This is a genomic window from Streptomyces sp. UF-297 (assembly GCF_058245575.1).
Genome location: NZ_JBSIBZ010000003.1, coordinates 1 through 57,671, shown reverse-complemented (window position 1 = coordinate 57,671; position 57,671 = coordinate 1). Strand labels below are relative to the sequence as shown.

The following is a 57,671-nucleotide window of genomic DNA, read 5'->3' as shown; positions in this document are numbered from 1 at the left end:
CATCGCCGGCCGGGGAGGCGGTGCCGAGGTTGCCGCCCACGCCGCCGCGGTTGCGGATCTGCGGGGAGGCAACGGTGTGCGAGGCCAGCGCCAGGCCCGGCAGCTCGGTGCGCAGGTTCTCCATGATCTGCGTGTACGGCACCGAGGCGCCCAGCCGTACGGCCTTCTCCCCCACCTCCCACTCCAGCAGGTCACCGACGCGGTTGAGGTCCAAGAGGTACTCGGGGCGGCGGTGGTCGAAGTTGATCTCGACCATCACGTCCGTACCGCCCGCGATCGGCACAGCCGTGGGGTGCTCGGCCTTGGCGGCGAGCGCTTCCTCCCAGCTGGCGGGGCGAAGGAAGTCCATAGGTGGCCCCTCTTCTCCGGTTCATCGAAAGCTTCGACTGCTTCGAGGTCTTTTCCGTATGGATCCAGGTTGCGCCGGGACACCTACGAAATCGGGTCATTCGCAGCGGCCGGCGGGGACTAATGGCCCTCGACACCGGCGGCTCGTTCATGTCTTGTTCATGCGGTGTGGCCAAGTGAACGCGCCGACGGGCCGCCCGGTGCAGTCACCGAACGCATGAAGCGGTTGGCTGGCCAGGGGGCAGGTCTTGTAGATTCGAACGAACGGCGGGGCACAGAAACCTCGCGGTATTCCACCGGCAACACAAGACAGACAGATCGGCGGGCGAGGTCATGCGGCTCCGCGCACTCCTGGACACCGACACCCTTGGCCTGCGTTTGCTCGGCGGCGAGGACGAGCTGGACCGCTCGGTGCGTGGCGTGATGACCACGGACCTGCGCGACCCCAGCCGCTACCTCTCCGGCGGCGAGCTGGTCCTCACGGGCCTCGCCTGGCGGCGCGAGCCGGAGGACTCCGAGCGGTTCGTGCGCATCCTGGCCTCCGCGGGGGTCGCCGGGCTCGCGGCGGGCGAGGCGGAGCTGGGCGCGATCCCCGACGATCTCGTCGCGGCCTGCGCCCGCCACCGCCTGCCGCTGTTCTCCGTCGTCGAGGACGTCTCCTTCGCCTCCATCACCGAGTACGTCGTACGCCAGGTCTCCAGCGAGCGCGCCGGCGACCTGGCGGCGGTCGTGGACCGGCACCGCCGCCTGATGACGTCGGGCCCGGCCGGCGGCGGCCCCGAGGTCGTCCTGGACCTGCTCGGCTCCGACCTGGACCTGCGCGCCTGGGTGCTCTCGCCCACCGGCCGCCAGATCGCCGGGTCCACGCTGGCCGGGTCAGGGCCCGAGCTGCCCGCCGAGGTCTGCGCCCGCCTGGCGGGCGAGCACCTGGCCGCCTCGCGCACCGGCCGCCGCGGCCCGCACCGCGTGAGCGCGGACGGCGCCACGTACTCCCTCTTCCCCATCCGCGGCGGCGGCCGCGACCTGCGCGAGACCGTGCTATCGGACTGGCTGCTGGCCGTGGAGGCGGACGCCGGGGACTGGCCCGAGGAGCGGCTGGACCTGCTGCACGGCGTCACCCAGCTCATCGCCGTCGAGCGCGACCGCCGGGACGCGGCGCGCACGGTACGGCGCCGCCTGGCCCAGGAGGTCCTGGAGCTGGTCCAGGCGAGCGCCGCGCCCGCCGAGATCGCCGCCCGCCTGCGGGTGGCCGCCCCCGTCCTGCTGCCGGGCCTGGGCACCGCCCCGCACTGGCAGGTCGTGGTGGCGCGGGTGGAGTGGGACGGCGGCGAGGTGCCCGGCGGCCCGGTCGCCCAGTCGCTCCTGGAGGAGGTCCTGGTCGACCCGGGCACCTTCGGACCCGACCCCTCCGACCGGATCGCCGTGGCGCACACCGGCGACGAGGCGGTGGCCCTGGTGCCGCTGCCCGCCGTACCCACCGCGCCCGAGGAGAGCACCGACTCCGCCGACGCCGGGCTGCGCGCCGACGCCCTGCTCGCCGCCGTACAGGAGCCGCTCTCCCGCGGCCTGGACGGCGACGGCCGGCTGACCATCGGCGTCAGCGCCCCCGTGCACTCCGCCGAGGGCCTGCGCGGCGCCCTGGAGGAGTCCCGGCACGCCCGCCGGGTGGCCGCGGCCCGCCCCGGCCGCGTCTGCGCCGCCGGACACGAGGAGCTGGCCTCGCACGTCCTGCTGCTGCCCTTCGTCCCCGACGACGTACGCCGCGCCTTCACCGCCCGCCTGCTGGACCCGCTGCGCGACTACGACCGCCGCCACCGCGCCGAACTCATCCCCACCCTGGAAGCCTTCCTGGACTGCGACGGCTCCTGGACCCGCTGCGCCACCCGCCTGCACCTGCACGTGAACACCCTGCGCTACCGGGTCGGCCGCATCGAGCAGCTCACCGGCCGCGACCTGTCCCGCTTGGAGGACAAGCTGGACTTCTTCCTGGCGCTGCGGATGAGCTGAGGGGCGGGCGGGGGCGCGCCTTGGCGGGGCGGGCCTTGGCGGGACACTCCTGGGTGGGGTGCGCCTTCTTCACGCCGCCCCTCCCCGGGACATGACGCGCGCGAACTCCCCTCCCCCGGCGGCGAGTTCCTCCCACGTCCCCTCCTCCACGACGCGCCCCCGCGCCAGTACGGCGATACGGTCCGCGCGACGGATGGTGGCCGGGCGGTGCGCGATGACGACGGTGGCGCGGGAGGCGGATCCCGCCGCCAGGGCCGCGGCCAGCTCGCCGTCCGAGGCCGCGTCCAGGTGCGCCGTGGTCTCGTCCAGCACGAGCACCCGCGGCCGTGCGAGCAGGGCCCGGGCCAGCGCGATCCGGGCCCGCTGCCCGCCCGAAAGCGTCCCCCCGCGCTCCCCGACCGCCGTCTCCAGCCCGCCCGCCGCGAACCGGTCGATCCCACAGGCCCGCACGACGGCACGCACCTCGCCGTCACTGGCGTCCGGAGCGGCGAGCCGCACGTTCTCCGCGAGCGTGCCGTGGAACAGCGGCACCTCCTGCCCCACGACGCAGACGGCCCGCCGCAGGTCGGCGTCGCAGATGTCCTTGAGGTCGAGGGGGGTGGGGGCAGCCGGCGATACGGAGGCGGTGGCCGACCCTGCCGGCAGAGCCGCCGACGGGGCGCCGTCCGCCGGGGACGGGAGCAGTTCCACCGCCCCGGAGGTGGGGTCCCAGTAGCGGGCCAGGAGGTGGGCGCAGGTGGACTTGCCCGCACCCGAGGCGCCGACGAGGGCCACGGTCTCGCCCGGCCGGACGGTGAGGTCCAGGCCGCCGAGGACCTCGGCCCCGCCGTAGTCGAAGTGCACGCCGTGGAGCCGGATGCCGAGGGGGCCGTCGGGTACGGGGCGCGGGGCGGCCGGTTCGGGGGCGCCGGCGGGGGCCCGTACGGCGGAACCGACGCGTGCCGCCGCGGCCCGCAGCCCGCCCGCCTGGCCCAGTGCCGCGGCGGAGTCGGCGACCGGCGCCAGCACGCCGAGCGCGAGCGCCATCGCGGCCGGGGCCCAGGCACCGCCGAGCCGCCCGGTGGCGACGCCGTGCGCGGCGGCGGCCACCACCGCGAGCACGGCGCCCACCACCAGCACGTCACGCACCGCCGCCGCACCCGCCTCCCACGACTGCTCACCCCGCTGCCGCCGCGCCAACTTCGCTCCCGTTGCGGCGAGTTGCTTCCTCCTCCGCTCCAGCGCGCCGAAGGCGACCAGCTCGCCGAGTCCGTCCACCGTCTCCACGGCCTCGGCCGACAGCGACGCGGCGGCCGCACGCGTACGGGCCGCACGCGCCGCCCTCCCGCGCCCGTCCAGCACCGGCGCGAGCATCAGGAGCCCCGCGACCGGCAGCACCGCGAGCGCCAGCCACGGGTCAACGGCGGCCAGGACCACCGCTCCGCCGCCGAACACCGCCAGGGAGGCGAGCAGTTGGGCGATGGCGTGTGCGTAGAAGAACTCCAGCGCTTCGACATCGCCCATGGCGGTCGCGGCCAGATCGCCGCTGCGCCGCCCCGCGATCCGGGCGGGCGCACTGCGCGCCAGCCCGTCGAAGACCCGCACCCGCAGCTCGGCCAGCACCCGGTAGGCCAGATCGTGCGAGAGGTCCATCTCGCGCCAGGTCGCCACCGCCCGCACCAGCACCAGCCCGACGAGCGCGGCCACCACCCAGCCACTGGGCGCCGTACGCCCGACCACCGCGGCACCGACCACGTACGCGGCACCCGTCACCAGCGCGACCAGCGCCGCCTGCTCCACCAGCGCCGCACCGCAGGTCCGCGCCACCATCCCCCGGTGCGCGCCCAGCACGGGAAGCAGCGACCGCAGCGGCGCACCGCTCCCGGCGCCGTCCACGCCCTTCCCGCCCTGCCCACCCATCGTCGCCCTGCCGGCATCCACGGTCATGCGGCTCGCCCGCCCTTCTCGCCCTGCTCACGGTCCGGCGCGGGGGCGGGTGAGTGAGCACCCCGCGCATCCTCACCCGGTGTGCCCACGCCCGGCGCACCCCCCGCCGCGACGAGCGACGCGTACAGACCGCCCGCCGCCAGCAGATCCGCATGGGTGCCCGCAGCGTCCACGCGGCCCTCGCGCAGGACCACGATGCGGTCCGCGTGGCGTACGGACTCCAGGCGGTGGGCGACGATCAGGCAGGTGCGGCCGTGGGCGGCGCGGGTCAGTTCGTGGGTGATGCGGGCCTCGCGGTGCTCGTCGACCGCACTGGTCGCCTCGTCGAGGACGAGTACGGGAGCGTCGGAGAGCAACGCCCGTGCCAGGGCGAGGCGTTGGCGCTGTCCGCCGGAGAGGGTGGCGCCTCGCTCGCCCAGGAGTGTGGCGTAGCCGTCCGGGAGGCGGGCGATCTCCTCGTGCACCCCGGCGGCCCGCGCCGCCGCCCGCAGTTCGGCGTCGGTGGCCGAGGGGCGGGCCAGGCGCAGGTTGTCGGCGACGGTGGCGTGGAAGAGGTAGGTCTCCTGGGAGACGACGGCGATGCCGCTGCGCAGCGAGGCCAGGGTGTGGGCGGCGACGTCGCTCCCGCCCACCAGGACCGTGCCGCGCTGCGGGTCGTACTGCCGCAGCAGCAGCCGCAGCAGCGTGGACTTGCCCGCCCCGGACGGCCCGACCACGGCGGTGGTGCGTCCCGCCGCCGCCGTGAAGCTCACCCCGCGCAGCGCCGCCGGCCCCTCGGCCCCCGGGTAGCCGAAGTGCACGTCCTGGAAGCGGACTTCGGGCGCGGTGTGCCACTGGGCCCGTACGGTCCCCTCGTCCGGCACGCCGCCCTCGGCGGTGCGCAGCGCGGCGATGCCGTCCGCCGCCGACACGCCCAGATATCCGGCGTGCCACGCGCGCGAGAGGTCGCGGACCGGCCGGAAGCACTCGGCGGCGAGCATCAGCAGGAGGTAGGTGCCACTGGCGGCGGTGCGGCCAGTGGCGGCCGCGTGGCAGGCCAGCAGGGCCGCGGCGACGGTGCCGCCCTGCAGGGCCAGGTCGGTCAGCCCGGTGTCGAGGAGCGAGACCCGCAGTTTGGCGACGGTCGCCCGGTGCAGCGCGGCCGAACGCCGCTCCAGCCGCTGCCTCGTACGCCCCACCGCGCCCGCCGCGCGCAGCGCCGGCATGCCCTGCAGCGCCTCCAAGTAGTCGGCGGCCAGGGCCTCGTAGGAGTCCCAGTGCTCGCGGCCGCGCCGGGCCAGCAGCCGGTCCCACCAGCGGGGTGCCAGCAGCGCCAGCAGCAGGGCGGGGACGAGGGCGAGCAGCGCGTAGGGTTCTACGGCGGCGACGGCGGCCAGCAGCAGGGGCGGCAGCGCGCAGGTGATCAGCAGCTGCGGGAGATAGCGGGAGACGTAGGCGTCCACGCCCTCCACGCCGTCCACGACGGTGGCCCGTACGGCACCGGCCCGGGCCCCGGTGAGATGCGCCGGCCCCACGCACCCCAGCCGTTCCAGCAGCTCGTCGCGGAGCCGGGTACGCACCTGCGCCCCGGCCCGTACGGCTGTCCGCCGCTGCCAGTAGCCCAGCCCGGCCCGCAGCGCGACGACGCCGAGCACCGCGCCCAGCAGGAGGGCGAGTTGGCCGCCCGCGCCGTCGACACCACCGCGCGCGATCGTGGAGAGCGCGGCGGCCAGCAGCACCGCCTGCGCGAGATAGGTCACGGCAACGGCCGCGAGCAGGGCGGTGGCGCCCAGCAACGGCCCACGCGCGGCACGGGCCGCACGCAGCAGCTCGGGGTGCACCATCACGGCTGATCGCCTCGTTCTCGGGTGGTGGGTGGGACAGGTGGTGCTTTGGTGGAGCCGCGCCCCAGGGCGAGCCCGTGCACGATCCAGTCGCGGCCCGGGCTGCCGCCGAGCGCGGCTCCCAGGTCGGCGCGCTGCCAGGAACCGATGGGCCGCGCGGCCAGGCCCAGCGCGGCGGCGGTGGCCTGCGCCAGCCCCACGGCGTATCCGGCGCCGAGATGGTCGCGCCGTACGCGCTCCGGTGCCGCGTCCGCAGGACACCCGTACGCCAGCAGCACCGCCCCCGCCTCGGCGATCCACCCCTGACCGGCCGCCCAGACGGCGAGCGTGGGACGCGCGTCTCCGGTGGCGAGCACGCCGAGCCCGCCCCCCGCACAGTCCCGCCACGGCTGAGCCTGGCCCGCCGTGCTCTCCCTTTCCAGCAGCCCCGGCCGGACCCCGCCGACAGCCACACACCACCTCAGGCCGCTCGGCGAGCCCGCCTGAGCCGCGGCCAGGACGCGCCCCAACTGCCCGCGCGAGGGCTCGCCCAGCAGAGGCGGAGGCGCACTGCGCCGCGCCGGCAGCACACCCGCGGGCCAGTCGCCCCCTCCCCCATGCCGCCAACCGGCCCTGCGCTCAGGCGCCTTGGTGACCAGCTCCAGGACGCGCCAGGCCCGCTCCAGTTCGCGATCCGCCGCGCACTGCTGCGCCGCCCCACCCCCGTAAGGCCCTGGCCCCGCAGTCGCTCCGGCCCGTCGCGCGGTGCGCACCCCGGCCCGGGTCCCCGTCCGCGCCCCGGCTCCGGACACGCCTCCTGAGGTGACCCTCATACCGGCCGCGAGCGGCGCGGCCCCCAGCCCCTGCCTCGCCCAGCGTGCGAGGACGTCCCGCTGTGTCGAGTCCGGGCCCTCCGTCCCCGCGACCCCCTCCACCCCGTCCGGTACGAAGTGGACGGCGGCCAGCGGGTGTTCGCACTCCATGCCGGGCCGGCGGTGGGGCCATTCGGCGGTCGGCGGCAGTCCGGCCGCGGCCGACAGGAGGCGGGCGTCCGCGTCCAGGCAGATGCGGGAGGCTCCGGCCAGGGCCAGGGCGGCGGCTGCGTGCCCGGCGTCCAGGAGGAGGAGCGGCCAGGCCCGGTGGCCGTAGTGGGAGACCGTGCGGCGGGCGGTGACCGTGAGGACGACCACTGCGCCCGGGGGTGCGTCGGCGGGAGCGGGGCCGCGTGAGAGCACCCGGCCGGACCGCGGGTCGTACGCGTAACGACCGGGCGGGAGCGGGCAGTTGGGGCCGATCAGCAGGTGCGCGTTGACCGGGTGGAGCGCGCCCGCCGACGGTACGGGCCGCAGTCGGCCGCCGGAGCCTTCGGCGGCCGCGAGGGACAGGCGCAGGGCACGGGCCAGCGGCAGCACCCCGGGCCGCTCGGGCACGCGCAGCGTGGCGGGGGCCCACGCCCAGGCAGGCGCGGGCGCGGCCGCGTCCGGCGTCGCGGCATCGGGCACCCGCCAGGACCGGGCCTCGGCGAGCGCGGCCGCCACCTCGTCGGGCGCGGGCGCGCGCCGCGCCGCTCCGGAAGGAAGGGAATCGTTCATCGGTCGCGCCTCACATGTGCGGCGGGGGCGCGAGGGTGAAGTCCTGCGGGGCGGCGGGGGCCGTCGACCGCCAGCCTCGGGCGAGGGCCGCCTCGGCGAAGCGCGGGGAGCCGAGGTAGGCGAAGGCAGCCGGGGCGTTCGGGATGAGGCCGCCGACGAGTACGCGGGCGACCCGCAACGGCGTTTCGGCCACGTCCTCGGTCGTCAGGTCGAAGGTGGCGACGCGGTGGCCGCCGGCCGCGAGACGGGACCACAGGGCCTCGCGCGATCCCGCCGCGGCCTCCCCGATCCCCACCGTGCCGCCGCGCGGCTCCGTGAACCGCTCGGCCAGCGGCCGCATCCGCTCGTCCAGCCACACCTGCACATGCGCCCCCAGGTCGCGTACGGCGGCGAACTGGGGCCCGCAGTCGTCCAGATAGCGGCGGTCGGCGCGGTGGGAGAGGTACAGGCCGCTCGCGAGCATCCCCGCCTCGATCGCCCGGAACACCCAGCCGTCGGCCTCCACGGCCCCCTGCGTGAAGACCCATGTGTGCACGGCCTCCAGCACCGCTTTGCGCGCCGCCTCCGCCGGGTCGTACCGGCACGCGAAGCCCGCCGCATGGATTCCGCGCACCGGGTCGTACGCCAACGCCGCCATGCACGGCGCGAATTCGGACGGCATCTCGACGATCCACACCCTGAGCCCACAGCCCGCCAGGTCCTCGGTGAGGCCCGGCACGGTGGCCGGGTCGATGCCCCGGGCGGGGCCGTCCAGGTGCCACCACAGTTCCAGCGCGTCGCGTTCGACGACCTCCAGCAGGCCGCGCTCGACGGCGTCGTCGAACCCCTGCCCGGTGGCGATGCCCGCGTAGTTGAGGTGATGCGTGCGGGGCAGCGAACGCAGCTCACCCTGACGCCAGTTGAGATGCGTGAGGCAGACCGGGGCCCAGCATTCCGCCCCCGTGTCCGTCCATGTTCCGCGCGTCCACAGCGCGGGAGTGTCCGGCGTGAAGGGACGGTACGGGAACGCCTCGCGCCCGTACTGCCAGTCCGCATAACGCGGCAGGTCACCGGGTCCGTACAACTGCCGCCCCTCGGAGCCGAGTTCGCGAGCGGTGGCCCGGCGCGGGGCGTCGGGGTGACCTGTGGGCGGCAGCCGGTTGCCGCAGTACCGTTCGACGGCCTCGGCGACGGCCGCCGTGCGGGCCCCCTCCGGGTCGCCGAAGGTCGTACCGAGCGCCACCCGGTCGGCGGGCCACGCCCCGAACCGGCGCGCGTCGGCCACCTCGGCGGTCATGGCGGTATAGCGGGGCGGCGCACCCTCCGGGTGCGCAACCGGCTCCACGCTGCGGACCAGCCCGCAGTGCGGGTCGACCAGCGCTTCGACGGGGAGGTGGGCGGGAGAAGCCGGGGCGGACCACGCGGCCCGGACGGGTTCCGCGGCCCCAGACGGCCGCGCTGTCGACGAGGGCGGGGCGGCGGCCGCCGTGCCGTGGGGGTGGGTGGTCACGTGCATATCTCCTGTACGGGGTCGACGGCCGCGGCGAAGCTGCGCGGCGGGGCGACGGGGAGCAGCAGGGCGCCGTCCGCCATCAGTACGGTGCGGCGGGAAGGGAGCAGCCGGGTGGCGGCCATCGGGTCCTCGCCGGTGTGGGGATTGCGTGCGTGGGCGGGGAAGTGGTGACCGGCGATCTCGACCCGCAGCCGCGTCCCCGCGGGCAGTCTCCGCGCCAAGTGACCTAGAGATACGTTCACTTGGCACTCCGCGTCCGGGCGACTCGACCCGTGCACCCGGCCGGTCCCGCCGGCCCGGCCCGGCCCGTCCATCCGCCGCACCACCCCCAGAGCGAGGGGTTCGGCCCGGCCCTCGGGGTCGAGCGCCACCACGCGTACCGCCCAGTCCGCACTCGGCGTGGAGGAGCGGGCGCGAAAGCGCACGGACGCCGTCCCGAGCACATCCACCGGGCGGGGCAGCGGCGGGGTGACCAGCAGGCAGCGGTCGGCCGGGCCGTCCTCGGGGACGGCCAAGTCGTCGGAGCGTACGGGGTGTTGCGGGTCGGCGACGAAGTCGGCACCGCGCAGTACGCGCAGCCCGGACCGGCTGCCGAAGGCGTGCACGAGGACCCTGCCGTCCGCCACTCGACCGTCCGCCGCTCCGCCATCCCCCGCCCCGCACCACAAGCCGCTCCCCACCAGGGCCACGGCGCCACGCCTCCCGGAGGCGAGACCGGCGTCGAGTGCGGTGCGCGCCCAGTGGACGTACAACTCACCGAGATTCAGCCGGTGTTCATAGTGTCCGGACTGCCGCTCACCGGCCCCGCCGCCAGGGGATGCCGTCAGCTCATGACCCCACGGCCCCATCAGCAGGCGGGCCGGGCCGCCCCACCGCTGCCACAGTTCCACGGTGTCGTCGGCGAAGGGGTCGCGGGCGCCGCCGACAGCGAGCAGCGGGACCCGTGCGCGGCCCGCCCGCAGCGCGAGGCGGCCGCGTCGGCAGTCGTCCCACACGCCCGCCCAAGAGGGCAGTTCGCGGCCCAGACGGTGCGGCAGGTCCAGGACGGGAAGGTGCTCCAGCAGGCGCGGGTCGCGGGCGAGCGCCTCGTCGAGCGCCGAGGGGTCCGAGTCCGGGCGGTCGCCGTGCGCCGCCCACCATCCGGCACGCGCCAACAGCCGCTCCGGGCCGCCAGGTTCGCGCGCCGTCTCGGCCGTCCCGAGCGCGGGAACGGCGGCGATGACCGCATCGGGGACGCCCTCACCCGACCTGCCTTCACCCGGACCGCCTTCACCCTGGACGTCGCCGCTCCTGCCGTCCGCGCTCGCGTCGCCCAGCACGGTCGCCAGCGCGCAGTACGCCCCGTACGAAGCCCCGTGGGCGATCACCCGGCCGTCACTCCAGGTCTGCCCGCGCAGCCAACGCAGCGTCGCCGCGCCGTCGGCCCCCTCGCCCCGGTACGGGTGCCACTCCCCCTGCGAGGCGTGGCGGCCCCGTACGTCCTGCGCCACAGCCGCGAACCCGCGCGCCGCCCAGGCGCACAACTCGGCCCGGTGCCTGCGCCGGTCATAGGGCGTACGCATCACCACGGCCGGGTACGGCCCGCCGGACCGCGCGGGCAGACACACATCCGTGGCCAGCCGCGCCCCGTCCGCCATCCCGACCCACACCGTCCGCACCCGCGGCCCGTCCTGCCCGCGGACTGCGCCTCCGGGCACCACAGCCTCCGCCGCCGCCAACTCCCCCGCACCACCGGGCACCACAGCCTCCGCCGCCGCCAACTCCCCCGCACCACCGGGCGCCACCGCGCCGCCGCCCTGCCCCGCACCGGAATCCATGTACGGCGTCATCGCCCGCCACCTTCCTGCACACCCGGGCCGCTGTCCGCGCCCAGAGCCCCATCCACACCCGCGCGCCCGACACCGCCCGCATCCGAGTCCGCATGCGAACCGACGACGCCCGCCCCCGCAGCGACACCCACTCCCGCCCGCGCCCCAACCGCCCCCGGCAGCTCCGCAACCACCGGCACCGGCAGCACCGGATGTTCCGTCACCGTCAGGTCCGCCAGGTCGATGCGCCGCAGCCGTCGCCGCGCAGGCAGGGTCCCGGCGGACACGCGCCCCGTTGCCCAGGTGATGAGGTCGTCGGCCAGCAGTCCCGCGATCAGCCCGGCCGAGGCGGGGGTGCTCAACCGGGCGCTCTCCGGCGTGCGTTGACCGCTCCAGTACGCGGCCAGCTCGCGGTACGCGGGTGTCGCGGCGAGCCGTCTGAGGCGTACATCCGCCGAGGTGACATCGCCGGGCACGGCGGCCGGCGGTTCGATCCAGGCCTGGCGGCCCTCGCGGTGGCAGCGCAGCCAGGCGATCCCCCGGCCGGGCAGCCGGTCCGCCTGCTCCCACAGCCCGGGCGGTACGGGATCATCCAGGCACCACACCACGGCAGTTCGCCGCCCGTCGCCGCCGGCGCCCTCGCGCGCCATGGCGGCGACCCGTACGGCGTCACCACAATCCACATCGCCCCCGGCCGCCTCCACGCACCGCGCCAACACCCCGACGATCACCTCGTCACCGAGCACCAGCACGCGACACCCCGCCAGCGGCCGCGCCGCGGAGATCTCCGCGTCCGCACGCCGTACGAAACCTGCGCCCTCGAACGCCTCCACCAGGGAGGCGAGCGGGGAGTCGTCCCGCGCGGGGCCGCTCGTGCCTTCCCCGTCCCCCGCCAGCCGTTCCAGCAGTTCACGCTCGGGCACCTCGCCCGTATCGATGCGCAGGAAGTCCCCTTCGGGCGTACGGAGCGCGAGCCCCCGCCCGGGAACGGTGACGATCTCGACGCCGGGAGCGAGTCGGTTGAGGGGCACGAGCGGGACCTCCTTGAACAGGTCGGAGTACGAGAGAGGGGAGAACGGAGCGGACCCGCCCGGGAGTTGACCGGACGGGCCCGCTCGCAGGGTCTTACTCCTCGCCGTCAGCGGCGGCCTCGAAGGCGTCGTCGAAGGGGTTCTCGACGAGCGCGTTGGAGTGGGTGGCCGACAGGTGCGCGAGCTGACCCTGCTCGGCGATCGGGGTGAACACCTTGCTCTGCTCCATGAGGTGAAGCCTCCAGTCACATGGTTGGGCCGTCGTCCGGCCACGGCAGCCGACCGGCGCCGCACCACAGACACTAATGAACATGATTGTCATTTCGCAACAGTGTTCGTCACCGGAAGAGGGTGATCCGGGTAACACACCGGCCAGCCCCCTTCCGGATCGCGCCCCACCCGCCCTGCCACGCCCAGCACTTCGGCCAGCAGCCCCGGTGTCACCACATCCGCCGGCGGGCCGTCCGCCGCCACCCGGCCCGCGCGCAGCGCCACCAGGCGGTCGGCGAACCGCGCCGCGTGCCCCAGGTCGTGCAGCACCATCACCACCGTCAGCCCACGCTCCTGACGCAGCCTCACCACCGTCTGCAGCACCTGGAGTTGATGCCGGAGATCGAGGTATGTGGTGGGCTCGTCGAGCAGCAGCACACGGGTGTCCTGGGACAGTGCCATGGCCAGCCGTACGCGCTGCCGCTCGCCGCCGGACAGCGAGTCCACGGGCCGGTCGGACCATTCGGCCACCGAGACGTCCGCGAGCGCCCGCGCGACGACGGCGTCATCGCCCTCCCTGAGCATGCCCAGCGGGCCACGGGCCGCGTATCTGCCCTGGCGTACGAGCTGCCGTACGGTCATGCCGGGCACGGCGGGCGCCGACTGGTGCAGCAGGGCGACCCGGCGCGCCGCCGACCTCCGGGACAGGGCGGCGAGGTCGTCGCCGCCCAGCAGCACCCGGCCCGCCGTCGGGCGCAGCAGGCCCGCGGCGAGCCGCAGCAGGGTGCTCTTGCCGCAGCCGTTGAGCCCGACCAGGGCCACCAACTCGCCCTCCTCGACCCGCAGATCGACGCCGCGCAGCACCTCCCGCCCCGGGTACCCGAAGCGGACCCCTTCGACGTCGATCGCGCCCGGAGCGGGCGGCGGGCTGCCGCCTCGGTGCGGGCCGTCCTTGCCCTGAGCCGATACGGGTGGGGGTGGAGGTGGTGCGGTCATGTGCGCTCCTGGTGTTGCGATGCGGTGAGTGAGAGAAGGGACAGGGCGTTGGTGCAGCGAGGGAGGGAAGTGGCGGGGCGGTGGTGCAGTGGGGGAGAACACGGCACGAGGGCGGGCGAGACGGCCCGTGGCCCGGCACCCGCCCGCCCTCACCGCCCCTCCCCGTACCGGCCCCCGTACCGCCGCGCCACCACCATCAGCAGCGCCGCCCCGACGCACGTCGTCAGCGCGCCGACGGGGACCGTCAGCCGGTCGGCGTCCAGGGCGTACGCGAGGGAGCGGGACAGGAGTTGGGCCGCCGCGTCGGCGCCGCACACCACCACGGCGCCGATCAGCGCGGCGCCGGGCAGGGCGGCCCGCAGGTCCGCGCCGAAGAGCGCCAGCGCCAGATGCGGCACCAGCAGCCCCACGAAGCCCAGGGCGCCGACGGCCGACACCGCGCCCGCGGTGAGCGCGACGGTGCAGACCAGGGCCGCGCCGCGGGCCCGGGTGACGGCCAGTCCGGCCGCCGCGGCCTGCTCGTCGCCGCAGCGCAGCAGCGTCAGCGGCCCGGCCAGCGCGCAGGCCGCGGCCGTCCACACCGCCGCCCAGGGCCACAGCAGGTGCCAGTGCTGCCAGACCCGGCCCTCCGTCGAACCGACCAGCCACTGCACCACGCTGCCCAGTTCCCCGGGCGCGACCAGCAGCACCATGGCCGTCAGCCCGGCCAGTACGGCCGACACCAGTACGCCGTGCACCGCGGTCCGCTCCGGATCGCCCTGCTCGCGCCCGACCAGCAGCCACAGCAGCCCGGCTCCGGCGAAGCCGCCGAGGCAGGCGGCGACGACCACGGCGGCCGGGGACTCCCAGCCGGCGAGCCCGAGGCCGGTGGCGGTGACGGCGCCCAGCACCGCGCCCGGCGTGACCCCGGTGACCTCGGGCCCGGCGAGCGGGTTGCGCAGCGCCGACTGGAGTACGGTCCCGGCCAGCCCCAGGCAGGCACCCGCGCCGAGCGCCACCAGCGTTCTGGGCAGGCGGAGTTGGAGGACGATGTGCCGGGCGGTCGCCTCGCCGCCCCCGGTCAGTACGTCCCGGACTCCGGCGGGCGTCGGCGCCCGCCCCGCCACCAGCCCGGCCCCGCCGAGGGCCAGCACGAGCAGGCCGAGCAGCACCAGCTTCGTACTCGTTCGCGTACGGAGGGCATACGGCTTCCGTACAGACACGGGGAACCGCTCCTGCGCGGCGACCGCACCGAGGTCATCACCATCGGCAGCGGCCTCCACCCCGACGCCCGAGCCGGCGCCGCTGCCGCTCCCGCTACCACCGCCGCTGCCGATACCATGGACGCCGCCGTCACCGTTAACGCCGTCAACGCCGTCGATGCCGTTGGCGCCACCGCCCGTCTCTCCCGCACGCACTCTCATCCCGCCACCTCCCCCTCCCGCGGCGACCGCCGCCCGTACGACACGCGACCACCGGTCACCGGCGATCCGCCGGGCACTGAACTCCCGCCTTCCACCGGCATCTCATTCGGCGCCGGACGCCCGCCTGCCACGGATCCGCCATCCACAGCTGACCTCCCACTCGCCCTCGGAGCGCCATCCGGCGATGGACGGCCCCCCGCCACCAGCACCTCATCCGGCGCCGAACTCCCGCCCGCCACCGGCACCGCACCCCGCGCCGAGCCCTGCCCCGTAACGGGCGTCCGCCCAGTCGGCCGCCGCCCGCCCCTCCCCCGCCGCGCCCTCAACAGCGCAACCCCCACCGGGACTCCGACCAGCGCCGTCCAGGCGCCCACCGGAGTTTCGACGGGGGCCAGGGCCAGGCGGGCGGGCTGATCGGCGCAGAGGACGATCGCGGCGCCCCAGGCCGCCGACCACGGGAGCCAGCGCACGGCGTCGTGGTCGGGGCGCAGGCGGCGGGCCAGGTGGGGGGCGAGGAAGCCGACCCAGGCCACCGGGCCGCAGACCGCGACGACGGGGGCGATCAGCAGTACGGCGATGGCCAGCGCCGCCAGCCGGGCGCGGCGTACCCGTACGCCCAGGGCCCGCGCGTCGTCGTCGCCGAGCCGCAGCACCGCCAGCACCGGCGCGCACAGCACCAGCGCGGGCACCGCGATGACCAGCCACGGCCAGAGGCCGGTGACGTCGTCCCAGGTGCGGGCGGACAGACTGCCCAGCAGATAGCGGTAGATGAGCTGGAGGTCGAGCTGATCGGCCAGCACCATCAGCACCAAGAGCGCCGCCTGCAGCGCGGCCGCGACCGCGGCGCCCGTCAGCAGTACGGCGGACGGGCTGCGCCCGAACCCGGCGGCGAGCAGGGTCAGCAGGCCGCCGAGCGCCGCGCCGCCGAGGGCGAGCAGCGGTGCGACCGCTGCGGGTATCGCCCAGGACAGGACGAGCGGCGCGGCGACGCCCAGCGCGGCCCCCGAGGAGACGCCGAGCATCTCGGGGACGGCGAGCGGGTTGCGCAGTGCTTCCTGGAGCACGAGTCCGGCCGCTCCCAGGCAGGCCCCGGCCACCAGGGCGAGCACCGCACGCGGGAGCCGCAGTTCGCCGACGATCACCGCGGCCAGGTCGCCGCCGGGCCCCTCGGCGCCGCTCCCGAAGAGGGCCGCGGGCAGATGCGACAGGGGGACGTACGGCGTGCCCAGGCACAGCGCGCACACCATGGCCGGCGACAACAGGACGGCACAGACCATGAGTTGGGCCGGGAGCTTGGGTGAGGTCCGCACCGAGGTTCTCACCGCAGCGCGGCCACGGCCTCGTCGAGGACCATGCCCAGCGAGCGCGTGCCGCGCCCCTTGGCCCACACTTCGGAGTCGACCTCGACGACCTTGCCGTTCTTCACGGCCGGAATGCGCGACCACAGCGGGTTCTTGGCGAGCTTGTCCGACAGCTTTCCGCCCCCGCCCGCGTCGCCGAAGGCCAGCGTCTCCACGAACAGCACGTCCACGTTCCGGGCGAGGATCTCCTCCAGGCTGTAACTGCCCTCCACGCCCCGGCTCTTCCAGGGGTAGCCGGAGATCTTCGGGAAGAGTCCGGCGGCCACGTCGTTGCCGGGGGTGGCCACGCCGAAGTTCTCGTCGCTGCCGAAGATGATCAGCGAGGTCTTGCCGCTCGCCTCCTTCTCCGCGCGCGCCAGCTTCGTACGGAAGCGCTTCTCCGCCTCCTCGGCCTGCCGGGTACGCCCGGTCAGCGCGGCCAGATTCCGCAGATAGCCGACGCTGTCCTGCCACGTCGCGGGCTGGACGGGCCAGAACGTCGTGGCCCCCTTGAGCGCCGGGGCGAGCTTGCCGTGGGTGTCCTTCAGCCCGATGACCAGGTCCGGCTTGTGGGACAGCACCGCCTCCGTCTCGGGGCTGAGGAATCCGCCGGGCACCACGGGTATCCGCTTCGCCCGCTCCGCGCCCAGGAATCCGGGGCGCGCCAGCAGCTCGGAGCTGGTGGCGACGGGGGTCATGCCCAGTTCGGCGAGCATGTCGTCGCAGAGCGCGACCAGGCACACCACGCGCTTGGGGGGCGCCTTGGTGTCGACCGTCACGCCCTGGGCGTCGGTGATCTTCCGCGCGGGCGCGATCGGCTGCACCTCGGTGGCGGTCCGGGCGCCGTCGCCCTTGCCGGACGTACCGGGGGCGTCCTGGACGGTCGGGGCCGTGCCGCCACAGGCCACGAGTACGGCACCCGCCGCCCCCATGGCCACGGCGGCCATCACCCGACGCCCCGCCCTCAGCTTTCCCGTCATTTCCGTCATTCCCGCCGCCCCCGCCATCCACGCTCTCCGCTTCCGCGACACCAGTGACTCTCAGTTCTTCTCGGCTACCGGGGCTCGGGCATGCAGCGGCGGGGGCCGCCCCGGGCGGGCCCCTGCTGTCCACCCAGCATTTACACATGATAATCATTTCCAAATCAAGTGCCGGCCGCTGCCGCCCTCCGCCACCCACCCGGGAGACCGACCATGACCCGCCCCGCACCACCGACCACCCCGCCGACCGCACCCCACCCCTCGGCATCGGCCGCACCCCCCTGCGCCCGCCCCGCCGCACCCGCCTCACCGCGGCTGCTCGTCGCCGACCAAGTGGCTGGACTTCTCTCCGTGTTGAGCCTCCCGGACGGCGCGGTCACCGCGCGTCTGGAGCGCCGCCATCTCGCCGAGCACGCCGGGTTCCTGGCGCTGCCCCGCAGCCGTACCGCCTTCGTCGACGACCGGGCGGGCGAGCTGCTGATCCTCGATCCGTACGGGCCCGACGCGGGCCGCCCGCTCGTGGAGGCCCGGGTTCCGGTGGCCGTACCCGCCGAGCACATCGCCGCCGACCCACAGGGCCGCCGGATCGCCGTCACCACGGGGCTCGGCCGCAACGGGGAAGCCTGGAGCGACCAGTTGACGGCCATCGACCTTCATGCGCCGGGCGGGCCGAGCGCGGTACGGACCCGCACCCTGGTCGGCGAACCGGGCGTCACCGTCCTCGGCGCTCCCTGCGCCGACGACAGGCCTCACACCGCCGACAGCCCTCGCACCGCCGACGCCTCCCCCGCCACCGGCCACCCCCTCACCACCGACGGCCCCCTCGTCGTCCTGCGCCACCGCGAGCCCGGTGCGCTCACCGCCCACCGGCACCGCGACCTGATGTCGGCCGCGCCCTCCTGCCCGCCCGCCGAGCCCCTGCTGCGGCTCGGACTGGCGGACGACGACGGGCACGGCGACGCCCAGGACCCCCGTACGGCACGGCTGTTCGCGGCGGCGGGCTCCGGCGTGCACCGCGCCCGCCGCGACGGCGACACCCTCGTACCCGAGCCGACGCTGCCCTGGGCGGCGGCCGGCCGCAGCGGCGGGCGGGGCTACTACCTGCGGCTGGATCCGGCCCGCCGCATGCTCTGGTCGTGCGTACGCGGCGGCCCCGCCGAGCCCGGACGGTGGCCGGAGTGGACCAACGACGCCTGGTGGCACCGGCTCGACGGCGCACACCCCGCCGGACCCGCCGACGGGCACACCGGCCGCATCGGGCTCGGGCCGGGGCTGGTCTTCCGCCTCGCGGTGGCCGCCCGCCATGTCGCCTTCGCCCGGGTCCACCCCGACGGCGACGAACTCGTCCTCGTCGCCACGGACTCGCCCCGCCCGCACGTTTGCGCGCGGCTGCCGCTGCCGCCCATGGACGGCGCGCCGCGCCGCGGCGGTACCCCGTGGGACGGGGTGCAGCGGCGCGCCATCGCCGCCTCGCCGGGCGGTCCGCTGGTCGCCGTCACCCGCGGCGGACACGGCGAGATCCACCTCTTCGACGCCGACCGGGCCGAGGCGGTGGGGGTGTTGACCGTCCCCACGCCACTGGACGAGGGCGGGCATCTCGCCCTGATCACGCCGGACGACGGCGCGCACCGGGATCCGGTCGGCCGGTGAGGATCACTCGCCGGGCGTACGCCTCGTGATCGCGGTCCCTCGATCGGGCGGTGTCCTCGCGCGGCCTCCCCCGTCACGGGGTACGCACACGGCCCCGGCGTGGCACGGATCTCGGCCACCGGTCAACACGGCCTGCCGCGCCGAGGATTGTGAAATCATTCACCCACCCCCTTGGCCCCGCCCCGGAATTCGTGCTGAGATTCGCCCACAGTTTCCAGTTCCAGCTCAATGGCGTGCTCGGGGAGGGCAATGTGGCGGATACCGCCATGTCATCACAGTCCGCGGATTCCTCAGATCCCACGGATCCCGCGAAAACCGCGAACTCCGCGGTGATCAAGGGGTCCACAGCGACGGCGCCGGGGCTCCCGGCCGCCAGATCCGGTGCCGGTGAGGACGACGACCCACTCGGCCGGGCCGTGTGGCGGCTGCGCTCGCGCGGGTGCTGGGACGACGCGGCGGCACTGCTGGAACCACACGCCGCCCACGACGCCCCCGCCGCCCTGCGCCGCGCGGCTCTTCTGGTGGAGCGCTGCATGTTCACCGCCGCCGGGTGGCCCGCGGCCGAGGACGCGCTGCGCGCCGCCGAGGCGCTGGCGGGAGATGACGGCGAGCGCGGCGCCGCGGCCTGCGAGCGGGGCCATCTCGCGTACGCGGCGACGGTGTTGGGCGTACGCGACCGCGCCGACGAGGCCCGTGCCGCGCTCGGCAGGGCCGCGGCCCTGCTCGCGCCCGCCGCGCCGGGGCGCCCGCTGCTGGACTTCCGGCGCGGCCTGATGGCCGAGCACGTCGCCGACAGCCCGGAGTCCGCCCGCGCCGCCTACCGCCGGGCACACGCCGGGGCCACCACGCACGGCGACACCCTGCTGCTCTCCTTCACCTGGCGGCACCTGGCCGGACTCGCGCTGCGCGACGGCGAGTTGGCCGAGGCGCGGCACGGCTTCACCGAATCGCTGCGCATCCGCGAGGAGTTGGGCTTCCTCGTCGGTACGGCCCCGGCGCTGGTGGCGCTGGCCGACGCCGTACCGGAGCCCGAGGCGGACCGGCTGCGCGCCGAAGCGGCCCGCCTCTTCCGCCTCATGGGCGGCGTCCCCACCTGGCTCGCCGGCCACCTCTCCCCGGCGCCCGCGGCCTGAGAGCCCGTGTCTTCCGGATCGCCGGGCCGCGATCCGGAAGGCCACATCCGGGCCACGGCCACCACGTCGCTCCCGGACGGGCCACATCCGACAGGCCACGTCCGCCACATCGCCCCTGATGAGCCACTTCCGCCGCACCGCTTCCGGCGGGCCGCGTCCGCCGCACCACATCCATCACGCCGCGTCCACCCCACGGCTTCCGCCATCCTCCCCGGCCCGCTCGTCTCCCAGATTGGCCGCAAGTCGCTCTGGCTGACCGCCGTACCCATCTGAATGCTGGTCCAGGGCCACGGACCCACCGCGCGGCCACGACTCCCACCCATGGCGACGCCTCCAGGAGGCCACCCTTGCCAGCAGGAGCGACCCACACCACGGCGCATCCCCAACGAGGCAAAGCGGACTTCGAGGCGATCTACAACTGCCCCGACCCACGGCGCTACTTCACCACCCTGCGCCCACTGGACTACCAGACCCCGCACCACGGCCAGCCGGTCTTCCGCGCCCTGACCGAGGCGCTGTGGCAGCTGCGCCGGCGGCCGGACGGCGCCGCCCCGCAGGTCCTGGACCTGTGCTGTTCCTACGGGGTCAACGCGGCGCTGCTCAACCACCGTCTGACGCTCACCGACCTGTACCGCAGGTACGCGCTGCACGGCCTCGCCTCGCTCGCGCCGCGTCAACTCGCCGAGCGGGACGCGGCGTTCTTCGTCCGGCAGCGGCGCCCCGAGGCGGTCCGGGTCATCGGTTTGGACGCCGCGCCCCAGGCCGTCGGCTACGCGCAGGCCGCCGGCCTGCTCCACCGCGGCTTCTGCGAGAACCTGGAGACCCACCGGCCGACCACGGCCCTGCGCCGCGCGATGGCCGGTACGGATCTGATCACCGTGACCGGCGGTGTGGGCTATGTCTCGGCCCGCACCTTCGACCTCCTGCTGGACTGCGCGACCACACCGCCCTGGGTCGCCGCGTTCGTGCTGCGCACCGTGTCGTACGCGGCCTTCGAGGCCCAGTTGGCCCGCGCGGGACTGGTGACCGAGCGGCTGACGGCGTGCACCTTCCCCCAGCGCCGCTTCACCGGCGCCCAGGAGCAGCGGGCCGCCCTGGAGGCGCTCGCCCGGCGGGGCCTGGACCCGTCCGGCAAGGAGTCGGACGGCTTCTACCACGCCGACCTCTACCTCTCCCGCCCCGCCGCCGACGCCGCGGCCCTGCCCCTGGAGCGGCTGCTGCCGTACGGGCTCCACCAGGTGTACCCGGCGTAAGGGCAGGGGCAGACTCGACGGCCGGTCGAGAGCGGCTCGACTCCGGCAACGGCCAAGCGCCCCAAGGGACACGGGGCTGCATCGCTGTGCGGCTCCGCCACGCGGACTCGACCGGACACGACGCCCCGCAGATGACACCCCAGCCAGCGGAGCCCTCAGCGCAAGTGCCGCCCCGCGGAGAGGTGTTCGCGCGCGATGCGCTCGGCCACCGCGTACTCCTGGGAGATCAGGGCGTCCAGCAGCGCGGCGTGGTCGGAGGCGGCGGCCAGCAGATCGGCCGTGCGGACCGTGGCGCCGCCGGCGGCCGGCCACTGGGTGCGGCGGTGCAGGTCCTCGGTGACCAGCGTCAGCTGGCGGTTCCCGGTCAGCGCGACCAGCGCGAGGTGGAAGGCGCGGTCCGCCTCCGCGTAGCCCACCCGGTCGCCGTGGGCGGCCGCCGCGACCGTCGCAGCGGCCAGCGGCCGCAGTTCCTCCCAGCGCTCGGCCGGGACCGTACGGGCCAGCCGCAGTACGGCGGGCACCTCCAGCATCGCGCGCACCTCGGCCAGCTCCGCCAGGTCGCGGGCGGTGCGCTTGGCGACCCGGAAGCCGCGGTTGGGCACGACCTCGACGGCCCCCTCACCGGCGAGCTGCTGCATCGCCTCGCGGACGGGGGTGGCCGAGACACCGAAGCGCTCCGCGAGCACGGGCGCGGAGTAGACCTCGCCGGGCGTCAGCTCCCCGGCGACCAGGGCGTTGCGCAGCGCGGTCAGGATCTGGCCGCGTACGGAATGACGCTGCGGCTGCTTGTGTACGGGAGCGGGGGCGCCGGGGGCCTCGGGGGCGGGCGCCGCGGCGGGATCCGGAGCGGGCGCGGGGGCCGGAATGCGCGCGGCGGGGAGCGTGCCGTGGTCGTGCGCGCCGTCCGCCGCGCAGTGCTCGTGCACGATGTGCTCGCCGCGCACCGGGTGGGACCCGGGCTGCGCCGGCACCCGCGCGCGCAACCCGGGCTCCCGTTCCGCTCTGCCCTGCTCCATAGGGATTCCTCCTGACGTCCAGCAGCACCATAGGCGGACCCCCCGGCAGTTCACACCTCGGCGAGCTCCGGTAAGGTAAGGCTTACCTGCTAACGATCGCGATTCGGTGGTCTCCCGCATGCCTCCTGCCCTCACCGCTGCGCCCCGCGCGCTGACGGCCGCACCCGTTGACATCGCCGAAACCACCGCATCCGCTGCTTCTGCCATACCCGCGTCCCCCGTGACCGGCGCCTACGCCCGGCTGACCGAGGTCTTCCCCGGGCTGAGCGTCACCGAGATCCCCCTGGGCGACGCCCTCCCCTCGGGCGACGGCTGGGTGACCGCGGCCGAGCTGGCCGCCGGCGGCCGGACCCTGGAGGACTTCCTCGCCTGGGACGACGCCCAGATCGTCGAGGCGTACGGGCAGCGCGGCCGCCCCGACGTCGTCGCGAGCTTCGGCCTGCACCGCTACGCCTGGCCCGCCTGCCTGCTGATCACCATGCCGTGGTTCCTGCACCGCAGGGTCCCCCGGCTCCCCGCGGAGCACGTCGCCTTCCAGCGGGAGCTGGGCCGGATGGCGGTGCGCGTGGGCAGCTTCGCCTGTCTGCCCGGCGACCCGGCCGCGGCGCTGCCCGGCGCCGTGGTCGTACCCGACGAGGAGGCGCTGCGCGGCGAGGTTCGGGCCGCCGTCGCCGAGCACCTGGGTCCCGTACTGGACGGCTTCCGCCCCCGGATGCGGCGCGGACCGCGCGCGCTGTGGGGCATGGCCTCGGACGAGATCGTCGAAGGCCTGTGGTACCTGGGGCACCTGTTGGGTGAAGAGCCGCGTGCGATGGCCGAATCGGATCGGCTGCTGCCGGGCTCGACGGCCCCCTTTGTGGGCGGCGCGGGCTTCCGCGACCTGACCGGTCCCCGCGGCGAGCGGCTGCCCACCCGCGACCGCGCCAGCTGCTGCATGTTCTACACGCTGCGCCCCGAGGACACCTGCGTCACCTGCCCCCGGACCTGCGACGCGGACCGCATCGCGCGGCTCACCGCAAGCACCTGAATTCGGCTCCACCCGAACGGGTAAGGGAATTCGAACCCAACTCGGCTTCCGCATAAGAAAGTTCGACCACAAACGCACCTATCCGTAGGTCCCTGGCCTTACTTGGCGCTCTCTTGCCCAGAAACCCCCAGAGGGGCGGCGGGATTCCGCCAAGATGGCGCGCGAAACGCGAAACGCGTACCGCGATGCAAGGGATACCGGAATGAGAATGACCGATATATCGATGGATTGGCTGCTCCCCGGGGCCCTGTTGCTCGTCGGCGTACTGGCGGCGGTGGCCGTGGTCCTGCGGGGCAAGCGCTCCACCGACAAAACCTCGGGCGACGAGTCCTGGGAGCGCAACGAGGAGCGGCGCCGCCGCAAAGAGGCCATCTACGGAACCGCCTCCTACGTCCTGCTGTTCTGCTGCGCGGCGGTCGCCGCCGCACTGTCCTTCCACGGCCTGGTCGGCTTCGGCAAGCAGAACCTGAGCCTCTCCGGGGGCTGGGAGTACCTGGTCCCCTTCGGGCTCGACGGAGCGGCGATGTTCTGCTCGGTCCTGGCCGTACGGGAAGCCAGCCACGGCGACGCGGCACTGGGCTCGCGCCTGCTGGTGTGGCTGTTCGCCGGGGCCGCCGCCTGGTTCAACTGGGTGCACGCGCCAAGGGGCTTGGGCCACGACGGCGCACCGCAGTTCTTCGCCGGCATGTCACTGTCCGCCGCCGTCCTGTTCGACCGGGCGCTCAAGCAGACCCGCAGGGCGGCCCTGCGCGAACAGGGACTGGTACCCCGCCCTCTCCCGCAGATCCGGGTCGTCCGCTGGCTGCGCGCCCCCCGCGAGACCTTCGGAGCCTGGTCGCTGATGCTGCTGGAAGGCGTACGGACGCTGGATGACGCGGTGGAGGAAGTGCGGGAGGACCGCCGGCAAAAGGAGCAGAACCGTCACCGCAGGCGCGAACAGGACAAGCTCGACCGCGCCCGCATCAAGGCGATCAACCGGCAGCACCGCTCCTGGGGCCATGGCCGCTCCGGCCGTCAGGTCGAAGTCACACAGGGTTCACCGGCATCGGCCGCGCAACAGGTCGGTACGGAACCTGCTATAGCCACCGAAAAGGACCAGCTGCCTACCGGAACCCTTCCCGTGCGCTCCCGTCGAGCCCTCAAGGCCGTGAACGGATCGAATTCCGAACCAACGGGTCAACCCTCACGCACCACAGTGGATCTCACTGCGGAGGACGACACCCAGACGATCCCCCGTCTCGACTCCCTGGAGGAGAAACTCGCTGAGATCGAGCGGCAGTTCGGCTGAACGGCGGCGGACCGCGCCACAGACCACGTGCCTTTCCGCCGGACCCGCACCATGGGGTCCCGGCGATCAGGCCGGTCCGCTGCCGAGCTCGAACCACACGCATTTGCCCACGCCGTGGGCGCGCACACCCCACGAGTCCGCGAGGGAGTGCACCAGCATCAACCCCCTTCCCGAGGTCCCGTCGGACGTTGCCGCCCGCACCGTCGGGCGCCGGCCCACGAAGTCGCGCACTTCCACGCGCAGCCGGTCGGAGACCGTCGCTGTCACGACAGCGCCCCCGTCCGCATGCACGAGGGCGTTGGTGACCAGTTCGCTGGTCAGCAGCTCCGCGATGTCGGCGCGGCCCGCTTCCCCCCAGTGGCGCAGCAGCCTGCGCAATTCCCTGCGGACCTCGGCCACCGCCGTCAGGTCCTTGTGCCGCACCGTGCGTTCCAGGATCCCCGGCCGTCGCAGACCGGTCCGCCCGGCTCCGCCGTCGATCGCAGTGCGTCGCGCTATCTGACGCTTCATCCTCCCCGCCCCGTTAGCTTGCTTGTCCTCCCCTTCGAACTTCTTCACGGAAATGCATGCCCGTTGGGGTGCGCGCCATGCTTCGCGGGCCGGGCGGGTCCGTACCAATATCGGCCACCGCGCCTACGGCCACCCTGTGGACAAGTGCTGGCCATGGGCCGGACAGGCGGCGGTCACCCGCGGGAAGGCCCCGGCACGAAAAGGCGGATGCCCGGCCCCCCAGCAAGTAGGGGCCGGACATCCGCGCTCGGCGCGCCCGCGGTCAGAGCAGGCTGAGACTCAGACCTAGGTCGAGGTCGAGACTCACGTCGATGTCGGTGTCGAGGCTGACATCGACGTCGACCCCCGCCTCGACGATGGCTTCCAGGTCCACGTTGAGGTCGGCGGCCAGCTTCGCGTCCAGGTTCAGGCCCGCGGCCACGACGCCCGTGAGCAGGACGTCTCCCTCGTTCAGATCCAGGCTCAGCAGGCCGCTGAGCTTGGCCGCGCCCTCCGCGGTCAGCTCGATGTTGTTCTCGTCGCTGAAGCCGACGTTGACGTAGACGTGTTTGTCGCCGGGGTTGGAGCGCAAGCGCAGGGTGCTGGTGTCGATCTTGCCCAGGAGGATCAGACTGCCGTTGATCTTCGCCTTCACCAGACCGCTGGCGATGTCGACGCTGAGGTTGGTCACCTTGGCGGACTTGCCGTTCCCCTTCAGCACGACGTCGCCGTTCAGCAGGATCGTGCCGCCGTGGATCTGCTTGTTGGAGTGGATCACCTTGCCGCCGCCCACCTTGAGCGAGACCCGGCCGCTGAGGCCGAGGTCCGCGTTGAGGTCGAGCGTGGTGACGCCCTTGACGACCGGTGAGTCGGTGGTCGGCACGGACGCCGGGGCGCTGGCCCGCGTCGGGGCGGGGGCGGCGTACGCGGTGGCAGCGGGGCCGGCCACCGCGGCGACGACGGCGACGGCGCAGGCCAGGGCCGCGCTGCGGCGGAAGCGGCGGGGGGTGCGGGCGGACTGGGAAGGCATGAACCTCACGGATCCCTTCGGGGGAGCGGGTTGATCTGACGGTCACTCACGGGGACAGTTCCGCGCGTCCGTGTCGAGTCCTCCGCCCGGCCTCCGCTTCCACCCGTACGGCGGCATCCGACGTGACCAACCGCAGCAGGCGAAAGTTTCCCACCTTACGATTCCGCCGCCCCGATAGGCCGAATGCCCGGCCCCGCGTGGCGGGACCGGGCTTCGGCGAAGGGAGACGTGCGGTGCGGGGGCCTAGAGCAGGCTGATGTCCAGGTCCAGGCCGAGGTCCAGCAGTGCGCTGACATTGAGGTCCAGGTCGATGTCGGCGTCCAGGCCGAGCGCGACGACCAGGTCGGCGTTGACCTTGGTGCCCGCCTTCAGGTCGACGTCCACGTCCAGGGCGGCGTCCACGTCGACATCGGCGTCCACGTCCAGGCAGGCACCGAGTGAGGCACCGATTTCGGCGACGGCCTTGGCGTCCAGCTTGATGCCCTGGTTGCCGAGCTTGATCGTGGCGGTGGTGGTGCCCTCCTCCAGGACGACCTCGGCGCTCTTCGCCTCGTTGACCATGCCGATCTGGACGTTCGCCTTGGCACCGACCTTGGCCGTGATGACGCCCGTCCTGATGTCGACCATCAGGTTCGAGATCGCGACCTTCTTGGCGCCCTTGGCCAGCTGGATGCCGCCCTTGAGGGCGACCTTGCCACGGACACCCTTCTTGCGCTTGTCGTACGAGAGCTTGCTGCCCTTGGCGACCTTCAGTTGCACAGCGCCGTCGGCCTCGACTGCGCCGCCGATGGCGGCGGTCACGATGCCCTTGGCCTCCAGGTTGAGCGCGGCGTTGAGGTCGAGAGACAGACCGGCGCCGAGCAGCGGGGAGTCGCCCTTCGGCAGGGCGGTGGCGGCATGGGCCGGGGCGGGCGCGGGGGCGGCGTACGCGGCGGCGGCCGGGCCCGCGAGGGAGGCGACGACGGCGACCGCGGCGGCCAGCGCGACGGCGCGGCCACGAGTGCGGCGGGGCTGGTGGTGCAGGGACATAGAAATGCCCTTTCTGAGGTGAGCGAGGCTGAACATCACTAAATGTGAATATTCCGTGACGGCCCGCACTCGCCTCGTCCAGGGCACCTCTTCCACCCGTACGGGCCCCCGGGCCCCGCCCGCCCCGCTTCCGCCGCCGCAGGTCAGGGGCGGGGGACGTTGCGCAAATTGGAGCGGGCCATCTGCACCATTCGGCCGACACCGCCATCCAGAACGATCTTGCTGGCCGACAGGGCGAAGCCGGTGACCATCTCCGCGCTGATCTTGGGCGGGATGGAGAGGGCGTTCGGGTCGGTGACGATGTCGACCAGGGCGGGGCCGTTGTGCTGGAAGGCGTCGCGCAGTGCGCCGCGCAGCTGCTTGGGCTTCTCCACCCGCACGCCGTACGCACCGGCCGCCCGCGCGATCGCCGCGAAGTCGGGGTTGTGGTTGGTGGTGCCGTACGAGGGGAGCCCCGCCACCAGCATCTCCAACTCCACCATTCCCAAAGAGGAGTTGTTGAACAGCACGACCTTCACCGGCAGGTCGTACTGGACCAGGGTGAGGAAGTCCCCCATCAGCATGGTGAATCCGCCGTCGCCGGACATCGAGACGACCTGGCGGCCGCGGTCGACGAACTGCGCGCCGATCGCCTGCGGCAGCGCGTTGGCCATCGAGCCGTGGGTGAACGAACCGATCACCCGGCGGCGGCCGTTGGGGCTGAGATAGCGGGCCGCCCACACATTGCACATGCCGGTGTCGACGGTGAAGACGGCGTCCTCGGCCGCCTCCTCGTCCAGGACGGAGGCGACGTACTCCGGGTGGATCGGGGTGTGCTTCTCGACCTTGCGGGTGTAGGCCTTGACGACCCCTTCCAGGGCGTCGGCGTGCTTCTTGAGCATCCGGTCCAGGAACTTCCGGCTCGGCTTGGGCTCGATGCGCGGCGTCAGGCAGCGCAGCGTCTCGCGCACATCGCCCCACACCGCCAGGTCCAGCTTCGAGCGGCGGCCGAGGTGCTCGGGCCGTACGTCGATCTGCGCGATCTTGACGTCGTCGGGGAGGAAGGCGTTGTACGGGAAGTCCGTGCCCAGCAGGATCAGCAGATCGCACTCGTGGGTGGCCTCGTAGGCGGCGCCGTACCCGAGCAGGCCGCTCATGCCCACGTCGTAGGGGTTGTCGTACTGGATCCACTCCTTGCCGCGCAGCGCGTGCCCCACGGGGGACTTCACCCGCTCGGCGAACTCCATCACCTCGGCGTGCGCACCGGCCGTGCCGCTGCCGCAGAACAGCGTGACCTTGTCGGCCTCGTCGATCATCCGGGCCAGCTGCTCGATCTCGGCGTCACCGGGGCGTACGGAGGGCCGCGAGGTGACCAGGGCGTGCTCGATGGAGCGCTCGGGGGCCTGCTGGGCCGCGATGTCGCCGGGCAGCGAGACGACCGCGACCCCGCTCTGCCCGATGGCGTTCTGGACGGCGGTCTGCAGGACCCGCGGCATCTGCTGGGGGCTGGAGATCATCTCGCTGTAGTGGCTGCACTCCGCGAAGAGGCGGTCGGGGTGGGTCTCCTGGAAGTAGCCGGTGCCGATCTCGCTGGAGGGAATGTGGGAGGCGAGCGCGAGGACCGGGGCCATCGAGCGGTGGGCGTCGAACAGGCCGTTGATGAGGTGGAGGTTGCCGGGGCCGCAGGAGCCCGCGCAGGCGGCGAGCTTCCCGGTGATCTGGGCCTCGGCGCCGGCCGCGAAGGCGGCGACCTCCTCGTGGCGGACCTGGATCCAGTCGATCGCGGAGTTGCGGCGGATCGCGTCGACGACCGGGTTGAGGCTGTCGCCGACCACGCCGTACAGCCGCCGCACCCCCGCCCGCACCAGGATGTCGACGAACTGCTCGGCCACGGTCTGCTTCGGCATCTCGCCCTCGCTCCTTCGGCTCCCCGGCCGCCCGGCCCCCGAATCCGCTACAGCCGGTTGGTGAGTTTTCCTGCCTTCATCCGATTCCTCTCGGTTCTACCACTGACCGCCCGGGCATGAGCGGGCGCGGGCGGCAGCGGGCGTCAGCACTCCCAGACCGCCACGGCGGTGCGGTCCTTGGAGTGCGCCGCCACCGGAAGCTGGGTGTCGGCCAGGAAGGCCGCCGGGCCCGGCGGCTCGTCCGCCGCCCATCGGCCCGCCAGGTACGCGGCGAACTCGGGCTCCTCGGTCAGCGGCTCGGCGAGCCCGGCGCTGCACAGCAGGAGCGTGTCCCCGGGGCGCGCCACGGAGGCCCGGAAGCGGAACGGGCGGGGCCGCGGGCCCGGGACGCCGGGCGTGGTGATGCCCAGGTCCATCGTCGGGCGGGTCTCCCCGCCGCCGCGCTGTGGCGGTATGCCGGGCAGGCCGGGCGGCGGCCCGTCCCCGAAGCCGGATACACCGGACACGTCGCCCGCCTGCTCCTTCGGCGGCCGGGCGTCCAGGTCCTGCCACACGCCCTCGCGCAGCCGGAACAGCCCGCCCTCCCCCACGCCGAAGAAGACCCGGGTACGGCAGTCGGGGTCGGCCGGGAGCAGCAGGCAGCGCAGGGCGGCGGTGTACTCCTCCGGCTCCGCCCCCAGCTCGCCCGCGCGGGCCCTGAGCTTTCCGTACGTACGGTCGGTGAGCCGCTGCAGCCCGGACTTGAGCGCCGCGCGGTTTCCCGTGCGCAGGTCCTCGGCCAGACGGGTGCGGCTGCGCCCCACGGAGCCGCCGATCCAGTGGCAGGCGTCGCGGGCGGCGCGGTGGGCGCCCTCGGCGCGCGGGCCGCCGGTGGCGACGGCGACCAGGACCAGGGCCTGGCGTCCGGTGCCGAAGCGGGCGGTGAGCAGCGCGTCCCGGCGCGGCTCGCCGCTGTGGCGGGCGCCGTCGCCGCGCTGCGAGGCGGCGCGCAGCGTCAGGGTCCCGTACCGGGCGCCGTCCAGCTCGGTGTCGGGGACGAGGTCGGCGAGGTCGTCGGGGTCGGCGGCGGGGAGGACGACGGGCTCGCCCTCGCGGACCGGGAAACCGGCCGGCAGGGGGCCGCCCGCGAAGGCCACGGAGGGGGCCGGGCCGGGGGTGGGGGTGATGAGCGGTGCCACAGGGGCGGAAGGGGCTGTGTCGGGAGGGCCGAGGCGGGTCGCGGGGTCCGGGGGCGGGGGGACGGGCGGGTGTGGCTCGGTGAGCGGGGGTGGGGGCGCGGGCGGGAAAGGAAGGCTCGCCGGGCTCGCGGGAGGCGCAGGGGGCACTGGGGGCGCCGAGGGTACTGGGGGTACTGGGGGTGCGGCATCCGGGGGACCCGCGGCGTCGGGAGGGGCCTCCGCACCCGGCGGCTCCCCCTCCCCGGGAGGCTCCCCCTCCCACTCCCCCGGCGGTGGTGAACTCACCGCCCGGTAGGCCGAGTTGAAGCGGTCGTCGAGTGAGTCCGGTGCGGGCGAGGGGCCGGTGTCGCCCGGGCCGCCGTCGTCGTCCTCGTACAACTGCCGCCACCAGTCGTCCTCGTGGCCGCGACTTTCCCCCTGCTGGCTCATGGACCGTATTGTCCATGCATGTGCGCCTGTGAAACAGGGCGCCGGAGCGGTCCGCCGGGCGCGGGGCCGCAGGCCGGGCGGGGTACCGCCGGGGAGCGCGTCGGCGCGGCTTCCGGCAGGCTGGGGACATGGGCCTTTGGCAGTTGGTCGCGGTCGGCCTGGTCATGCTGCTGGGCCTGCTCGGGGTGCTCGTACCGGGAATTCCCGGGCCCCCGATCGTCTGGGCGGCCGTGCTGTGGTGGTCGCTGACCGTGCAGACCACCCCGGCCTGGGGCGTGCTCATCGGCGCCACCGCCGTACTGCTGCTCAACCAGGCCCTCAAGTGGCTGCTGCCCGCCCGCAGCCTGCGCGCCGCCGGCACCCCGTACCGGACGCTGCTGCTGTCCGGCGTGGCCGGCATCGCGGGCTTCTTCGTGCTGCCGGTGATCGGGGTCGTGGTGGGCTCGGTCGGCGCGCTCTACCTCCAGGAACGGGACCGGCTGGGCAGCCACGGCGACGCCTGGGCCGCCACGCGTACGGCCATGCGGGCGATCGGGATCGGCGTACTGATCGAGCTGACCGCCTGCCTGCTGGTGGTGGGCGCGTGGATCGGCGCGACGCTGTGGGGCTGAGCCGGATGGCCCGGTGTCAGGCGCCCGTGGCGTCCGTGGGGACGCCCTCCAGGGTCAGCAGGGCGCGCTTGCGCTCCAGGCCGCCCGCGTAGCCGGTCAGTGTGCCGTCCGCGCCGATGACGCGGTGGCAGGGGCGCAGGATCAGCAGCGGGTTGGCGCCGATCGCTCCGCCGACGGCGCGTACGGCGGCCCGCGCGGCGCCGATACGGCGGGCGATCTCGCCGTAGGTGGTGGTGGCGCCGTAGGGAACGGCGTCCAGCGCGTCCCACACCCGGGTGCGGAAGTCCGTGCCCCGGTCGGCGTACGCGAGGTCGAACCGCCGCCGCTGCCCCGCGAAGTACTCCTTGAGCTGCCGCTCGGCCTCGGCGAAGGCGCCCGGCTCGTACGCCCAGTCGGCGGCCGGTGTCACCCCGCCCTTCTGGCCCGGTACGGACAGCGAGGTCAGCGCGGTGCCGCCGGGGGCGTCCGCCGAGGGCTCGCCGGTCACGGTCAGGGTTCCGACCGGGCTCTCAAGCAGCGAGTAGAGCGTCATGGGTGCTGGTGTCCTCTTCTGCGGATGCGCCGGGTGCGGCAGGTGTGCCGGGTGCGCGGTGTGTGTCGTGCGGGTCGTGTGCGTTCTCGTCCCGGGCCATGTGCCCGGTCTCCAGCAGGCCCTCGGCCCACAGGTGGTGCAGGGCGTAGGAGCGCCAGGGCCGCCACTGCTCGTCCGTGCCGTCCGGCCCCACGTCCGGGTCGCCCAGCGCCCGCATCCGGATGTACGCGGCCGCTCGCGGGCCGATGCCGGGCAGGGCCTTCAGGGCCCGCTCGGCGGCGTCCCGGTCGGCGCCCGCGTCGAGCGGGACGGCCCCGTCGGCAAGGGCCGCGCACAGCGCGCGCACCGGCTCGTCCAGGGCCGCCGCCCGCGCCAGGACGGCGGGTTCGGGAAAGAGGTGGGTGAGCGTGCCGTCCGGCGCGTCCAGGGGCTTTCCGTAGGTGCGCACCAGCTCGGCGAGCCGCTCGGCGGGGCCGCCGTGGACGATCCGTACGGCCAGTTCCCCGGGGTCGGCGGCGCCCGGAGAGCGCAGGCCGGGGCGGCGGGCGACCAGCGGGCCCAGCAGCGGGTCCTCGCCCAGGCGCTCGGCGACCGCGAACGGATCGGCGTCCAGGTCGAACAGGCCGCGCATCCGCTGCACCGCCATGGACAGGTCCCGCAGGTCGCTCAGGTGCAGCCGGCACTCCAGCCAGCCGCCGTCGGCGCCCCGCGCGGCCGGGCACACCAGCCCGGCGCGCGGGCGGCGGCGCTGCGCGGCGCCCGTGTGCTCGTCGACCTCGGCGATGCCGCTGCCGTAGGTGAGCCGCAGGGTGCGCCGGTAGGTACGGGCCCCGGGCTCGCCGCGCAGTTCCTCCACGCCCGGTACGGCGCGCGCCTGGAGGAAGTCGAAGATCTCGCGGGCGGCGTAGGGGCCGCGGTAGGCGAGGCGCAGCGGAATCCCGGCGGGGGCGTCGGTCTTGGTGCCCGCCGCGGACTTGGCCTCCCGGCGGGCCGGGCCGCCGGCGGCGGCGCGCAGTTCGCTGGGGGTACCGGCGTAGATCTCCCGCATGGTGTCGTTGAACTGCCGGATGCTGGCGAAGCCGGACGCGAAGGCCAGCTCGGTGACCGGCAGCGAGGTGGTCTGCAGCAGGACCCGCGCGGTGTGCGCGCGCCGGGCCCTGGCCAGGGCGACCGGGCCCGCACCCAGCTCGGCGGTCAGCTGCCGCTGGACCTGGCGCGAGCTGTAGCCCAGGCGCCGGGCCAGCCCCTGGACGCCCTCGCGGTCCACCACGCCGTCCCCGATGAACCGCATGGCCCGCCCGACCAGGTCGGCGCGCAGATTCCACTCAGCGGAGCCCGGCGCGGCGTCCGGCCGGCAGCGGCGGCAGGCCCTGAAGCCCGCGCCCTGGGCGGCGGCGGCCGAGGGGAAGAACCGTACGTTCTCGCGCTTGGGCGTTACGGCCGGGCAGCTCGGGCGGCAGTAGATGCCGGTGGTCACCACGGCGAAGAAGAACTCGCCGTCGAACCGGGCGTCCCGGCTGGACACCGCCTCGTACCTGGTCTCGTCGTCCATCACGCGATCCAGTGTGCGCCACCGGGCGGGCGTCCACTGGCGGGAATCGGACGCCGCGTTCGGGGCCGGCGGCGGCGCCCGAGGGACCGCGCTTGCGCTCCATCATGTGCCGGCCCAGCGCCTGCTGCTGCCGCCAGCCCCTGCGGATCTCGGCGCGCAGCCGGGCGTCCGTCTTGGCCACGATCCACCGGTTCTCGCGCAGCAGCTTGCGGTAGCTCTCCAGGCGGCGCTGGGGCATCGCCCCGCTCTCGACGGCGGCGAGTACCGCGCAGCCCGGCTCCGAGGTGTGCGCGCAGTCGTGGAAGCGGCACTGCCCGGCCAGCTCCTCGATGTCCGAGAAGGTCTGGGACAGGCCCGCCTCGGCGTCCCACATGCCGACGCCGCGCAGCCCCGGGGTGTCGATGAGCACCCCGCCGTACGGCAGCGGCAGCAGATCCCGGGTGGTGGTGGTGTGCCGCCCCTTGCCGTCCCGGTCGCGGATGGCCCGGACGTCCTGGACGCCCTGTCCCACCAGCGCGTTGGCCAGCGTGGACTTTCCGGCGCCGGACTGCCCGAGCAGGACGGCCGTACCGCCGGCGAGCACGGCGGACAGCACCTCTAGGCCGTCCCCCAGCTCGGCGCTGACGGCCAGCACCTGTACACCGGGCACCACCGCCTCCACGTCGGAGACCAGGTGGGCCAGGGTGGTGGGGTCGCCCGCCAGGTCGGCCTTGGTCAGCGCGACCAGCGGCTGCGCGCCGCTCTCCCAGGCCAGGGAGGTGAAGCGCTCGATGCGCCCGAGGTCCAGTTCGGCGCCGAGCGAGACCGCGATGACCGCGTGGTCCACGTTGGCGGCGAGGATCTGGCCCTCGGAGCGCTTGGAGGAGGTGGAGCGCACGAACGCCGTGCGCCGCGCCAGCAGCGCCCGTACGACCACGCCGAGCGCCCCGTTGCCGAGGTCGATCGCGGCCCAGTCGCCGGTGCACGGCACCTTCATCGGATCGCTGGTGGCCACCAGCGCGGTGTCCGCGAGGACGGTGCGTACGCCGTCGCCGTCGGGCACGACGGCATCCACCCGGCCACGGTCCACGCGGACGATACGGCCGGGCAGATATCCCTGCTCGGCGAAGGAGGTGAAGCTCTGCGCGAACCCGTAGTCCCAGCCGTAGGCGTGCAGGGGGTGCGCGTCGGTCAGGTCGAGCTTGTTCAAGGGGAGACCCTTCACAAGGGTGGCCCCGGCCGCGCGCCGCGAGGGCGCGTACGGAAGAAGAGGTGGGTGTCAGCCGGAGACCACGGAGGTGGGATGGATGAAGTCCTGGTGGTGGGCAGCGCCCAGCGCGACGACAGTCATCGGTCCTCACCTCCTGGTCGTACGACACGGCTGACGGCAGCACATCGCATGCCGTCGTTCTCTGCGCGGCCCACCCTAGCCACCCGCCCTCGGGCCGCGCCAACCTTTTTTCGCGCTCTCGCGCGGTGCGTGTTCTTGTGCGGTGCGTCCTCTCGTCGTGTGCCGTCCCGTGCCCGGTGCGTCAGGGGCTGACGGCCAGTACGAGGTAGGCCGCGAACAGGGACAGGTGGACGCCGCCCTGGAGGGGCGTGGCGCGGCCGGGGATGACGGTCAGGGTGCCGACGAGGACGGTGAGGGCGAGCAGGACCATGTGGGTCGCGCCGAGGCCCAGCACGAGGGGGCCGTCCAGCCAGATAGAGGCGACCGCGACCGCGGGGATGGTCAGGCCGATGCTGGCCATGGCCGAGCCGAGGCCGAGGTTGAGGCTGGTCTGGACGCGGTCGCGGCGGGCGGCGCGCACGGCGGCGATGGTCTCGGGGAGCAGGACGAGCAGGGCGATGACCACGCCGACGACGGAGGAGGGCAGGCCGGCCGCGGCCACGCCGGACTCGATGGTCGGGGAGACCGCCTTGGCCAGTCCGACGACCGCGACCAGGGCGACGGCGAGCAGGCCGAGGCTCCTCAGGGCGACCTTGGTGGTGGGCGGGTCGGCGTGCTCCTCGGCGTCGATGACCTTGCCCTGGGTCGTCACGGGCAGGAAGTAGTCGCGGTGCCGCACGGTCTGGGTCGTCACGAACAGGCCGTACAGGATCAGGGCCGCCAGGGCGGCGAAGATCAGCTGGGCGGAGGAGAACTGCGGGCCGGGGGTGGAGGTGGTGAAGGTCGGCAGGACCAGGCTGAGCCCGGCCAGGGTGGCCACCGTCCCGAAGGCGGCGCCGGTGCCCTCGGGGTTGAACACCGCGACCCGGCGCTTGAGCGCGCCGACCAGGAGGCTCAGGCCGACGATGCCATTGCAGGTGATCATGACGGCGGCGAAGACGGTGTCACGGGCCAGTGCGCTGCTCTTCTCACCGCCGTCCGCCATCAACGTGACGATCAGGGCCACCTCGATGATGGTCACCGCGATGGCCAGGACCAGGGACCCGAAGGGCTCGCCGACGCGGTGCGCGATCACCTCCGCGTGGTGCACCGCGGCGAGCACCGCGCCGGCCAGGCACAGGCTCACCACGGCGACCGCGACAGCCGGTAGTGATCGCCCCCAGGTCAGGGCCAGGACCACGGCGGCCAGGGCCGGTACGAGGACGGTCCAGTGGAGGAGTGGGGAGCGGAGTCTGGCGATCATGCGTTCGAGCTTCGCAGATCGGGCGCGGAAATGCGTTGCGGGACTTCGGCGGCAGGAGTATAAGCGCGGGTCCCGGCGGGGTCAGTGGCGGCGCCGGGAGGGGCTGATGAGGCGCGAGCGCAGGTCCTGGGGCGGGAGGAACTGGGCCCAGCGCTCGGGGTATTCGGAAGGGGCCGGGGGCGGCGGCGTGCCGTCCTCGTCCGCCGCGTCGTCCCCGTCATCGTCGTCCTCGACGTCGTTCCCGGCATCGGCGTCATCGTCACCGCCGTCGGCGCGGGGCGCGAGGCCCTGTGCCGCGTCCTCGGCCGCGGCGTGGGCCAGGCGCTGCGCCCGCTCCTCCTCCCGGGCCCGCCGCTCCTTCTCCGCGCGCCCCGCGGCGGTGGCCACCGACGGCCAGACCCGGTCGATGGCGGCGTTCACCGCGGCGCCGATCAGGACCGCGAACGCGGACACCCCGATCCACAGCAGGACGGCCACGGGCGCCGCGAGCGAGCCGTAGATGGTGGGGCCCTCGACGGTCCGTACGAGATAGATGCGCAGCAGGAAGCTGCCCAGGACCCACATGCCCAGCGCGACGACGGCGCCGGGGATGTCCTCGCGCCAGGGCGAGCGCACGGGGACGGACACGTGGTACAGGGTCGTCAGGAAGGCGACGGACAGGATCAGGACGACCGGCCAGTACAGCAGCCGGATGATCTCCTCGCTGGCCGGCATCCAGCTCACGACGGTGTCGGGGCCGACGACCATCAGCGGCAGCGCGACCGCGCCGACGACGAGCGCGACGAGATAAAGGGCGAAGGCGAGCAGGCGGGTGCGGACGATGCCGCGCCTGCCGTCCAGGCCGTACATGATCGTGATGGTGTCGACGAAGACGTTCAGGGCCCGGGAGCCGGACCACAGGGCGAGCGCGAAGCCGAGCGAGATCACGTCCGGGCGGCGGCCGCCGAAGACGTCGTCCAGCAGCGGCCGGGCGATCTCGTCGACGCCCTTGTCGGACAGGACGGTGTCGGAGGCGGCGAGGATGTTCTGGCGGATGGTGTCGATGGTGTCCTGGCCGATCCAGGGCTTCATGTAGCCGAGCAGGCCGATGAGTCCCAGGAGCAGCGGGGGCAGCGATACCAGACAGAAGAACGCCGCCTCCGCCGCCAGGCCCGTGACCCGGTTGGCCATGCAGGAGTTGACGGTGTCCTTCAGGAGCAGCCAGACCAGGCGGCGTTTTGACACATTTCGGTACAGGACGCGAGCCCTGTGCAGTCGGCCGGATGGCCCCGCGGTCGGTTCTTTTGCTGGCTGCACCTCCTTACCGTATCCGGCATGGCAGCGACGACTCACACCGTGACCAATCAGCCGGAGCCGCTGGTCGGACACGATGTCTTCACGACGGACGCGGCGCTCGGCGAGGGCATCGCCCGGCACATCGCCCCCGACCTCCTCGACCAGGTTCGGGGTGAATTGAGCGACTTGGGGAAGGCGGCCGGTTCGGCACAGGCACAGCGGTGGGGCGTGCAGGCCGACGAAAACCCGCCCGTGCTGCACACCCACGACCGCTACGGCCACCGCGTGGACGAGGTCGCCTTCCACCCGGCCTGGCACCGGCTGCTGGGCCACGCGGTCTCCAGCGGGCTGACCGGCGCCTGGGACCGTCCCGACGGCCATGTGCGGCGCGCCGCCGCCTTCCTGGTGTGGACGCAGACCGAGGCGGGGCACGGCTGTCCGCTGTCGATGACGCACGCGGCGGTGCCCGCGCTGCGCGCCGAGCCCGCCCTGGCCGCGGAGTGGGAACCGCTGCTGACCTCGCGGGTGTACGAGCCGGAGCTGCGGCCGATCGCGCACAAGGCGGGCGCACTGGCCGGGATGGGCATGACGGAGAAGCAGGGCGGCAGCGACGTACGGGCCACCACGACACGGGCCGAGCCGCTGGCCGCGGACGGGGAGTATGTGCTCACCGGCCACAAGTGGTTCTGCTCGGCGCCGATGTCGGACGCCTTCCTCGTACTGGCGCAGGCCTCGCCCACGCGCGGCGAAGGGGGCCTGACCTGCTTCCTGCTGCCGCGCGTCCTGCCGGACGGGACCCGTAACCCCTTTCGCATCCAGCGCCTGAAGGACAAGCTCGGCAACCGCTCCAACGCCTCGGCCGAGGTGGAGTTCGACGGGAGCACCTGGGCGCGGCGGGTGGGCGAGGAGGGCCGGGGCATCGCGACGATCATCGAGATGGTCGCGGCGACCCGGCTGGACTGTGTGACGGCCTCGGCGGCGCTGATGCGGCAGGCGGTGGCGCAGGCGCTGCACCACTGCGCGCGGCGCAGCGCGTTCGGCGGACCGCTGATCGACAAGCCGCTGATGCGCAATGTGCTGGCCGATCTGGCGCTGGAGTCGGAGGCGGCCACGACGCTGGCGCTGCGGCTGGCCGCGGCGATGGACGCGGGCGGCGAACAGGACCGCGCCTTCTTGCGGCTGGCGGTCCCGGTGGCCAAGTACTGGGTGACCAAGCGGTGCACGCCGATGGTGGCGGAGGCCCTGGAGTGCCTGGGCGGCAACGGCTATGTCGAGGAGTCGGGCATGCCGCGGCTGCTGCGCGAGTCCCCGCTGAACTCCGTGTGGGAGGGCACGGGCAACATCCAGGCGCTGGACGTGCTGCGCGCGCTGCGCCGCGAACCGGCCGCGCTGAACGCCCTGTTGACCGAGATCGGCACGGCGCGCGGCGCCGACCACCGGCTGGACGGCGCGATCAGGGCGCTGCTGACCGAGCTCGCCGATCTGGAGGGCATCGAGGCGCGCGGGCGACGGCTGGTGGAGCGGATGGCGCTGGTCCTGCAGGGCGCGCTGCTGGTGCGGTACGCCCCCGCCGAGGTCGCCGACGCCTTCTGCGCCTCCCGCCTGGGCGGCGACCACGGGGCGACGTTCGGCACGCTGCCGCACACGCTGCATCTCGGCGCGATCGTGGAACGGGCCCGCCCCATCGGGCGGTAGGGGCGACGGCACGGGCACCGGCGTGTGGCGCGGCAGCGGAATCCGGCCCCGCTGAGAGGGGGGTGGGGACCGGGTTCCGCCTCCCGCTGCGCCGGCACGACAGCCACGTGGGTGTCCTCCGCCAGGTTCGGCCGGAAACCGACCAGCGCTCCTTGGGCCCCGTCAGCGGCGAGGGCCCGTAGGAGGCCGCCCTGGCCGCCGCGCTCCGCGCCGCACGGGGGCACAGCTCGGTACGCGGCGGCCGGGGCGGGCAACCTGCCGGGCGGGCCGGCCGCTCCGTCGAGCGGCCATCGCGGCCCGTCCAGGACACACCCCTCGCCGGGCGCCGCCGGACGCCCGTCGAGCAGGTCGGCGGCCCAGAGGCGGGGGTCGCCGTGATGTCGCGCCGGCCTGCGGGGCCGCGCCCGGCGTACACCGTCCGCCACCGCGACCACGACGGGAACGGGAGGGCTGGGCACCAAGGTGACCTCTCCTCTCGCACCGCGTGGACGGCTCGCACCGCGGACTGGCTCGCACTGGGCGCCGCTTCCCAGGGGAACGGAGCGACACCAAGAGCCTGTCGGAGGGTGTCCTACGCCACAACGGTTGCAATCCGTTGCATCAGATCCGGCCAAGGTCTCGTCCAGGGCGGCTCGGTGACGGCACCATGGGCGGCATCAAGGGGGACGGTGCACAACGGAGTGATGCGTGAGCGACAGACCGATCGACATGGGAATCTGGTCGGCCCAGGAGGTCCGCGAGACGGCGCGGCGGCTCGCGACGGTCCGCGAGGCCACGCTGGCGGGGAGCGTGCCGCCCACCGCGCCGCGGCCGGTGATCGGTGAGTCCTGGCGGCGGCTGCTGGGCGCCGGGCTGGACCCGGACCGGGACCGGCGGCGCCGGCCGCTGCCCGTGGAGGAGCTGGAGCAGCGGCGCCACACCTCCCAACTGGCCACCGTGCTCGCGGTGCTGGCCGACGGGCTGCTGGCGGCGGCGGACGCCGCCCAGCAGATCATGGTGGTCACCGACGCCGAGGGGCGGGTGCTGTGGCGCGAGGGCTCCGCGCACGTACGGAAGATGGCCGACCGGCACGGCTTCGACATAGGCGCCGACTGGACGGAAGAGACGGTGGGGACCAACGCCATCGGCACCGCGCTGGTGGCCCGCCGCCCCGTACTGGTGCACTCCGCCGAGCACTTCGTACGCACCCACCACGCCTGGACGTGCGCAGCGGCGCCGCTGCACGACCCGCGTGACGGGCGCCTGTTGGGCATCGTGGACCTCAGCGGGCCCGCGCCCGGCTTCCACCCGGCGACGCTGTCGCTGGTCTCAGCGGTCGCCCGGCTCGCCGAGGCCGAGCTGCGCACCCGCCACCACGGCGCCCTGGAGCGGCTGCGGTGCGGCGCCGCGCCGGTGCTGGCCCGCCTGGCGGGCCGGGCGCTGGCGGTGGACCGGGACGGCTGGACGGCGGCGGCCACCGGCATGGCCCCGCCCGACCGGGTGCCGCTGCCCAAGTCCGTGGAGGCCGGGCCGCTGTGGCTGCCCCGCTACGGCATGTGCACCCTGGAGCCGCTGCCCGGCGGCTGGCTGATCCACGTCGACAGCCACCCCGGCGGGCCCGAGCCCAGCCGGGTGCTGCTGGACATCAGCCGGCGCTCGCAGTGGTCGGTCACCGTCACCGGCCCGGCCGGCAGCTGGTCCCACGAACTCAGCCCCCGGCACGCGGAGTTGCTGTACGCGCTGGCGGCCCGCCCCGAGGGGCGCAGCGCCGCCGAGCTGGCGCACGACCTGTTCGGGGACCGGGAGCGTACGGTCACGGTGCGCGCCGAGCTGTCCCGTCTGCGGCGCAAACTGGCCGGTGTGCTGGCCCACCGCCCGTACCGCTTCGCCGACGGCGTGGACGTCGAACTGCGCCTGCCCCGCTGCCCGGGGGACCTGCTCCCGCACTCCACGGCCCCCGCCGTACTGGCCGCCAGGCGGCCGTGAGCTTCACCGGCGGGCACGGCCGGACGGTCACCTCCGCACAGGAGGAGCCCTGGGCGGCCATGCCCGCCAGGAGGGTGCGGGGGCGTCGCGGGCCCGTGATTGGCTGGCGGGCATGAGTATCACCGTGACCACCTGGTCCCTCGAGCAGACCTCGTCCGCCGATCTGGTCCCCGCCGCCGAGCCCGCCCCTGGGCAGGACGTACGGATCGTACGGTCCGAACAGCCCTCGCCCGAGTTCAGCCGCTTCCTCTACACGGCGGTCGGCGGCGACATCCTGTGGACCGACCGGCTGGGGTGGACGTACGCGCAGTGGGAGGAGTTCCTCGGGCGGCCGGGCGTGGAGACCTGGGTCGCCTACGAGCGCGGGACGCCCGCCGGGTACATCGAGCTGGACGCACAGCCCGAAGGGGTCGTGGAGATCAGCTACTTCGGGCTGGTCGCGGCCTTCCGGGGGCGGCGCATCGGCGGACACCTGCTGGCGCAGGGCACCGCGCGGGCCTGGGACCTGGCCGCGCGCTGGCCCGGGCGCGAGGAGACCAAGCGGGTGTGGGTGCACACGTGCAGCAAGGACGGGCCGTACGCGATGGCCAACTACGAGCGCCGCGGCTTCCGCGTCTTCGACACCAGGGTGGCGCAGGAGCCCGAGGTGCCCGCCCCCGGTCCGTGGGCCGGAGCGTAGTCCCAGCTCGTCGAGCGGGCCTTGCGGCGCGCGTGACCGACAACACAGCGTCTCGCTCTGCGGGACGCTGATGTCCATATCTCGGACAATGGTGGACTGGCCGAAGAACGTCGTGCCACGCTTCTGCCATGTCTGAAGCTGGAATTGCCTTGGTGAGTCGGCGGCACGTCGACCTCGGCCGCATGTCCAGCGCTATCTGTCCGGCGAGCTGACCCTGCCCCCACAGGGGCCTTCGGCCCCGGGCAGCACCACCAGCACCACGTCTTCGCCGTCCCCGTCGCAGTGGACGAGCCGGCACCCCTGATCCCGCACGCCGCGGCCCGGTGCGTGACCCGCGCCGCGATACGGCCTGCCCGCACGGGTCAACACGAGTGCCCCGCACCCCCTTTGCTCGCTTGTGCTCCGTTCACCCTCGCCCTCCCTGAGCCGCCCAGAAGGACGTACACCCATGGCTGCCACCTCCGAACGCGCATCCGCCGCCACGCCCCGCCGCAAGGCCGGACGCCACCGCGGCGAGGGCCAGTGGGCGGTGGGCCACTTCACGCCGCTCAACGGCAACGAGCAGTTCAAGAAGGACGACGACGGTCTCAATGTGCGGACACGTATTGAGACGATCTACTCCAAGGCCGGATTCGACTCGATCGACCCCAACGACCTGCGCGGACGGATGCGCTGGTGGGGGCTGTACACCCAGCGCAAGCCCGGGATCGACGGCGGCAAGACCGCGATCCTGGAGCCGGAGGAGCTGGACGACAAGTACTTCATGCTGCGGGTGCGCGTCGACGGCGGGCGGCTGACCACCCAGCAGCTGCGGGTGATCGGCGAGGTGTCCCAGGAGTACGCGCGCGGCACCGCCGACATCACCGACCGGCAGAACATCCAGCTGCACTGGATCCGTATCGAGGACGTGCCCGCCATCTGGGAGAAGCTGGAGGGCGTCGGGCTCTCCACGACCGAGGCGTGCGGCGACTGCCCCCGGGTCATCATCGGCTCGCCGGTGGCCGGCATAGCGGCCGACGAGATCATCGACGGCACGCCCGCCATCGAGGAGATCGAGCGGCGCTTCATCGGCAGCAGGGAATTCTCCAACCTGCCGCGGAAGTTCAAGTCCGCCATCTCCGGCTCGCCGGTGCAGGACGTGGTCCACGAGATCAACGACATCGCCTTCGTGGGCGTCGAGCACCCCGAGCACGGCCCCGGCTTCGACGTGTGGGTGGGCGGCGGGCTGTCCACCAACCCGCGGCTGGGCGAGCGGCTGGGCGCCTGGGTGCCGCTGGAGGACGTCGCGGACGTGTGGGCCGGGGTCGTGGGGATCTTCCGCGACTACGGCTACCGGCGGCTGCGGACCCGCGCCCGGCTGAAGTTCCTGATGGCCGACTGGGGCCCGGTGAAGTTCCGCGAGGTGCTGGAGGAGGAGTACCTGAAGCGGAAGCTGACCGACGGGCCCGCCCCCGCCGAGCCCAGCTCGCGCTGGCGCGACCACATCGGGGTGCACCCGCAGAAGGACGGCCGCTTCTACGTGGGCTTCGCCCCGCGCGTGGGCCGGGTGGACGGCGCCACCCTCACCAAGATCGCCGACCTGGCCGCCGCACACGGCTCGGACCGGCTGAACACCACCGTCGAGCAGAAGATGATCATCCTCGATGTGGCGCAGGACCGCATCGACTCCCTGGTGGCCGGGCTGGAGGCGCTGGACTTCCAGGTGCGCCCCTCACCCTTCAGGCGCGGCACGATGGCCTGCACCGGCATCGAGTTCTGCAAGCTGGCCATCGTCGAGACCAAGGCGCGCGGCGCCTGGCTCATCGACGAACTGGAGCGCAGGATGCCGCAGTTCGAGGAGCCCGTCACCATCAACCTCAACGGCTGCCCCAACGCCTGCGCCCGCATCCAGACCGCCGACATCGGCCTGAAGGGCCAGCTGGTGCTGGACGCCGACGGCAACCAGGTCGAAGGCTTCCAGGTGCACCTGGGCGGCGCGCTCGGCCTCCAGGCGGGCTTCGGCCGCAAGGTCCGCGGCCTGAAGGTCACCGCCGCCGAACTCCCCGACTACATCGAGCGGGTGCTGACCCGATTCCAGGAGCAGCGCGAGGACGGCGAGCGCTTCGCCACCTGGGCCGCCCGCGCGGAGGAAGGTGCGCTCAAGTGACCTCCCGTGCCGCGCCGTTCTACTGCCCGTACTGCGGGGACGAGGACCTGCGCCCCTCCGAGGAGGGCCATGGCGCATGGGAATGCGGGGCCTGCAACCGCGCGTTCCGCCTCTCGTTCCTCGGGCTGCTGACCAAGGGTCTGCGGCCGGACAACGACCAAGGGGGCAGTACGGCATGACAAAGCTGCACAACGCACCGGGCCGGGACACCGATCCGGCCGCGCTCGCCGAGCGGGCGGGCCGCGAACTGGAGGACGCCCCGGCACTGGAGATCCTCACGTGGGCGGCGGACACGTTCGGTTCGCGCTTCTGCGTCACCTCCTCCATGGAGGACGCGGTCGTCGCCCACCTCGCCGCGCGCGCCTTCCCCGGCGTGGACGTGGTCTTCCTGGACACCGGCTACCACTTCCCCGAGACGATCGGCACCCGGGACGCGGTGGCCGAGGTGATGGACGTCAACGTCATCACGCTCACCCCGCGCCGGACGGTGGCCGAGCAGGACGCCGAGTACGGGCCCGCGCTGCACGAGCGCGACCCGGACCTGTGCTGCGCGCTGCGCAAGGTCAAGCCCCTTGAGCAGGGCCTGGGTTCGTACGACGCGTGGGCCACGGGGCTGCGCCGGGACGAGTCGCCGACCCGGGCGAACACCCCGGTGGTGGGCTGGGACGCGCGGCGCCGCAAGGTGAAGGTCTCCCCAATCGCCCGCTGGACCCAGGCGGACGTGGACGCCTACGTGGCCGAGCACGGGGTGCTCACCAACCCGCTGCTGATGGACGGCTACGCCTCGGTGGGCTGCGCGCCCTGCACCCGGCGGGTGCTCGCGGGCGAGGACGCGCGGGCCGGGCGCTGGGCCGGCAGCAACAAGACCGAGTGCGGACTGCACGGATGACCGACACTGAGATATTTCGGGAGAAGCGGATGACGGGCGCCACGGTGTGGCTCACCGGACTGCCGAGCGCGGGCAAGACGACGATCGCCTACGCGCTGGCGGAGCGGCTGCGGAGCCAGGGCCGCCGGGTCGAGGTGCTGGACGGCGACGAGATCCGCGAGTTCCTCTCGGCGGGGCTGGGGTTCTCCCGCGAGGACCGGCACACCAACGTCCAGCGGATCGGCTTCGTCGCCGAACTGCTGGCATCCCAGGGCGTGTTGACGCTGGTGCCGGTCATCGCCCCGTACGCCGACTCGCGCGAGGCGGTGCGCAAGCGCCACCAGAGCGAGGGCACCGGGTACCTGGAGGTGCATGTGGCGACCCCCGTCGAGGTGTGCTCGCAGCGGGACGTGAAGGGCCTGTACGCCAAGCAGGCGGCGGGTGAACTGTCCGGCCTGACCGGGGTCGACGACCCCTACGAGGCGCCGCTCTCGCCCGATCTGCGCATCGAGTCGCACCAGCAGAGCGTGCAGGAGTCCGCGGCGGCGCTGTACGCGCTGCTCACCGAGAGGGGCCTGACATGAGCGCCACCGGGAACGCCGAGGCCGCCGAGGGGGCGGACAGCCCCTACGCCCTGTCCCACCTGGACTTGCTGGAGTCCGAGGCGGTGCACATCTTCCGCGAGGTGGCGGGCGAGTTCGAGCGGCCGGTGATCCTCTTCTCCGGCGGCAAGGACTCCATCGTCATGCTGCACCTGGCGCTGAAGGCGTTCGCCCCCGCGGCCGTCCCCTTCTCGCTGCTGCACGTGGACACCGGCCACAACTTCCCCGAGGTGCTGGCCTACCGGGACAAGGTGGTGGCCGAGCACCGGCTGCGGCTGCACATCGCCTCCGTACAGGACTACCTCGACGACGGGCGGCTGCGCGAGCGCCCCGACGGGACGCGCAACCCGCTGCAGACCGTGCCGCTGACCGAGAAGATCCAGGCCGAGCGGTTCGACGCGGTCTTCGGCGGCGGGCGCCGCGACGAGGAGAAGGCCCGCGCCAAGGAGCGCGTCTTCTCCCTGCGGGACGAGTTCTCGCAGTGGGACCCGCGCCGCCAGCGCCCCGAGCTGTGGCAGCTCTACAACGGCCGCCATGCGCCCGGCGAGCACGTACGGGTCTTCCCGCTGTCCAACTGGACCGAGCTGGACGTGTGGCAGTACATCGCCCGCGAGAAGATCGAACTGCCCGGGATCTACTTCGCCCACGAGCGGGAGGTCTTCGCCCGCAACGGGATGTGGCTGACCGCGGGCGACTGGGGCGGGCCCAAGGACGGCGAGCGCGTCGAGCGGCGGCTGATCCGCTACCGCACCGTCGGCGACATGTCCTGCACCGGCGCGGTGGACTCCGACGCGGTGACGCTGGAGCAGGTCATCGCCGAGATCGCCGCCTCCCGGCTCACCGAGCGCGGCGCCACCCGCGCCGACGACAAGCTCTCCGAGGCCGCGATGGAAGACCGCAAGCGCGAGGGGTACTTCTAACCATGACCACTGTTGTTGACGCGGCGGCCACCACCCTGCTGCGCTTCGCCACCGCCGGGTCCGTGGACGACGGCAAGTCCACCCTGGTCGGACGCCTGCTGCACGACTCCAAGTCGGTGCTCGCCGACCAGCTGGAGGCCGTCGAGCACGCCTCGCGCAGCCGCGGCGCCGAAGGGCCCGACCTGGCCCTGCTCACCGACGGGCTGCGCGCCGAGCGCGAGCAGGGCATCACCATCGACGTCGCCTACCGCTACTTCGCCACGCCCCGGCGCCGCTTCATCCTCGCCGACACCCCCGGGCATGTGCAGTACACCCGCAACATGGTCACCGGCGCCTCCACCGCCGAGCTGGCCGTGGTGCTGGTGGACGCGCGCAACGGCGTGGTCGAGCAGACCCGCCGGCACGCCGCCCTCGCCGCGCTGCTGCGGGTGCCGCACGTGGTGCTGGCCGTGAACAAGATGGACCTGGTGGACTACGCCGAGCCCGTCTTCGCCGCGATCGCCGAGGAATTCACCGCGTACGCGGGCGAGTTGGGCGTGCCGGAGATGACCGCCATTCCCATCTCGGCGCTGGCCGGCGACAACGTCGTGGAGCCTTCCGCGCACATGGACTGGTACGGCGGGCCGACCGTCCTGGAACACCTGGAGACCGTGCCGGTCAGCCACGACCTGGCCACCTGCCCGGCCCGCTTCCCCGTCCAGTACGTCATCCGCCCGCCCGTCGCCCGCCCCCGCCCGCACAACGACGCGCTGCGCGCGGCACCTGCTGGTCAGACCTCCGAGCACCCCGACTACCGGGGCTACGCCGGGCAGATCGCCTCCGGTGCGCTGCGGGTCGGCGAGCAGGTCACCGTACTGCCCTCGGGCCGGACCAGCACCATCAAGGGCATCGACGCGCTGGGCACGTCCGTGGACATCGCCTGGGCGCCGCAGTCGGTGACCCTGCTCCTCTCGGACGACCTGGACATCTCGCGCGGCGACCTGATCGCGCCGACGGCCGGCGCGCCCGCCGTCACGCAGGACGTCGAGGCGACCGTGTGCCATGTCGCCGACCAGCCGCTGACCGTGGGGCACCGGGTGCTGCTCAAGCACACCACCCGCACCGTCAAGGCGATCGTCAAGGAGATCTGCTCCCGGCTCACGCTGGACGACCTCTCCCGGCACCCCGCGCCCGGTCAGCTGGTCGCCAACGACATCGGGCGGGTGGTGCTGCGTACCGCCGAGCCGCTCGCGCTGGACGACTACGCCGACTCCCGGCGTACCGGGTCCTTCCTGCTCATCGACCCGGCCGACGGGACGACGCTGACCGCGGGGATGGCCGGAACCTCCTTTGCCGCCAAGGCTGTCGAGGCGGCGGACGCGGTGGCGGACGACGAGGGATGGGACTTCTGACCATGCGCCGGATGACGGACTTCTTCTCCACCTTCGCCAAGGAAGGCGGCCGCGTCGGCAGCGGTGCGCTCGGCAGCGGCCAGGGAGGGGTCGGGCGATGTGCGTGCTGACCCCGACCACCCGCCGCGTACCCCCCACGCCCCCCTTCCGAAGATCCGCCGAACTGCCGGGCGCGCCCTGACGCGTACCCTCCCGGCCCTACGAGAGGAACCCCTCCCGTGCCTGCCGTACGAAAGCGCCTCCTGGCGGCCGCCGCCACCGTCCCCCTGCTGATCGGCGCGCTGGGCGCGTGCGGCTACGGCTCCCAGGCCAAGACGGACGGCAGGGCCAAGGTCGAGGCGAAGGGCGCCAAGCTCGACGGCCTGGACTCCGTCAAGATCGGCTACTTCGCGAACGTCACCCACGCCACGGCCCTGGTGGGGCAGCACGAGGGCCTGTTCCAGAAGGAGCTGGGCGGCACCAAGATCAAGCCGTATGTCTTCAACGCGGGCCCGTCCGAGATCGAGGCGCTGAACGCGCAGACCATCGACATCGGCTGGATCGGCCCCTCCCCCGCCATCAACGGCTACACCAAGTCCGGCGGCCAGAACCTGAAGATCATCGGCGGTTCGGCGTCCGGAGGGGTCTCGCTCGTGGTCAACCCCGACAAGGTCAAGTCCCTGGAGGACCTGAAGGGCAAGCGGATCGCCACGCCCCAGAAGGGCAACACCCAGGACGTGGCGCTGCTGAACTACCTGGCGGAGAAGGGCCACACGGTCGACGCGCAGACCGGCAAGGGCGATGTCTCGGTGATCCGCCAGGACAACAAGGAGATCCCCACCGCCTTCAAGCAGGGCAGCCTGGACGGCGCCTGGGTGCCCGAGCCCACCGCGTCCAAGCTGGTCGCCGAGGGCGGCAAGGTGCTGCTGGACGAGAAGAAGCTGTGGAAGGACGGGAAGTTCGTCATCACGAACATCATCGTCTCCCAGAAGTTCCTCAAGGAGCACCCCAAGGTCGTCGAGGCCGTGCTGCGCGGGTCGGTGAAGACCAACGCGTGGATCAAGGAGAACCCCGACAAGGCCAAGCAGGCCGTCAACGCGCAGCTGAAGGCTGACGGCGGCAGCGAACTGCCCGCCAAGGTGCTCGACCCCGCGTTCAAGAACGTCGATGTGCTGGACGACCCGCTGGCCTCGACGCTGGGCGACGAGGCGGACCACGCGGTGAAGGCCGGCCTGCTGACCGCGCCGAACCTGAAGAACATCTACGACCTCACGCTCCTCAACAAGGTGCTCAAGGCCGAGGGGCGGCCCACGGTCGGCGCGGCCGGCCTGGGCGCCCAGTAGCCGCGCACGCGGCGTCCCGCCACGGATCTCCACCGATCTCCACCGATCTCCACTGATCTCCGCGGATCTCCACCACAGAACTGCACGACGGATCTGCACCGCAGCGCCCGCACCCCAGTTCTCGCACCAGCTCGGTACCCAGGAGGTGACACCGATGACGACCACCACTCTCACCCGGCAGGCCACGGCAGCCGACAGCACCGCGGTCTCCTACGCGGCCCGGATCGACCATGTCTCCAAGTCGTTCGGACGTCCCGGCGCGCAGCAGCACGTGCTGGACGACATAGCGCTCGATGTCGCGCCCGGTGAGTTCGTCTGCCTCCTGGGCGCCTCGGGCTGCGGGAAGTCCACGCTGCTCAACCTGGTGGCCGGGCTGGACGCGCCGACCGCCGGAGCCATCGACGTACCCGGCGGGCGGCCCGCCCTGATGTTCCAGGAACACGCCCTGTTCCCGTGGCTGACGGCGGGCCGCAACATCGAACTCGCCCTCAAGCTGCGCGGGATGCCCCGCCCGGAGCGACGCCCCGAGGCCGAGCGGCTGCTGGAGCTCGTACGCCTGAAGGGCGCGTACGGCAAGCGGGTGCACGAGCTGTCGGGCGGAATGCGGCAGCGGGTGGCGATGGCGCGGGCGCTGGCCCAGGACAGCCAACTGCTGCTGATGGACGAGCCGTTCGCGGCGCTGGACGCCATCACCCGCGATGTGCTGCACGACGAGCTGACCCGCATCTGGGCGGAGACCAGGCTGTCGGTCCTGTTCGTCACGCACAACGTGCGCGAGGCGGTGCGGCTCGCGCAGCGCGTGGTGCTGCTGTCCTCGCGGCCGGGGCGGATCGCGCGCCAGTGGACGGTGGACATCCCGCAGCCGCGCCGCATCGAGGACACGGCCGTCGCCGAACTCTCCGTAGAGATCACCGAACAGCTCCGTGGGGAGATCCGCCGACATGGCCAGCACTGAATCGACTTCTGCTCCATCGACATCTGCTTCGTCGGCTTCTGCTTCGTCGACATCTGCTTCGTCGACATCTGCTTCGTCGACATCTGCTTCGTCGACATCTGCTTCATCGGCTTCGCCGCCGTCGGGTTCGCAGACCGCTGAGCGGTCCGCCGCACCGTCCTTGGCCAAGAGTCCCGCGTCCGGGCCGGAGTCCCCGGCGCGGCCGGCGACCGGCGGTGGCGGTGACGGTGCCGGTGCCGGCGGCAGTGCCGGTGGCGGCGGCAGTGCCGGTCACGGCCGTGCGGATGTCGCGGGCCTGGAGGCCGGGCTCGACGCGCTGGAGACCTCCGTCGTCAGCCGCCCGCCGCTGCTGCGCACGCTGCTGGCCAAGGCCGGGCCGCCGCTGATCGCCGTACTGCTCGTGCTGGCGCTGTGGCAGCTCGCCTACCACCTCGAACTCAAGCCGCACTACCAGCTGCCGGGCCCGCTCGACGTGGCCCGCTCCATCCAGGACAAGTGGCTGGACGGGACGCTGCTGGGCTACGTCTGGCAGAGCGTCTCGCGCGGCGCGCTCGGCTTCGCCGCCGCGCTCGCCATCGGCACGCCGCTCGGACTGCTGGTCGCCCGGGTCCGCGTCGTACGCGCCGCCATCGGACCCATCCTCTCCGGGCTCCAGTCGCTGCCCTCGGTGGCCTGGGTGCCCGCCGCGATCATCTGGTTCGGCATCACCGACGCCACCATCTACGCGGTGATCCTGCTGGGCGCCGTACCCTCCATCGCCAACGGCCTGGTCGCGGGCGTCGACCAGATCCCGCCGCTCTTCCTGCGGGCCGGGCGCACGATCGGCGCCACGGGACTCGCGGGCGTACGCCACGTACTGCTGCCCGCCGCGCTGCCCGGCTACCTCGCGGGCCTCAAGCAGGGCTGGGCGTTCTCCTGGCGCTCGCTGATGGCCGCCGAACTCATCGCCACCTCCCCCGACCTGGGCGCCGGCCTCGGCCAGCTCCTGGACCAGGGCCGGGTGGACTCCGACCTCTCGCTCGTCCTGGCCGCCATCCTGCTGATCCTCGTCGTCGGCATCGGCATCGAGCTGCTGATCTTCGCGCCGATAGAGCGCCGTGTGCTGCGCAGCCGCGGCCTGCTCGCGAGCGCCCGCTGACCGCACCGAACGGACCTCTCCCATGTACGCCCACCCTCGCGCCCACGGACCGGCACAGCCGCCGCCCACCCTGCTGGTCATCGCGCACGGCAGCCGCGACCCCCGCCATGCGGCGACGGTCGGCGCGCTGTGCGCGCGGGCGGCGGCGCTGCGCCCTGGGCTGCGCGTCGAGGTCGGCTATCTGGACTTCAACGCGCCGAGCGTGCCGCGGGTCCTGGAACGGCTGGACGCGGAGGGCGTACGCGACGTCGTCGTCCTCCCCCTGCTGCTCACCCGCGCCTTCCACGCCAAGTCCGACATCCCCGCCGTACTGCGGGAGTCCGCGGCCCGCCTGCCGCGGCTGGCCCTCCACCAGGCCGAGGTCCTCGGCCCCTCCCCGCTGCTGACCGCCGCGCTGGAACGGCGGCTGTACGAAGCCGGGCTGCGGCCCGGCGACCGCGGCTCGACCGGGGTCGTACTGGCCTCGGCGGGCTCCACCGACCCGGAGGCGATCGCAGTGATCGCACACGTCGCGCGGGAGTGGCGGCGTACCGCTGGCTGGTATGCCGTGCGCCCTGCGTTCGCCTCCGCTTCCCTCCCCCGCACCGAGGACGCCGTGCGCGCCCTGCGCGCCGAGGGCGCCGCGCGGGTGGCCGTCGCCCCGTACGTCATCGCCCCCGGCTTCCTGCCCGACCGCATCGCCCGCGGCGCCGCCGAAGCCGACACCCTGGCCTCCGTCCTGGGCCCCGCCCCCGAACTGGCCCGCCTCCTCACCGACCGCTACGACCAGGCGCTGACACCACACGAGACGGCCCTGATCGCCTGACAACCGGGGCATCCGCACCGCCCTCACCTGACCACCACCCCGGTGACGTACGTGAGCACCGCCACCCCCACCGTCAGCGCCCCACCGAAGGCGACGCCGCCGCGCAGCAGGGCGGAGGCCCGACTGGCCCCTCCCACCCTCGCGAGCACCCCCGCCCCGACGCCGACCAGTACGGCGAACAACACCGCGACGGCCAGCGCCAGGCCCGCCATCGCCACCACCGTCAGCTCCTGACTCACAGCACTTCCTCCTCGCTCCGCACCGCTCCTGGCCACCAACTTCGCGGATTCCCCGTTCGCCACCGTTCGGCCGTACGAAAATGAACGCCCAGGGACGTGGGAGGAGATGTGTGAGCCGCTCGCCAGCACACCAACAGCAGTTGCTGCTGGATGACTTGGGGAACACGCTGCGGCGGCTCAGGGCCGAGCGCAGACTGACGGTGGAGGCACTGACCCGCCGCTCCGGGCTCGGGCGCACCACGGTCAGCCAGGCCCTCAACGGCCGTTCGGTGCCGTCCGAGGACACGGTGGTGGCGCTGGCCAAGGTGCTCCGTACGGACGCCGGCCCGCTGCTGGAGCTCCGGGCGCGGGCGGACGCCGCCGCGGTGCCCGATGCGCTCAATGCCCCCACGTCATCAGCCGATGCCGCCTTCGAAGAGCGCTACCGGCGCTATGTCATCGACCGCTACCGCCAACTGACCGTCGTCGGACTGGACCTGAGCCATCCAGGCCGGACCTGCTGGCCGCTGGACACCGCCTATCTCAGCCTGGAGCTGGCCGACTCCGGCGGCTCTGGCGCCCGGTCACCGGAGCGCGACGCCCCCTTGCGCGTGGAGCGGGCCGAACGAGCCCTGGCAGGCAAGGAACGCACCCTCGTACGCGGGCTCGCGGGCAGCGGCAAGACCACCCTCCTCCAGTGGCTCGCGGTGGCCACCGCACGCCGTCAACTCCCCCAGGAGTTGGCGTCCCTGTCGGAGTTCGTCCCCTTCGTCCTTCCGCTGCGCGCCCTCGTCCGCCAGGCGGCCCTGCCGCCGCCGGACCGCTTTCTGTCGTCCACCGGCAGCATGCTCGCCGCCGCCCAGCCCGCGGGCTGGGCGGACCGCGTGCTGACCGCCGGGCGCGGGCTGCTGCTCATCGACGGCATCGACGAAGTGCCCCAGCAGTCCCGCGACCACACCCGGCAGTGGCTGGCCGAACTCCTGGCCACCTACCCGCGCGGCCGCTTCCTGGTGACCACCCGCCCCTCGGCGGTGCCCGAGGGCTGGCTGTCCGAGGCGGCCTTCGCGGAACTGACGGTCCGCCCGATGAACCGGCAGGACATCACCGTCTTCGTCACCCGCTGGCATTCCGCCGTCCGCTCCGGGCTCAGCGACCAGGAGGAACGCGCCGCCGTCGACGTCCTGGAGGCGAATCTCAAGGACGCGATCCGCGCCCAGCACGAGCTGGCCGAGCTGGCCACTACCCCTCTCATGTGCGCGCTGATCTGTGCCCTGCACCGGGACCGCCGCGGACATCTGCCCAACGGCCGTATGGAGTTGTACGAGGCGGCCCTGTCCATGCTCCTCGTCCGCAGGGACAACGAGCGCGGCATCGCCACCCCCGAGGGCATCGAGCTCACCCAGCACCAGAGCGTCCAGCTCCTCCAGCGCCTGGCCTACTGGCTGATCCGCAACGGCCAGTCCGAGATGGACCAGGAGACCGCCCTCGGGCTGCTCGACGAGGCGCTGCCCGCCATGCCGGACGTCTCCTGCCAGGGCGACACCTCACGGCTCCTGTCCCACCTCGTCTCCCGCAGCGGGCTGCTGCGCCGCCCCAGCGCCGACACCATCGAATTCGTCCACCGCACCTTCCAGGACTATCTCGGCGCGAAGGCAGCCGTCGAGGCCCGCGATCTGGGCCTGCTGGTCCGCCAGGCCCACGACGACCTGTGGGAGGACGTCCTGCGCATGGCCGTCGCCCACGCCCGCCCGTCCGAACGCGCCACCCTCCTGCGCCGTTTGATCACCCGCGGCGACCGCACCGCCAAGCACCGCACCCGCCTGCACCTGCTGGCCATGGCCTGCCTGGAACAGGCCACGGAGCTGGATCCTGCGGTGCGCGCGGAGGTGGAATCCCGCACCGCGGCACTGCTGCCGCCGCGCAGTTGGGCCGAGGCCAGGAAACTCGCAGCCGCCGGGCGCGTGATCCTGGGGCTCCTGCCCGGCCCGGACGGATTGGCGGAGGACGAAGCCCGTGCGGTGGCCCAGACGGCGCGCATGGTCGGCGGCAACGGTGTCGCCGTCCTGAAGAGATTCCGAAATCATCCAAGCCGCTTGGTCGCATCCGAACTGGCCCTGTCCTGGGTGTCCTTCGACATTGACGAGTATGCGGAAGAAGTCCTTTCCCATGTGACGGAACCAGATGTCCAGATCTACGTGGAACGCCATGCGCAATTGAAGTGGCTCGGCAGATTGACGCAGCAGAGCCGCCTCTCTTTCAACGGACCCTTCACGCCGGACGATGTGCTGGCTGCGCTCACCCTTCCTCAGGTCACACACCTCAGCCTCGCCGGTCCTTGCACGAGTGATATCTCCTATGTCCGTTCGCTTCCGTCACTTCGCGACCTCCATCTGAGCGGATTCCAGAGCACCGCCGGCCTCAGCCCCATCGCCCAAGCACCCTTGACGAACCTCGCGCTGTGGCACGGACAACAGCCGATAAGCCTCATCCCACTCACTCCGGTCACCACTCTTCGCGAACTGAATCTGAACACACCCCTCATTCACGACTCGGTGCAGCACTTCCCCTCCCTTCCTGAACTCCGACGCCTCTATGTCTGGGAAAGGACCTGCGAGACGACGCGCCTCGTCGGGATCAGCAGATATCAGAGTCTCGAGTTCGTCAGCTACGTCAGCTCGATGACGACGTCCGCCGATCACGCCGAGATCGCCCGATTGCCCAAGCTGAGCGCAATGCAGCTCTACCTACAGGACGTCCGCCGGCTCGCCACACACCCCGTCATGCCGAACGTGACGACACTCACCCTCAACACACCCTTGGGGTACGGCGATCTGACCCCCGTCAAACACGCTTTCCCCGGCCTGAAACGCCTCGTCCTCTTCTCCAACGCGGAGGCACTGCGAGAACTCGACCTCTCCCCGCTGTCGGACCTGGACGGGCTCACCGTCTCGATCACCGACGCCGACCATGTCCTGGGGACGGAAGCCTTCCCACCGGGCACCGTCACACTGCGCCCCCGGCCACGGGCCTAGCCGCCGGGCAGTCCGCCCGGCCCTTCTCGTACACCGTCAGGCCGCGCGCCAAGCGCAGGGGAACCAGCACCAGTTCGACGACAAGGGCCTTCCAGGCGTAGACGAGGTTCACGGCCTTGGTGGCGTAGACGCACGGGAGGTTGAGGATGACGCGCCATGGGGAGAGGTGGCGTTTTCGGGTGGCGTAGAGGAGGGGTGGGAGGGTCAGGAGGAGTTCGGTGGCGGTCCACCAGGTGAGGGTGGTGGACAGGGGGTGGTCGGTGAGGGCGGTGGTGAGGAAGGGGGTGGCCCACCAGAGGGGGGCGGTGAGGATTTCGAGGAGGGCGAGGAGGACCCAGAGGGCCAGGAGGGGTTTGCGGGTGAGGAGTTGTGGGAGGTGGAGGCGGACGTTCTGGCAGAAGCCGGCCATCCAGCGCCAGACCTGTTTGCGGAGGTAGGTCAGGGATTCGGGGTCGGCGGCCCAGGCCTGGGCGGCGGAGACGTAGACCGCGCGGCGGCCGGTGATCTGCTGGGACCAGGTGTAGTCCATGTCCTCGACGATGGTGCGGGTCGGGAAGCCGCCGAAGGCGAGCAGGTCGGTGCGGCGGAAGGCGGAGCAGCAGCCCGAGCAGACCAGCGGGCTGTTGGCGCGGGCCTGGATGGGGCGGTGCCAGTGGAAGCCGAAGAGGTATTCCGTGGAGCGGCCGCGCTCCCAGAGGGTCCGGGTGTGGCGGGTCTGGACGTTGCCCGCGGCGACGGTGACGCGCGGGTCGTCGAAGGCGGGGACGATCTTCTCGATGTAGTCGGGCGCGAGGACGGTGTCGGCGTCGACGGCCAGGACCAGGTCGGTGGTGCAGTGGGCGAGGGCGTAGTTCTGCGCCTTGGCCTTGCTGCCGAGGTTGCGGGGCGGGCGCAGGACGGTCGCGCCGTACGAGGCCGCGACCTCGCCCGTACGGTCGGTCGAGGCGTCGTCGACGACGATGACGCGGTCAGGCGGGACGGTCTGGCGCCGGACGGATTCCAGCGTCGCGGGCAGGCCGTCCTGTTCGTTGTGGGCCGGCACGATGACCGTGACGCCGGGTGTCCGCCGACGCGTTGCGCCGGGTGTACTGGTCGGTTGTGTGCGCTGCTGCATGAGCTCCCCCGAGCTTGCGTACCACGTCGGCCGCAGCGACGACCAGGCCGATCGCGCCGTAGACGACGGTGCTGATGCCGATGAACGGCAGTCCTCCGTGCATGTCACCGACGGTAGCGAGAAGGGGAGTTGCGGGTGGAACGGAGGGAGCCTCCTGTGGATGAGCCGGGCAGCAGGGTCACTCACACGGGTGACGGAGTTGTCGACACCGCGGTCCGGCTCCCGCGCCCGACCCACAACGCAACCGACCGCCGTGCCCCGTGGGGGCGGGCACGACGGTCGGTTGAGGGTGCTGAAGTGGGGCGGCGAGTGGTTACTCGACGACCTTCAGCAGCTTGTTGGGGGTGCCTTCGCTCGGGTTCTTGATCTTGTCGGGCGTGGCACCGTCGGTCAGCGCCTTGGCGACCGCGTCAGGGGTGGCGTCCTTGTGGGCACCCAGGTAGACGGCGGCGGCACCCACGACGTGCGGGGTGGCCATCGACGTACCGGAGATGGTCTTGGTGCCGTCGTCGCTGTCGTTCCAGGACGAGGTGATGTCCGAGCCGGGGGCGTAGAGGTCCACGACGCTGCCGAAGTTGGAGAAGTCGGACTGGTCGTCGGTGTTGGTGCTGGAGGCGACCGTGATGGCCTCCTTGACCCGGGCCGGGGAGCTCTGGGCCGCGTCGGCGGACTCGTTGCCCGCCGCGACGCCGAAGGTGACGCCGGAGGCGATGGCCTTCTTGACGGCCGCGTCCAGGGCCTCGTCCACGCCACCGCCGAGGGACATGTTGGCGACCGAGGGGCCCTTGTGGTTCTTGGTCACCCAGTCGATGCCCGCGACGACCTGCTCGGTGCTGCCGGAGCCCTGGTCGTCCAGGACCCGGACGGCCACGATCTTGGCCTTCTTGGCGACGCCGTGCGCCTTTCCGGCGATGGTGCCCGCGACATGCGTGCCGTGGCCGTTGCCGTCGCTGGCATCGTTGTCGTTGTCGATGGCGTCGAAGCCGGAGGAGGCGCGGCCCTCGAAGTCCTTGTGCGAGATGCGCACACCGGTGTCGATGACGTACGCGGTGACGCCCTCACCGGCGCTGTCGGGGTAGTTGTACTTCTTGTCGCCCTGGGTGTCGGCCTGGTCGATCCGGTCCAGACCCCACGACGGCGGGTTGTCCTGGGTGCCGCTGATGTGGAACTTCTTGTTCTGGACGACCTTGTCGACGGCCGGGTCGGCGGCGAGCTGCTTGGCCTCGTCGGCGCTGAGCCCGGTGGCCGAGAAGCCGTTCAGGGCGGAGCTGTAGGTGCGCTTGACCGTGCCGCCGTACTTGGCGGCGAGGTCCTTGTTCTCGGCCGTGCGGGCGGAGAAGGACTTCGCGGACTGCTTGAGCATGACGATGTAGCTGCCGCTGACGGCACCCTTGGCCTCGGCGCCGTAGACCTTGCCCTCGGCGGGGGCGGCCGCGCCCGCGGTGACCGCGGTGACGGTGGCGATGCCGGTGGCGGCCACGACGGCGGCTATGCCCGTGATGAGACGCTTCCTGCTGGAACGCTTGTGAGCGTGAGCCATTGCGAGGATTCTCCTCGTTCGTGGTGTGGGGGGAAAGCGTTGTGCGACAGCCCGGACGAAGAGGAAGATCTCCGCCGGGCTGGCTCGAAACCCTGTCGGATTGACGGGTCCAATTCAAGGCCGGCCCGGCGTTGTGAGATAGGCAACAACCCTTCATAAATGCATAGGTTGCAGAAATGGGCATATAGCGCCGCCGAGTTGAGGCGTGGACACTCAACTCCGTTTACATTCAGGCAACAGACGGCGTCGCCCGGCGAACAGTGTGCAGGACCGGTCGCTTTGTTGTCAGCAGGTGACCGGCAGGCCATCGGCGGATGATCAGTGACGCAGCGGTGGGGGGGGGGGGGGGGGGGGGG

45 protein-coding genes and 3 pseudogenes (1 of these 48 running past the window's edge) are annotated in these 57,671 nt (G+C 73.3%); 22 read left to right on the top strand and 26 right to left on the bottom strand.

Annotation, left to right across the window (positions count from 1 at the left end; genetic code table 11):
- Positions 1-349, bottom strand: the beginning of a protein-coding gene (locus AC4IJH_RS03210; RefSeq protein WP_490849918.1) for an FAD binding domain-containing protein. 551 nt of this gene lie to the left of the window's left edge; only the first 349 of its 900 coding nucleotides appear in the window; it begins with the start codon at positions 347-349; the stop codon falls past the left edge of the window.
- Positions 350-681: 332 nt separating this feature from the next.
- On the opposite strand from AC4IJH_RS03210, the gene AC4IJH_RS03205 reads away from it, so the two are divergent.
- Positions 682-2,355 carry a PucR family transcriptional regulator gene (locus AC4IJH_RS03205; RefSeq protein WP_490849917.1) on the top strand — a complete coding sequence of 558 codons (1,674 nt, stop codon included), beginning with the start codon at positions 682-684 and terminating at the stop codon, positions 2,353-2,355.
- A gap of 69 nt (positions 2,356-2,424) precedes the next feature.
- Here the strand turns inward: AC4IJH_RS03205 and AC4IJH_RS03200 are convergent, their stop codons facing one another.
- The 11 genes and pseudogenes from AC4IJH_RS03200 to AC4IJH_RS03150 all read right to left on the bottom strand — a co-directional run bounded on the left by AC4IJH_RS03200 (position 2,425) and on the right by AC4IJH_RS03150 (position 16,902).
- A complete protein-coding gene (locus tag AC4IJH_RS03200) occupies positions 2,425-4,254 on the bottom strand; it encodes an ABC transporter ATP-binding protein (RefSeq protein WP_490850037.1) in 1,830 nt (609 codons plus the stop codon).
- A gap of 23 nt (positions 4,255-4,277) precedes the next feature.
- Positions 4,278-6,107 carry an ABC transporter ATP-binding protein/permease gene (locus tag AC4IJH_RS03195; RefSeq protein WP_490849916.1) on the bottom strand — a complete coding sequence of 610 codons (1,830 nt, stop codon included), beginning with the start codon at positions 6,105-6,107 and terminating at the stop codon, positions 4,278-4,280.
- Positions 6,104-7,675, bottom strand: coding sequence for a nitroreductase family protein (locus tag AC4IJH_RS03190; protein WP_490849915.1), 1,572 nt, complete (start codon positions 7,673-7,675; stop codon positions 6,104-6,106). Before AC4IJH_RS03190 ends, AC4IJH_RS03195 begins: the two co-directional genes overlap by 4 nt.
- 10 nt (positions 7,676-7,685) lie before the next feature.
- Entirely contained in the window at positions 7,686-9,032 is a 1,347-nt protein-coding gene (locus AC4IJH_RS03185) for a YcaO-like family protein (protein ID WP_490850036.1), read from the bottom strand.
- Positions 9,033-9,160: 128 nt separating this feature from the next.
- Positions 9,161-10,804, bottom strand: a complete 1,644-nt coding sequence (locus AC4IJH_RS03180; protein WP_490850035.1) for a CocE/NonD family hydrolase — start codon at positions 10,802-10,804, stop codon at positions 9,161-9,163.
- A 188-nt stretch (positions 10,805-10,992) separates the two neighbouring features.
- The gene (locus tag AC4IJH_RS03175; protein WP_490849914.1) at positions 10,993-12,006 is read right to left on the bottom strand and encodes a hypothetical protein; all 1,014 of its coding nucleotides are present in this window, start codon (positions 12,004-12,006) and stop codon (positions 10,993-10,995) included.
- A 94-nt stretch (positions 12,007-12,100) separates the two neighbouring features.
- Positions 12,101-12,235, bottom strand: a complete 135-nt coding sequence (gene amiA, locus AC4IJH_RS03170) for a streptamidine family RiPP (RefSeq protein WP_490849913.1) — start codon at positions 12,233-12,235, stop codon at positions 12,101-12,103.
- 73 nt (positions 12,236-12,308) lie between these two features.
- Positions 12,309-13,212 (bottom strand): annotated as a pseudogene (locus AC4IJH_RS03165) (ABC transporter ATP-binding protein).
- A gap of 149 nt (positions 13,213-13,361) precedes the next feature.
- Complete coding sequence (locus AC4IJH_RS03160; protein ID WP_490849912.1) at positions 13,362-14,615, bottom strand: FecCD family ABC transporter permease; 1,254 nt, start codon at positions 14,613-14,615, stop codon at positions 13,362-13,364.
- Between the two features lie 239 nt (positions 14,616-14,854).
- Positions 14,855-15,892 (bottom strand): annotated as a pseudogene (locus tag AC4IJH_RS03155) (FecCD family ABC transporter permease); the annotation flags it as partial.
- 41 nt (positions 15,893-15,933) lie between these two features.
- On the bottom strand, positions 15,934-16,902 hold the full coding sequence (locus AC4IJH_RS03150) for an ABC transporter substrate-binding protein (RefSeq protein WP_490850034.1): 969 nt from the start codon (positions 16,900-16,902) through the stop codon (positions 15,934-15,936).
- Between the two features lie 246 nt (positions 16,903-17,148).
- Here AC4IJH_RS03150 and AC4IJH_RS03145 point away from each other — a divergent pair, with 246 nt between their 5' ends.
- The 3 genes from AC4IJH_RS03145 to AC4IJH_RS03135 all read left to right on the top strand — a co-directional run bounded on the left by AC4IJH_RS03145 (position 17,149) and on the right by AC4IJH_RS03135 (position 20,971).
- Complete coding sequence (locus tag AC4IJH_RS03145; RefSeq protein WP_490849911.1) at positions 17,149-18,585, top strand: hypothetical protein; 1,437 nt, start codon at positions 17,149-17,151, stop codon at positions 18,583-18,585.
- A gap of 233 nt (positions 18,586-18,818) precedes the next feature.
- Positions 18,819-19,718: a hypothetical protein gene (locus AC4IJH_RS03140; protein ID WP_490850033.1), complete on the top strand. Its 900-nt coding sequence runs from the start codon at positions 18,819-18,821 to the stop codon at positions 19,716-19,718.
- Between the two features lie 347 nt (positions 19,719-20,065).
- Positions 20,066-20,971, top strand: coding sequence for a hypothetical protein (locus AC4IJH_RS03135; protein WP_490849910.1), 906 nt, complete (start codon positions 20,066-20,068; stop codon positions 20,969-20,971).
- A gap of 155 nt (positions 20,972-21,126) precedes the next feature.
- Here AC4IJH_RS03135 and AC4IJH_RS03130 read toward each other — a convergent pair whose 3' ends face one another.
- Positions 21,127-21,987, bottom strand: a complete 861-nt coding sequence (locus AC4IJH_RS03130; protein WP_490849909.1) for a GntR family transcriptional regulator — start codon at positions 21,985-21,987, stop codon at positions 21,127-21,129.
- Between the two features lie 220 nt (positions 21,988-22,207).
- Here AC4IJH_RS03130 and AC4IJH_RS03125 point away from each other — a divergent pair, with 220 nt between their 5' ends.
- Both AC4IJH_RS03125 and AC4IJH_RS03120 read left to right on the top strand, forming a co-directional pair.
- Positions 22,208-23,014 carry a (2Fe-2S)-binding protein gene (locus AC4IJH_RS03125; protein ID WP_490849908.1) on the top strand — a complete coding sequence of 269 codons (807 nt, stop codon included), beginning with the start codon at positions 22,208-22,210 and terminating at the stop codon, positions 23,012-23,014.
- Positions 23,015-23,216: 202 nt separating this feature from the next.
- The gene (locus AC4IJH_RS03120; protein ID WP_490849907.1) at positions 23,217-24,302 is read left to right on the top strand and encodes a DUF2637 domain-containing protein; all 1,086 of its coding nucleotides are present in this window, start codon (positions 23,217-23,219) and stop codon (positions 24,300-24,302) included.
- Between the two features lie 66 nt (positions 24,303-24,368).
- Here the strand turns inward: AC4IJH_RS03120 and AC4IJH_RS03115 are convergent, their stop codons facing one another.
- From AC4IJH_RS03115 to AC4IJH_RS03095, 5 genes are all read right to left on the bottom strand, one after another.
- On the bottom strand, positions 24,369-24,812 hold the full coding sequence (locus tag AC4IJH_RS03115) for an ATP-binding protein (RefSeq protein WP_490849906.1): 444 nt from the start codon (positions 24,810-24,812) through the stop codon (positions 24,369-24,371).
- 262 nt (positions 24,813-25,074) lie between these two features.
- On the bottom strand, positions 25,075-25,821 hold the full coding sequence (locus AC4IJH_RS03110; protein ID WP_490849905.1) for a hypothetical protein: 747 nt from the start codon (positions 25,819-25,821) through the stop codon (positions 25,075-25,077).
- A gap of 243 nt (positions 25,822-26,064) precedes the next feature.
- Positions 26,065-26,850 (bottom strand): hypothetical protein, encoded by a 786-nt coding sequence (locus AC4IJH_RS03105; protein ID WP_490849904.1) that lies wholly within the window; start codon positions 26,848-26,850, stop codon positions 26,065-26,067.
- 143 nt (positions 26,851-26,993) lie between these two features.
- Entirely contained in the window at positions 26,994-28,736 is a 1,743-nt protein-coding gene (locus AC4IJH_RS03100; protein ID WP_490849903.1) for a pyruvate dehydrogenase, read from the bottom strand.
- A 143-nt stretch (positions 28,737-28,879) separates the two neighbouring features.
- Positions 28,880-29,914 carry a protein phosphatase 2C domain-containing protein gene (locus AC4IJH_RS03095; protein ID WP_490849902.1) on the bottom strand — a complete coding sequence of 345 codons (1,035 nt, stop codon included), beginning with the start codon at positions 29,912-29,914 and terminating at the stop codon, positions 28,880-28,882.
- Between the two features lie 557 nt (positions 29,915-30,471).
- Here AC4IJH_RS03095 and AC4IJH_RS03090 point away from each other — a divergent pair.
- Positions 30,472-30,954: a DUF456 domain-containing protein gene (locus AC4IJH_RS03090; RefSeq protein WP_490849901.1), complete on the top strand. Its 483-nt coding sequence runs from the start codon at positions 30,472-30,474 to the stop codon at positions 30,952-30,954.
- 16 nt (positions 30,955-30,970) lie between these two features.
- Here AC4IJH_RS03090 and AC4IJH_RS03085 read toward each other — a convergent pair whose 3' ends face one another.
- The 5 genes and pseudogenes from AC4IJH_RS03085 to AC4IJH_RS03065 form a co-directional block, all read right to left on the bottom strand.
- Positions 30,971-31,486, bottom strand: a complete 516-nt coding sequence (locus tag AC4IJH_RS03085) for a methylated-DNA--[protein]-cysteine S-methyltransferase (protein WP_490849900.1) — start codon at positions 31,484-31,486, stop codon at positions 30,971-30,973.
- Entirely contained in the window at positions 31,464-33,038 is a 1,575-nt protein-coding gene (locus tag AC4IJH_RS03080; protein WP_490849899.1) for a DNA-3-methyladenine glycosylase 2 family protein, read from the bottom strand. The genes AC4IJH_RS03085 and AC4IJH_RS03080 overlap by 23 nt, the downstream gene beginning before the upstream one ends.
- 82 nt (positions 33,039-33,120) lie before the next feature.
- Positions 33,121-34,227, bottom strand: a pseudogene (gene rsgA / locus AC4IJH_RS03075) (ribosome small subunit-dependent GTPase A); the annotation flags it as partial.
- Positions 34,228-34,549: 322 nt separating this feature from the next.
- Positions 34,550-35,650, bottom strand: coding sequence for a calcium:cation antiporter (locus AC4IJH_RS03070; RefSeq protein ID WP_490849898.1), 1,101 nt, complete (start codon positions 35,648-35,650; stop codon positions 34,550-34,552).
- A gap of 81 nt (positions 35,651-35,731) precedes the next feature.
- On the bottom strand, positions 35,732-36,946 hold the full coding sequence (locus AC4IJH_RS03065; protein ID WP_490849897.1) for a YihY/virulence factor BrkB family protein: 1,215 nt from the start codon (positions 36,944-36,946) through the stop codon (positions 35,732-35,734).
- 18 nt (positions 36,947-36,964) lie between these two features.
- Here AC4IJH_RS03065 and AC4IJH_RS03060 point away from each other — a divergent pair, with 18 nt between their 5' ends.
- From AC4IJH_RS03060 to AC4IJH_RS02995, 14 genes are all read left to right on the top strand, one after another.
- Entirely contained in the window at positions 36,965-38,620 is a 1,656-nt protein-coding gene (locus AC4IJH_RS03060) for an acyl-CoA dehydrogenase family protein (RefSeq protein ID WP_490849896.1), read from the top strand.
- 687 nt (positions 38,621-39,307) lie between these two features.
- The gene (locus AC4IJH_RS03055; RefSeq protein WP_490849895.1) at positions 39,308-40,585 is read left to right on the top strand and encodes a helix-turn-helix domain-containing protein; all 1,278 of its coding nucleotides are present in this window, start codon (positions 39,308-39,310) and stop codon (positions 40,583-40,585) included.
- A gap of 112 nt (positions 40,586-40,697) precedes the next feature.
- Positions 40,698-41,264 (top strand): GNAT family N-acetyltransferase, encoded by a 567-nt coding sequence (locus AC4IJH_RS03050; protein WP_490849894.1) that lies wholly within the window; start codon positions 40,698-40,700, stop codon positions 41,262-41,264.
- 128 nt (positions 41,265-41,392) lie between these two features.
- Positions 41,393-41,476 carry a putative leader peptide gene (locus AC4IJH_RS03045; protein ID WP_490850032.1) on the top strand — a complete coding sequence of 28 codons (84 nt, stop codon included), beginning with the start codon at positions 41,393-41,395 and terminating at the stop codon, positions 41,474-41,476.
- A gap of 236 nt (positions 41,477-41,712) precedes the next feature.
- Positions 41,713-43,410, top strand: coding sequence for a nitrite/sulfite reductase (locus AC4IJH_RS03040; protein WP_490849893.1), 1,698 nt, complete (start codon positions 41,713-41,715; stop codon positions 43,408-43,410).
- A complete protein-coding gene (locus AC4IJH_RS03035; RefSeq protein ID WP_490849892.1) occupies positions 43,407-43,589 on the top strand; it encodes a hypothetical protein in 183 nt (60 codons plus the stop codon). The genes AC4IJH_RS03040 and AC4IJH_RS03035 overlap by 4 nt, the downstream gene beginning before the upstream one ends.
- Positions 43,586-44,299 carry a phosphoadenylyl-sulfate reductase gene (locus AC4IJH_RS03030; RefSeq protein WP_490849891.1) on the top strand — a complete coding sequence of 238 codons (714 nt, stop codon included), beginning with the start codon at positions 43,586-43,588 and terminating at the stop codon, positions 44,297-44,299. Before AC4IJH_RS03035 ends, AC4IJH_RS03030 begins: the two co-directional genes overlap by 4 nt.
- Positions 44,300-44,328: 29 nt before the next feature.
- The gene (gene cysC / locus AC4IJH_RS03025; protein ID WP_490850031.1) at positions 44,329-44,862 is read left to right on the top strand and encodes an adenylyl-sulfate kinase; all 534 of its coding nucleotides are present in this window, start codon (positions 44,329-44,331) and stop codon (positions 44,860-44,862) included.
- Complete coding sequence (cysD, locus tag AC4IJH_RS03020) at positions 44,859-45,800, top strand: sulfate adenylyltransferase subunit CysD (RefSeq protein WP_490849890.1); 942 nt, start codon at positions 44,859-44,861, stop codon at positions 45,798-45,800. Before cysC ends, cysD begins: the two co-directional genes overlap by 4 nt.
- A 2-nt stretch (positions 45,801-45,802) precedes the next feature.
- A complete protein-coding gene (locus AC4IJH_RS03015) occupies positions 45,803-47,191 on the top strand; it encodes a sulfate adenylyltransferase subunit 1 (protein ID WP_490849889.1) in 1,389 nt (462 codons plus the stop codon).
- Between the two features lie 218 nt (positions 47,192-47,409).
- A complete protein-coding gene (locus tag AC4IJH_RS03010; protein ID WP_490849888.1) occupies positions 47,410-48,513 on the top strand; it encodes an aliphatic sulfonate ABC transporter substrate-binding protein in 1,104 nt (367 codons plus the stop codon).
- A 154-nt stretch (positions 48,514-48,667) separates the two neighbouring features.
- A complete protein-coding gene (locus AC4IJH_RS03005) occupies positions 48,668-49,468 on the top strand; it encodes an ABC transporter ATP-binding protein (RefSeq protein ID WP_490849887.1) in 801 nt (266 codons plus the stop codon).
- Between the two features lie 160 nt (positions 49,469-49,628).
- Positions 49,629-50,606 carry an ABC transporter permease gene (locus AC4IJH_RS03000; RefSeq protein ID WP_490849886.1) on the top strand — a complete coding sequence of 326 codons (978 nt, stop codon included), beginning with the start codon at positions 49,629-49,631 and terminating at the stop codon, positions 50,604-50,606.
- A gap of 22 nt (positions 50,607-50,628) precedes the next feature.
- A complete protein-coding gene (locus AC4IJH_RS02995) occupies positions 50,629-51,411 on the top strand; it encodes a sirohydrochlorin chelatase (protein ID WP_490849885.1) in 783 nt (260 codons plus the stop codon).
- A 23-nt stretch (positions 51,412-51,434) separates the two neighbouring features.
- Here the strand turns inward: AC4IJH_RS02995 and AC4IJH_RS02990 are convergent, their stop codons facing one another.
- The gene (locus tag AC4IJH_RS02990) at positions 51,435-51,650 is read right to left on the bottom strand and encodes a hypothetical protein (protein WP_490849884.1); all 216 of its coding nucleotides are present in this window, start codon (positions 51,648-51,650) and stop codon (positions 51,435-51,437) included.
- Positions 51,651-51,760: 110 nt separating this feature from the next.
- On the opposite strand from AC4IJH_RS02990, the gene AC4IJH_RS02985 reads away from it, so the two are divergent.
- The gene (locus AC4IJH_RS02985) at positions 51,761-54,661 is read left to right on the top strand and encodes an NACHT domain-containing protein (protein ID WP_490849883.1); all 2,901 of its coding nucleotides are present in this window, start codon (positions 51,761-51,763) and stop codon (positions 54,659-54,661) included.
- Here the strand turns inward: AC4IJH_RS02985 and AC4IJH_RS02980 are convergent.
- Both AC4IJH_RS02980 and AC4IJH_RS02975 read right to left on the bottom strand, forming a co-directional pair.
- Positions 54,633-55,775, bottom strand: coding sequence for a glycosyltransferase family 2 protein (locus tag AC4IJH_RS02980; RefSeq protein WP_490849882.1), 1,143 nt, complete (start codon positions 55,773-55,775; stop codon positions 54,633-54,635). The genes AC4IJH_RS02985 and AC4IJH_RS02980 overlap by 29 nt on opposite strands.
- Before the next feature lie 313 nt (positions 55,776-56,088).
- Entirely contained in the window at positions 56,089-57,315 is a 1,227-nt protein-coding gene (locus tag AC4IJH_RS02975) for a S8 family peptidase (RefSeq protein ID WP_490849881.1), read from the bottom strand.
- Positions 57,316-57,671 lie beyond the last annotated feature (356 nt).

Bases quoted from the DNA above. Each gene is read 5' to 3' on its own strand.
- AC4IJH_RS03205 (WP_490849917.1), top strand. From the start codon at position 682: ATGCGGCTCCGCGCACTCCTGGACACCGACACCCTTGGCCTGCGTTTG.
- AC4IJH_RS03200 (WP_490850037.1), bottom strand. From the start codon at position 4,254: ATGGGTGGGCAGGGCGGGAAGGGCGTGGACGGCGCCGGGAGCGGTGCG.
- AC4IJH_RS03190 (WP_490849915.1), bottom strand. From the start codon at position 7,675: ATGAACGATTCCCTTCCTTCCGGAGCGGCGCGGCGCGCGCCCGCGCCC.
- AC4IJH_RS03180 (WP_490850035.1), bottom strand. From the start codon at position 10,804: ATGGCGGACGGGGCGCGGCTGGCCACGGATGTGTGTCTGCCCGCGCGG.
- amiA (WP_490849913.1), bottom strand. From the start codon at position 12,235: ATGGAGCAGAGCAAGGTGTTCACCCCGATCGCCGAGCAGGGTCAGCTC.
- AC4IJH_RS03160 (WP_490849912.1), bottom strand. From the start codon at position 14,615: ATGAGAGTGCGTGCGGGAGAGACGGGCGGTGGCGCCAACGGCATCGAC.
- AC4IJH_RS03150 (WP_490850034.1), bottom strand. From the start codon at position 16,902: ATGGCCGCCGTGGCCATGGGGGCGGCGGGTGCCGTACTCGTGGCCTGT.
- AC4IJH_RS03145 (WP_490849911.1), top strand. From the start codon at position 17,149: ATGACCCGCCCCGCACCACCGACCACCCCGCCGACCGCACCCCACCCC.
- AC4IJH_RS03130 (WP_490849909.1), bottom strand. From the start codon at position 21,987: ATGGAGCAGGGCAGAGCGGAACGGGAGCCCGGGTTGCGCGCGCGGGTG.
- AC4IJH_RS03120 (WP_490849907.1), top strand. From the start codon at position 23,217: ATGAGAATGACCGATATATCGATGGATTGGCTGCTCCCCGGGGCCCTG.
- AC4IJH_RS03115 (WP_490849906.1), bottom strand. From the start codon at position 24,812: ATGAAGCGTCAGATAGCGCGACGCACTGCGATCGACGGCGGAGCCGGG.
- AC4IJH_RS03110 (WP_490849905.1), bottom strand. From the start codon at position 25,821: ATGCCTTCCCAGTCCGCCCGCACCCCCCGCCGCTTCCGCCGCAGCGCG.
- AC4IJH_RS03105 (WP_490849904.1), bottom strand. From the start codon at position 26,850: ATGTCCCTGCACCACCAGCCCCGCCGCACTCGTGGCCGCGCCGTCGCG.
- AC4IJH_RS03100 (WP_490849903.1), bottom strand. From the start codon at position 28,736: ATGCCGAAGCAGACCGTGGCCGAGCAGTTCGTCGACATCCTGGTGCGG.
- AC4IJH_RS03090 (WP_490849901.1), top strand. From the start codon at position 30,472: ATGGGCCTTTGGCAGTTGGTCGCGGTCGGCCTGGTCATGCTGCTGGGC.
- AC4IJH_RS03085 (WP_490849900.1), bottom strand. From the start codon at position 31,486: ATGACGCTCTACTCGCTGCTTGAGAGCCCGGTCGGAACCCTGACCGTG.
- AC4IJH_RS03080 (WP_490849899.1), bottom strand. From the start codon at position 33,038: ATGGACGACGAGACCAGGTACGAGGCGGTGTCCAGCCGGGACGCCCGG.
- AC4IJH_RS03070 (WP_490849898.1), bottom strand. From the start codon at position 35,650: ATGATCGCCAGACTCCGCTCCCCACTCCTCCACTGGACCGTCCTCGTA.
- AC4IJH_RS03060 (WP_490849896.1), top strand. From the start codon at position 36,965: ATGGCAGCGACGACTCACACCGTGACCAATCAGCCGGAGCCGCTGGTC.
- AC4IJH_RS03050 (WP_490849894.1), top strand. From the start codon at position 40,698: ATGAGTATCACCGTGACCACCTGGTCCCTCGAGCAGACCTCGTCCGCC.
- AC4IJH_RS03045 (WP_490850032.1), top strand. From the start codon at position 41,393: ATGTCTGAAGCTGGAATTGCCTTGGTGAGTCGGCGGCACGTCGACCTC.
- AC4IJH_RS03040 (WP_490849893.1), top strand. From the start codon at position 41,713: ATGGCTGCCACCTCCGAACGCGCATCCGCCGCCACGCCCCGCCGCAAG.
- AC4IJH_RS03030 (WP_490849891.1), top strand. From the start codon at position 43,586: ATGACAAAGCTGCACAACGCACCGGGCCGGGACACCGATCCGGCCGCG.
- cysC (WP_490850031.1), top strand. From the start codon at position 44,329: ATGACGGGCGCCACGGTGTGGCTCACCGGACTGCCGAGCGCGGGCAAG.
- cysD (WP_490849890.1), top strand. From the start codon at position 44,859: ATGAGCGCCACCGGGAACGCCGAGGCCGCCGAGGGGGCGGACAGCCCC.
- AC4IJH_RS03015 (WP_490849889.1), top strand. From the start codon at position 45,803: ATGACCACTGTTGTTGACGCGGCGGCCACCACCCTGCTGCGCTTCGCC.
- AC4IJH_RS03005 (WP_490849887.1), top strand. From the start codon at position 48,668: ATGACGACCACCACTCTCACCCGGCAGGCCACGGCAGCCGACAGCACC.
- AC4IJH_RS02995 (WP_490849885.1), top strand. From the start codon at position 50,629: ATGTACGCCCACCCTCGCGCCCACGGACCGGCACAGCCGCCGCCCACC.
- AC4IJH_RS02980 (WP_490849882.1), bottom strand. From the start codon at position 55,775: ATGCAGCAGCGCACACAACCGACCAGTACACCCGGCGCAACGCGTCGG.
- AC4IJH_RS02975 (WP_490849881.1), bottom strand. From the start codon at position 57,315: ATGGCTCACGCTCACAAGCGTTCCAGCAGGAAGCGTCTCATCACGGGC.